This is a genomic window from Pseudomonas sp. dw_358, from assembly GCF_018449655.1.
In the GTDB taxonomy this organism is placed as follows: domain Bacteria; phylum Pseudomonadota; class Gammaproteobacteria; order Pseudomonadales; family Pseudomonadaceae; genus Aquipseudomonas.
In genome coordinates, this window is sequence record NZ_JAAVUX010000021.1 from 55,041 (window position 1) to 95,603 (window position 40,563).

General features: G+C 60.5%; 36 protein-coding genes and 2 pseudogenes (1 of these 38 cut by a window edge). 17 read left to right on the forward strand and 21 right to left on the reverse strand.

Translation table 11 applies throughout. The features are described 5' to 3' along the window. Together HB675_RS22975 and HB675_RS22980 are read right to left on the reverse strand one after the other, a co-directional pair. On the reverse strand, positions 1–864 hold the 5' portion of the coding sequence (locus tag HB675_RS22975) for a nucleoside monophosphate kinase (protein WP_213881452.1). The gene continues 63 nt to the left of window position 1, outside the view; the window shows 864 of its 927 coding nt (coding positions 1–864); its start codon is at positions 862–864; the stop codon falls past the left edge of the window. 74 nt (positions 865–938) lie between these two features. Then, entirely contained in the window at positions 939–1,406 is a 468-nt protein-coding gene (locus tag HB675_RS22980; RefSeq protein ID WP_213881453.1) for an Lrp/AsnC family transcriptional regulator, read from the reverse strand. Between the two features lie 149 nt (positions 1,407–1,555). On the opposite strand from HB675_RS22980, the gene HB675_RS22985 reads away from it, so the two are divergent. Then, the gene (locus tag HB675_RS22985; RefSeq protein WP_213881454.1) at positions 1,556–2,722 is read left to right on the forward strand and encodes an aminotransferase class V-fold PLP-dependent enzyme; all 1,167 of its coding nucleotides are present in this window, start codon (positions 1,556–1,558) and stop codon (positions 2,720–2,722) included. A gap of 6 nt (positions 2,723–2,728) precedes the next feature. Here the strand turns inward: HB675_RS22985 and HB675_RS22990 are convergent, their stop codons facing one another. Further along, positions 2,729–3,106 carry a DUF4124 domain-containing protein gene (locus HB675_RS22990; protein WP_213881455.1) on the reverse strand — a complete coding sequence of 126 codons (378 nt, stop codon included), beginning with the start codon at positions 3,104–3,106 and terminating at the stop codon, positions 2,729–2,731. Positions 3,107–3,706: 600 nt separating this feature from the next. Between HB675_RS22990 and HB675_RS22995 the strand changes: the two genes are divergently transcribed. Then, positions 3,707–4,756 (forward strand): acyltransferase, encoded by a 1,050-nt coding sequence (locus HB675_RS22995; RefSeq protein WP_213881456.1) that lies wholly within the window; start codon positions 3,707–3,709, stop codon positions 4,754–4,756. Between the two features lie 9 nt (positions 4,757–4,765). Here HB675_RS22995 and HB675_RS23000 read toward each other — a convergent pair whose 3' ends face one another. Continuing rightward, the gene (locus tag HB675_RS23000) at positions 4,766–6,697 is read right to left on the reverse strand and encodes an EAL domain-containing protein (protein WP_213881457.1); all 1,932 of its coding nucleotides are present in this window, start codon (positions 6,695–6,697) and stop codon (positions 4,766–4,768) included. A 363-nt stretch (positions 6,698–7,060) separates the two neighbouring features. On the opposite strand from HB675_RS23000, the gene HB675_RS23005 reads away from it, so the two are divergent. Next, positions 7,061–7,633: a hypothetical protein gene (locus tag HB675_RS23005; RefSeq protein WP_213881458.1), complete on the forward strand. Its 573-nt coding sequence runs from the start codon at positions 7,061–7,063 to the stop codon at positions 7,631–7,633. Positions 7,634–7,645: 12 nt separating this feature from the next. On the opposite strand, the gene HB675_RS23010 is transcribed toward HB675_RS23005, so the two are convergent. Continuing rightward, entirely contained in the window at positions 7,646–8,005 is a 360-nt protein-coding gene (locus HB675_RS23010) for a hypothetical protein (protein WP_213881459.1), read from the reverse strand. A gap of 42 nt (positions 8,006–8,047) precedes the next feature. Continuing rightward, a complete protein-coding gene (locus tag HB675_RS23015) occupies positions 8,048–8,299 on the reverse strand; it encodes a DUF1652 domain-containing protein (RefSeq protein WP_213881460.1) in 252 nt (83 codons plus the stop codon). A gap of 235 nt (positions 8,300–8,534) precedes the next feature. Between HB675_RS23015 and HB675_RS23020 the strand changes: the two genes are divergently transcribed. The 4 genes from HB675_RS23020 to HB675_RS23035 all read left to right on the forward strand — a co-directional run bounded on the left by HB675_RS23020 (position 8,535) and on the right by HB675_RS23035 (position 12,428). Beyond that, entirely contained in the window at positions 8,535–9,101 is a 567-nt protein-coding gene (locus HB675_RS23020) for a DUF4337 domain-containing protein (RefSeq protein WP_213881461.1), read from the forward strand. 18 nt (positions 9,102–9,119) lie between these two features. Continuing rightward, positions 9,120–10,931 carry an ABC transporter ATP-binding protein gene (locus HB675_RS23025; RefSeq protein ID WP_213881462.1) on the forward strand — a complete coding sequence of 604 codons (1,812 nt, stop codon included), beginning with the start codon at positions 9,120–9,122 and terminating at the stop codon, positions 10,929–10,931. 72 nt (positions 10,932–11,003) lie between these two features. Then, the gene (locus HB675_RS23030) at positions 11,004–11,525 is read left to right on the forward strand and encodes a heme-binding protein (RefSeq protein ID WP_213881463.1); all 522 of its coding nucleotides are present in this window, start codon (positions 11,004–11,006) and stop codon (positions 11,523–11,525) included. Positions 11,526–11,600: 75 nt separating this feature from the next. Beyond that, entirely contained in the window at positions 11,601–12,428 is an 828-nt protein-coding gene (locus HB675_RS23035; protein ID WP_213881464.1) for an HDOD domain-containing protein, read from the forward strand. A 65-nt stretch (positions 12,429–12,493) separates the two neighbouring features. Here the strand turns inward: HB675_RS23035 and HB675_RS23040 are convergent, their stop codons facing one another. Beyond that, on the reverse strand, positions 12,494–13,774 hold the full coding sequence (locus tag HB675_RS23040) for an MFS transporter (protein ID WP_213881465.1): 1,281 nt from the start codon (positions 13,772–13,774) through the stop codon (positions 12,494–12,496). Positions 13,775–13,889: 115 nt separating this feature from the next. Next, on the reverse strand, positions 13,890–14,849 hold the full coding sequence (locus HB675_RS23045) for a LysR family transcriptional regulator (RefSeq protein ID WP_213881466.1): 960 nt from the start codon (positions 14,847–14,849) through the stop codon (positions 13,890–13,892). A gap of 105 nt (positions 14,850–14,954) precedes the next feature. Here HB675_RS23045 and HB675_RS23050 point away from each other — a divergent pair, with 105 nt between their 5' ends. The 7 genes from HB675_RS23050 (at position 14,955) to HB675_RS23080 (ending at position 22,912) form a co-directional block, all read left to right on the forward strand. Beyond that, positions 14,955–15,695 carry an SDR family oxidoreductase gene (locus HB675_RS23050; protein WP_213881467.1) on the forward strand — a complete coding sequence of 247 codons (741 nt, stop codon included), beginning with the start codon at positions 14,955–14,957 and terminating at the stop codon, positions 15,693–15,695. 28 nt (positions 15,696–15,723) lie between these two features. Then, a complete protein-coding gene (locus tag HB675_RS23055) occupies positions 15,724–16,572 on the forward strand; it encodes a fumarylacetoacetate hydrolase family protein (RefSeq protein WP_213881468.1) in 849 nt (282 codons plus the stop codon). A gap of 43 nt (positions 16,573–16,615) precedes the next feature. Then, positions 16,616–17,587 carry a D-erythronate dehydrogenase gene (denD, locus tag HB675_RS23060; RefSeq protein WP_213881469.1) on the forward strand — a complete coding sequence of 324 codons (972 nt, stop codon included), beginning with the start codon at positions 16,616–16,618 and terminating at the stop codon, positions 17,585–17,587. 65 nt (positions 17,588–17,652) lie between these two features. Continuing rightward, complete coding sequence (locus tag HB675_RS23065; protein WP_213881470.1) at positions 17,653–19,023, forward strand: MFS transporter; 1,371 nt, start codon at positions 17,653–17,655, stop codon at positions 19,021–19,023. Continuing rightward, positions 19,020–19,913: an NAD(P)-dependent oxidoreductase gene (locus HB675_RS23070; protein ID WP_213881471.1), complete on the forward strand. Its 894-nt coding sequence runs from the start codon at positions 19,020–19,022 to the stop codon at positions 19,911–19,913. Before HB675_RS23065 ends, HB675_RS23070 begins: the two co-directional genes overlap by 4 nt. 16 nt (positions 19,914–19,929) lie before the next feature. After that, positions 19,930–21,714 (forward strand): IlvD/Edd family dehydratase, encoded by a 1,785-nt coding sequence (locus HB675_RS23075; protein ID WP_213881472.1) that lies wholly within the window; start codon positions 19,930–19,932, stop codon positions 21,712–21,714. 16 nt (positions 21,715–21,730) lie between these two features. Then, positions 21,731–22,912, forward strand: a complete 1,182-nt coding sequence (locus HB675_RS23080; protein ID WP_213881473.1) for a fumarylacetoacetate hydrolase family protein — start codon at positions 21,731–21,733, stop codon at positions 22,910–22,912. Between the two features lie 16 nt (positions 22,913–22,928). Here HB675_RS23080 and HB675_RS23085 read toward each other — a convergent pair whose 3' ends face one another. Next, positions 22,929–24,149, reverse strand: a complete 1,221-nt coding sequence (locus tag HB675_RS23085) for an MFS transporter (RefSeq protein WP_213881474.1) — start codon at positions 24,147–24,149, stop codon at positions 22,929–22,931. A gap of 82 nt (positions 24,150–24,231) precedes the next feature. Between HB675_RS23085 and HB675_RS23090 the strand changes: the two genes are divergently transcribed. Then, positions 24,232–25,179: a LysR substrate-binding domain-containing protein gene (locus tag HB675_RS23090; RefSeq protein ID WP_213881475.1), complete on the forward strand. Its 948-nt coding sequence runs from the start codon at positions 24,232–24,234 to the stop codon at positions 25,177–25,179. Here the strand turns inward: HB675_RS23090 and HB675_RS23095 are convergent. After that, positions 25,167–26,063 carry an AraC family transcriptional regulator gene (locus tag HB675_RS23095; RefSeq protein WP_213881487.1) on the reverse strand — a complete coding sequence of 299 codons (897 nt, stop codon included), beginning with the start codon at positions 26,061–26,063 and terminating at the stop codon, positions 25,167–25,169. The two genes, HB675_RS23090 and HB675_RS23095, sit on opposite strands and share 13 nt — an antisense overlap. A 174-nt stretch (positions 26,064–26,237) precedes the next feature. Here HB675_RS23095 and HB675_RS23100 point away from each other — a divergent pair, with 174 nt between their 5' ends. Further along, positions 26,238–27,287: an NAD(P)-dependent alcohol dehydrogenase gene (locus tag HB675_RS23100; protein ID WP_213881488.1), complete on the forward strand. Its 1,050-nt coding sequence runs from the start codon at positions 26,238–26,240 to the stop codon at positions 27,285–27,287. 34 nt (positions 27,288–27,321) lie between these two features. On the opposite strand, the gene HB675_RS23105 is transcribed toward HB675_RS23100, so the two are convergent. Beyond that, positions 27,322–28,161, reverse strand: a complete 840-nt coding sequence (locus tag HB675_RS23105) for a DMT family transporter (protein WP_213881476.1) — start codon at positions 28,159–28,161, stop codon at positions 27,322–27,324. A 194-nt stretch (positions 28,162–28,355) separates the two neighbouring features. Here HB675_RS23105 and glgX point away from each other — a divergent pair, with 194 nt between their 5' ends. Further along, positions 28,356–30,542, forward strand: coding sequence for a glycogen debranching protein GlgX (glgX, locus tag HB675_RS23110; RefSeq protein ID WP_213881477.1), 2,187 nt, complete (start codon positions 28,356–28,358; stop codon positions 30,540–30,542). Positions 30,543–30,660: 118 nt separating this feature from the next. On the opposite strand, the gene HB675_RS23115 is transcribed toward glgX, so the two are convergent. From HB675_RS23115 to HB675_RS23165, 10 genes and pseudogenes are all read right to left on the reverse strand, one after another. Beyond that, positions 30,661–31,920 (reverse strand): IS256 family transposase, encoded by a 1,260-nt coding sequence (locus HB675_RS23115; RefSeq protein ID WP_213881478.1) that lies wholly within the window; start codon positions 31,918–31,920, stop codon positions 30,661–30,663. A gap of 120 nt (positions 31,921–32,040) precedes the next feature. Then, entirely contained in the window at positions 32,041–32,358 is a 318-nt protein-coding gene (locus HB675_RS23120) for a hypothetical protein (protein ID WP_213881479.1), read from the reverse strand. Between the two features lie 10 nt (positions 32,359–32,368). Further along, on the reverse strand, positions 32,369–32,632 hold the full coding sequence (locus HB675_RS23125) for a hypothetical protein (RefSeq protein WP_213881480.1): 264 nt from the start codon (positions 32,630–32,632) through the stop codon (positions 32,369–32,371). Positions 32,633–32,696: 64 nt separating this feature from the next. After that, a pseudogene (locus tag HB675_RS23130) lies at positions 32,697–34,570 on the reverse strand (RHS repeat-associated core domain-containing protein); the annotation flags it as partial. A gap of 188 nt (positions 34,571–34,758) precedes the next feature. Continuing rightward, positions 34,759–35,226, reverse strand: a complete 468-nt coding sequence (locus tag HB675_RS23140) for a hypothetical protein (RefSeq protein ID WP_213881482.1) — start codon at positions 35,224–35,226, stop codon at positions 34,759–34,761. Positions 35,227–35,632: 406 nt separating this feature from the next. Beyond that, a protein-coding gene (locus HB675_RS23145) for an IS5 family transposase (RefSeq protein WP_256737659.1) occupies positions 35,633–36,612 on the reverse strand; the annotation gives its coding sequence in 2 pieces (ribosomal slippage) (positions 35,633–35,730 and positions 35,730–36,612; 981 coding nt in all). A gap of 170 nt (positions 36,613–36,782) precedes the next feature. Beyond that, positions 36,783–37,310, reverse strand: coding sequence for a DUF4303 domain-containing protein (locus HB675_RS23150; RefSeq protein WP_213881483.1), 528 nt, complete (start codon positions 37,308–37,310; stop codon positions 36,783–36,785). A 14-nt stretch (positions 37,311–37,324) separates the two neighbouring features. Continuing rightward, positions 37,325–38,158 (reverse strand): annotated as a pseudogene (locus tag HB675_RS23155) (RHS repeat-associated core domain-containing protein); the annotation flags it as partial. A gap of 157 nt (positions 38,159–38,315) precedes the next feature. Continuing rightward, on the reverse strand, positions 38,316–38,789 hold the full coding sequence (locus HB675_RS23160) for a hypothetical protein (protein ID WP_213881485.1): 474 nt from the start codon (positions 38,787–38,789) through the stop codon (positions 38,316–38,318). Beyond that, the coding region (locus HB675_RS23165) for an RHS repeat-associated core domain-containing protein (protein ID WP_213881486.1) at positions 38,783–40,563 on the reverse strand (1,781 nt) is incomplete at its 5' end. The genes HB675_RS23165 and HB675_RS23160, both read right to left, overlap by 7 nt.

A 40,563-nucleotide genomic window follows, 5' to 3' on the forward strand; every position in this document is an offset into this window, starting at 1 on the left:
CGCGGCATACACCACGTTGTTGATCGAACGGTCCAGGTTGAACACCTTCTCCCCACCGACAAGGTCGTAGTGCGGCTGGTGCGCGTCGATCAATGCCACCTTGTCCGAGCCCACCTCGTCCTTCAGGTAGTCGACGCTTGGCTGCACACTTTCGACATAGAACTCATAGCGCTTGAGCAGCGCCTGGTTGTTGTCGTCCATGCGCTGACGCTTGCCGGCACGGCGCAGCATCTGCTGCTTGCTGATGCTCAAGTGCAGCACTTTCAGGACCGGGATCTCGTTGCGCTTGAAAACCTCCAGCAAATGCATCGCCGCCGCCTTGGTGCGCGGGTAGCCATCGACGATGAACGGCTGGTCGACTTCGGTGGCGAACAGTTCGATGTGCGCCTCGATCAGTGCCTGAGTCCACCGATTGGGCACCAGCAGACCGTTGATGGTGCAGTACTCCAGCCATTCCAGCTGGCTGGTCGTGCGCCAGTTTTCACCCGCGCTGTCAGCCGGGCGGCGGTCCTTGAGAAAACCCTCGAGCGCCTCTCGGTGAACCCCGACCTTGGTGACCAGTTCTTCGGTGGCGTCTTCGCATTCGAGGATCGGCGTGGCGTCGCTGATCCCGTATTTGCTCTGCAGTGTCTTGGCGAAATCGGGGTATTCCTTGGCGTGCTCGAACGAGTGCCGAAGAATGTTGCCCATCGAAAGCCAGCGCTCCTGCGGGATGCTCAAGGCATCGCAGAGGGCCTGGGCGAGTTCACCTTTGCCGCAACTGGAGGGGCCGGTGAGGATGAAGGCTCCTTTGCCACGAATTTCCGCGCGGGGGATAACCAGGCGAGATTCAATATCGACGTTGCTTGGCGGCTTGCTGTGCATCCTGTTTTTCCCCTGTTCAAGTGGTGAGAGATTACCGGATTGACGCTTTGCAGGAAAGTTGAATAGGGCTGCGCCTAACTGGCGGGCACATAGTGCAAGGGCAATTGGGTGGTCGACTTGATCTGCTCCATGGCGAAACTGGAACTGATATCGGTGATGCCCGGTACCCGGATCAGCTGCTTGTAGACCGCGTCATAGCCCGCAATATCCGGAACCACCATGCGCAACATGTAATCGGTATCACCGGCCATACGGTAGCACTCCATCACTTGGGGCAAGGTGGCGATCGTGGCGTGGAAGTGTTCCAGCCAGTCGGCATTGTGCTGGTTGGTGCGGATGGCGGCGAATACCGTGACCGCCACGTTCAAGGCACGGGGGTCGAGCAAGGCGACCCGGCGGCGGATCAGGCCCGACTCTTCCAGCTTTTGTACCCGCCGCCAGCAGGCGGTGCTGCCCAGCCCGATGCGCTCGGCAATCTCGGCCACGGGGCGGGTACAGTCGTCCTGAAGAATCTGCAGAATGGCGCGGTCAAACTTGTCCATCACGGACCTCGCAATATTTTCTCGGTCAAACTGCCATTCTAGAGAATATTTTCCGTATTTTCGGGCAAACCTCCGATCATCAATCAATTTTTTTGCACGCAGACGACGGTAACCTGTTTATTCCTTTTCAGTCGAAATCCAGGCTCCCCATGACCCCTCAACAGCACCCAGCCCCGCTCTATCTTGACTACGCCGCCACCACCCCCGTGGACGATCAGGTCATCAAGGCCATGGTGGAGTGCCTCGGTCAGGCGGGCAATTTCGGCAATCCGGCCTCCAGTTCCCATGCCTACGGCAGTCGCGCGCGCCAGGCGGTGGAGCAGGCGCGGCGCCAGGTGGCCGAGCTGGTCGGGGCCGACGCCTGCGACATCATCTGGACGTCCGGCGCGACCGAATCCAACAATCTGGCAATCAAGGGCGTGCACCAGGCCGCCACCGGCCAACGCCGGCACATCATTACCAGCGCCATCGAACACAAGGCCGTGATCGACACGGTCAAGCAGCTGGAATCTCTGGGCGCGCAGGTGACGTGGCTGCAACCCGATGCCCAGGGCCTGATCCAACCCGCCGCCGTGGCCGCAGCCCTGCGCCCCGACACCCTGCTGGTGTCGCTGATGCTGATCAACAACGAACTGGGCACCTTGACCGACATCGCCCGTATCGGCGCCCTGGTGCGCGGGCATGGTGCGCTGCTGCATGTGGACGCTGCCCAGGCCAGCGGCAAGGTGGCCATCGACCTGCGCGGACTGGAGGTCGATCTCATGTCGTTTTCGGCCCACAAGACTTACGGTCCCAAGGGGATTGGCGCTCTGTATGTCGGCCCGCGTGCCCGCGGGGCACTGGACGCACAGATCCATGGCGGCGGCCACGAGCAAGGCATGCGCTCGGGCACCCTGGCTACCCACCAGATCGTTGGCATGGGCAGCGCCTTTGCGTTGGCTGGAGCAGTGCAGGCCGAGGAGCGAGAACGCATCCAGGCCCTGAGCCAAAGCTTTCGCAGCGCCTTGCTGGCCTTGCCGGGGGTGCGCCTGAATGGCTGTGGCGAACAACGCATCCCCCACACCATCAACCTGGCGATTGACCGCCCCGGCTTCAACGCCGCCAGCCTGAGCGGCGTGCTGGCGCTGTCGTCCACTTCGGCCTGCAACTCGGCCAGTGCCGCGCCCTCGCACGTGCTGCTGGCGCTGGGCCTGAGCCCGAGCCAGGCCTTGAGCAGCCTGCGCATCAGCCTGGGCCGTTATACCCGGACGGGGGATGTCGAGCGCGCCATCGAGCTTATCAGCAGCGCCCTGAGCGCACCGGCACCGCTTTGGTAAACCCGCTCACTGCCCGCAATAACGCGCGTTCGGGGCACTGTTGCAGGCCTCGAACGCAGGCCGAGGCCGTGGTTCAGGGGGGGTCTTGGGCGGTTCGCTGATGGGAATTCGTTTGACGGTGTAGGTGTGCTTGACGTTGTAACCCGACTGCAGAATCTTGATGGCCTTTTCGTTGACCTTCTGCGGGGTGTCGGCTTCGGGGTCAAGGCTGTAGAGCTTGGTATGCAACGTACTGGCTGCCCAGGTGGCACGGCCTTGCTCCGGCGCACAGGGGACTTGGGCAAAGGTCACCCGCCCTTCACGGTCGACGCACTTGAAGGCATCGGCCGCCGCCATGGCAAAAGGGGCCAGCGACAACGCCAGTGAAGCGATGAGTTTGATCATGAGAAACGTCCGTGTCAGTGGGCAATGCCATTATATCGACATCATTGCGGTACGCCCAGCGTTACCGACCACCGGCATGACAAGTTCGCCGGCAACAGGCATAGACCTCGGTCACATCATTGCAGACTTCAAGATCGCAGTCTTCAAGTAGTGGCTCATAGCTACAACTGCACCGCTCATTTAGCCGGACGAACGGAATTCAACCAACCCGTCCGGCACTTCCGCGCCTGCGACAGAGAATTAAAACGCCCTGTGCCTTTACCGTCGACCTGTCAAACAGCCCGTTAAAAGAACGGAACACCGCAACAACTGTGGCGTAATGCCATAACTGCGCGGAGGGTCAACCTGCTGTTTAGTACTGCCAAGGACGGGAGAAAACACCCTCCTCGCGAAAATAATACTATTTAAAACAAGGGGTTAATAATTATGACGTGACGTGATAGGCAATATGCCAATTCAGCGACCCAATAACTTTACAAACATTCAACTCGAAAGTATTCTCCATGATCTAGGTTGTTCCTGGCTGTTGGTTTCCTGTATGTCGTCTGGAAAGCACTGGATCTGCTCTTTCCGTACTGGACCCGAATAAGGATTTCGCCCATGCGACAGCATTTTCTTGACCCAAAGAAAAAAGATGTTGGGATAGATACCCTCCGAGGGCTTGCCCTGTTTCTGATGGTGGCAGGCCATGTGATCGGCGATTCAATGGACACCGGTATGCGCGTTGCCGACGATTCGACCCTGCGCTATCTGTACGAAACGCTGGTCTATGTGCGAATGCCCTTGTTCACGGCCATTTCCGGCTTTGTCTATGCGTTGCGGCCGTTGACCATGGACCGCCCGCTCAGCCCGTTTTTCCAGGGCAAGTTCCGTCGTATCGCCATACCGATGCTGGTGGTCTCCACCCTCTTCTTCATTTCCCAGGCGCTGATACCCAACACCAACAATCCGCCGCAATGGGCGGACATGTACCGAATCTACTTCTTCGGTTATGCGCATTTCTGGTTCCTGCAGTCGATCCTGTGCATCTTTGCTCTGATTGCGGTATTGGAAAAAGCCGGCTTGCTGCTGTCGCTCAAACAGTTTGGCGTGGTGGGGGCCCTCTCGTTGATCGCCGCCTATAACTATGATCAGTTCCCCGAACTGTTCAGCATGGACCGGGCGGTCCACCTGCTGCCTTTCTTCCTGCTGGGCCTGGGCGTCAACCGCTTTCGCGACCTGTTCGTCACGCCTTCGCTGAAGGCCATGATCGGCGCCGTGTTGGTGGCCATGGTGGTCCTTGACCAAGGCTATTTGCTGGGCCGCTTCAACTTCAGCGACCCGCAACTGCAGGTACTGGGTACCGCGATGGGCCTGACCGCCATCTACACCCTGATCACCCAGCGGCGCTACTTCGCGCCCTTGGCGTGGCTCGGCGGCAACTCGTTCGAGATCTACCTGTTCCATGTGTTCGGCACGGCGGGCGGTCGAATACTGCTCAACAAGCTGAACATCCACTCCACCGGCCTGACGTTTCTGGTCAGCATGACCTGCGGCCTGGTCTTGCCGGTGCTGCTGAAAAAGGCCGTGGGCCGCATGAGCCTGCTCAACCTGGCGCTGTTCGGCACCGAGGTCCCAAAGGCACGACCCCTTAAGGTCGTGACCACCTGAATCCACGGTTCAGGCAAGATCCCGTTCCAGCCAGGTCAAGGTCTGGCTGAACGGGATAGGCACCGAAAACAGATACCCCTGCACCCAGGTGCAACCGAGGCTGCGCAAGGCAGCCATTTCGGCTGCCGTTTCCACCCCTTCCACCACGCAGCCCAGCGCCATGTCCTGGCTCAGGGCGATGAGTGATTTGACGATCTTGTAACTGGCCGGCTTCTGATGAATATCGGTCACGAAACTGCGATCGATCTTCAACTTGGTCAAGGCCAGCGCGTGCAACTGGCTGAGGCTGGAATAGCCGGTACCGAAATCATCCAGCGAGATCCCGCAGCCCAGGCGTCGGAAGCTGCCGATCGCATTCTGTACCTGGACAATGTCCTGCATGATTGCGGTCTCGGTGATTTCCAGGTCCAGCCGTGCGGCATCGAAATCACTGCTGGCGATCACATCGACAATGGCCTGTACACTGCCCGGCGACGCACAATCGTGGGCCGACAGATTAAACGCCAGACGCACGTCGCCAGGCCAGGCTGCCGCGGCCTGCAGGGCTTTGCGCAACAGCGGCAGGGTCAAGTGGGTGATCAAACCGATGTGCTCGGCCACCGGAATGAAGCGCGCCGGGGACACCGCGCCCAACTCGGGGCTGGTCCACCGCGCCAGGGCTTCGAATGCCACGGTACGGCCGGTGACGCAATCGAGGATAGGCTGGAACAGCACATGAAATTCCTCATCCAGATCAGCCTTGCGCAGCGCCTGCTCGGTCATGGCATCGCGATGCAGTTGCTCGTGCTGCCGGGGAGAGAAAAGGCACATGCTGCCGGCGTTGTGACGTTTGCTCTGGTACAGCGCATAGTCGGCGAACTCATAGACCTCGGTCGCACTGCTGGCCATGTCCGGCCAAGTGGCGATACCCAGCGAGGCACCGATCAAAATCGGCACATCCACCAACTGAAAGGGCACTTGCAGGCGGGCGCAGATGGCCTGCCCGACCACATGCAGCGCGTCATCATCGCGCCCGTCGGTGAAGATCAGGGCAAACTCGTCGCCTCCCAGCCGCGCCACGTGGGTATGGGCATCGGCCAACTCGGCCAGGCGCTGGCCCACCTGAATCAGCAGGCGGTCACCCACGCTGTGGCCATACAGGTCGTTCACCGGCTTGAACCCGTCCAGGTCGAGGATGCCCACTGCCAACCGAAGCCCCTCACGCTGCGCCCGTTGCAGTGCCATGTCCAGGGAGCTGAAGAACTGCCGGCGATTGGGCAGCCCGGTCAGGCTGTCCTCGTTGGCCAGACGCAAATTCTCGTTGCTCAACTTGGCGGTGCGGGACTGCATGTTGACCAGGCTGGTGAAGTCTCGATAGTGGTTCTGCAGCACCACCAGCAAGGCGCCGGACACCAGCACGATGTTCACCGCCGTGGCGATGAACGTGGGATTTCGGGTGGAGGCAAAAAAGATCACGAAGGCCGTGTTGACCACCGCCGTAACGATCAATGCCGCCGGACGCAGATGCATCATGCAGAAAATGCAGACGATCACCGTGATCGCCATGAAAAACGCCACATGAGCCTGGGCGTAGCTGTCGCCATAGGGGTAGAGCGACAGCGACCACCCGGCAAAGGCCGCCGCGATAATGGGTGCGAGCCGATTGGTGCGGGTCAGGATATGAATGATCTGCGCGGTTTCCGGGGTCAGGCCGTACAGGCGCCGCCACATCAAGGCACGCCGCAGGCTGACCACGGTGAGCACGCAGGGCACGCCAATGGTCAGCCACCAGGGCGCCGTGCTCATGTGGGTGGCGGCCAGGGCCCAGGTGTTGACCAGCAGAATGATGTACATCAAGGGTAACTGCCGGGCCAGGGCCAGGTATTGCGCCTTGAGCAATTCAGGGTTGTCGATCGGGGGCGCCGTCAGCCGCCGCACTATTTGTGTAATGACTGCAATCATTGTGAGCATCTCGAACCGGCGGTGGGACCGCTGCATGAAATGTCATCGATGGCGGCGATCATCGACACCCCGTAACTTTTGCGATCACACCCTGTGTCGGCCCGTCCGCCTCTTTCTGAAGGGTGCAAAGCCAGTCTTGGAGCTTTGTGCCCAGCCCTGACAAAAAGCCATAGCAGATAGCCACCAAGCTAGGTACATTGGGCAAGCGACCGCGGTTTTTCCGGAAAGTTTCACCGCGGACTGTCCACTGATTAAAGTTTGCCCGCCGAGGGCCGATCCAGAGGTGCCTGCCATAGATAGCTGCGAGCCTCCATTCGCTCTCGACCACCACGCAACACTCAGGGTTTTCCAAGGATTACCAGCATGCAAGTGACCGTTAAAGAGCTGATGGCGAGCCCCCGCGCCTGGTTGAAGTTGTGGAACTGCCGGACCGATCGCTACCACGGCTGGTTTACGGTGGTGCGCTGCGCGGTGCTGTTGGGTTTTGCCGGGCTGATCCAGAGCCTGTTCTTTCAGTTGAATATGCCTTCGCTGCAAGACATGCAATCCACCCGAGCCCACACCCAGCTGGTGCGCAGCATGAACCCGCACCTGTTTACCCTGCAGGTGCGGGTCAACGAGCACCTCTACCCCGTGGACGGGGCCTGCGGCGGTTATCGCCATGACCAATCGAATTTCAGCGGTCATGAAGACGTAAGGGTCTGGCAGGCGGCTGGCAAGGTCTATCAGTTGACCACCCTGGCCGGCGAAATCTACCGCGCCAACAGCGAAGCGGCCCCCTGCACCCTGGAAAACGGCCTGGAGTGGGCCGAGCGCCGCGCAGAGTTGTCCGCGTGGCTGGCGTTTGCCGGTTTGCTGGTGGCGCTGTTCGCGGCCTGGCGCATCAGTGCGCTGTTCGAATACGACGAGAGCCGCGAAGCCGGCGCCGAGGCGTGAGGCAGCCATTCATCACAGGCAGGTGGCCAAGGCCGCCAGGCGCTTGCCGGTGACTTCGCTGCTCTGGGCCGGCGCATAAAAGGTGATGCTGGCCCCGGCCCCGGCCGCTTTCACATCGGCGAGATAAGCCGCTTCCCGGGTGTAAACGGTCAGCACACCGTCGGCGCCCTTGTTCAGGTAGGCATTGGCATCGATCCCGAACATCGCATCGTTCTGCCAGGAAAATTCCACGCATTCTGCCACGCGCAACGCTGGCTTCTCGCTGCTCAGCACCCGGGTCGGGCCACCCGCCCGGGTGCTGGTCATGTTGTGGCCGACGCAACCGCCCAATGAAAGACACAGCCCCAGAAGGCCCAGGGGAAATTTGTGCATGAACAGATTCCTTGGCGAAAGCGCGCACTCTAGCATCCCCGCTCAGCCACCGCTGGAGCGTCGACCGTCGCGATTGGCGCGCATTTCGATGCGCAATTCGGCGATCAGATTGGAAATGGCGCGCACTGTCGTCAAGGACGCGGTCTGAATCCCGGTGGCCAACAGGTACACATGCTCGGTCTGCGGGCCGGCCACCTTGACCGTCATCGAGCCATCGGGGGCAATGGTGCACTGGCACTGCAAGGGCAGGAATGCGGATTCGATGATCTGACGCAGTTCAAGATGGGAAATCATGGCGGCAGCGTTCTTGTGATTATTCGAAGTCATCCGCGAGTGTAGTCGAGGATCCATTTTTCCAGTGACCGACGGCAGTGGCGAGGGGTTCAATAAAAGCATGCAGATGAAGCTTTGCATCGACCCCTCGGCTGGCCCTTTTCGTCCATGGGGTTTTGCCCTATATTCGCGCCGCCACCGGCACGCCATATCCCCGCATCAACATCTGTTTCAGCAGCAAGAGGCCTCCGCGTTCATGTCCGAGCAGTACGAAGTTCCCAGCCCCCATGAACACCACGTGGAACACGCCCACGCCAGCGGTGATGGCTTTGCCAGCAAGATTGCGGTGATGACGGCGATCATGGCCACCCTCGGTGCGCTGCTCAGCTACCAGGCCGGTTCCACCGAAAGCGAGGCGGCGATGGACAAGAACAATGCGGCCATCGTCAAGACCGAGGCGTCCAACCAATGGAACTACTATCAGGCCAAGTCCAGCCGGCAGAACCTCGCCGACCTCGCCAGCCACATTCCAGGGATGGATGCCAGCCACTATCAGGGCGAAGCAGAGCGCTACAAGACCGACAAGGAAGCGGCACGCAAGAAAGCCGAGGAGCTGGAAGCCCAGGCCCATGAGTGGGACGAAAAATCCGAACAGATCCTGCATTCGCACCACCGCTGGGCGCAGGCGATGACGGCGATTCAGGTGGCCATTTCCCTGGCGGCCATGACCCTGCTCACCCGCAAGGAATGGCTGGAGAAACTGTCGCTGGGTGCGGCGGGTCTGAGTCTGGTACTGGGCCTGCTGGCCTACCTGAACATCTGACCACTACCTGAGGCGTCCATGGCTTTCTACCCCCGGTTCAAAGCCTTCACTGCACAGAGCCACCGCGCGCTGGGACTGGTCTGGAGCACCTCGCGCGGGTTGTTCATGGGGCTGGTGCTCGCCACCCTGCTGGCCGGTGTGCTGCCCGCTCTCGCGGCGTGGCTGGGCCAGCGCATCGTCGACGCGGTGCTGGCCGCCATGCAACTGCACAGTGCCCAAGGCAATGCGCCGCTCTGGCCGGTGCTGCGCTGGGTACTGGCGGAAGCGGCAGTGCTCGCCCTGCTGGCCGCGAGCCAGCGCGCGCTGTCGGTTCAGCAGGCGCTTCTGCGGGTGCAGCTGGGGCAGAAGGTCAACTTGTTGATCCTCGAAAAGGCCCAGCAGCTGTCCCTGCTGCAATTCGAGAATTCCGAATTCTATGACCGCCTGGTGCGCGTGCGCCGGGAGGCCTCGACCCGGCCGCTGGGGCTGGTGACCCGCTCGCTGGGGCTGGTGCAGAACCTCATCTCGCTGCTGAGTTTCGCCGTGCTGCTGGTGCATTTCTCGCCCTGGGCCCTGGTGATTCTGGTGGTGGGCGCCCTGCCGGTGTTCTTTGCCGAGGCGCACTTTTCCGGCGACGCCTTTCGCCTGTTCTCCCGCCGCGCGCCCGAGACCCGGCGCCAGACGTACATCGAAACGCTGCTGTCCCACGAGGCCAACATCAAGGAGGTCAAGCTGTTCGGCTTTGCCGAGCGGCTGCTGCAGCGCTACCGCGATACCTTCCAGCGCTTGTATGTGGAGGACCGCCGCCTGACCCTGCGCCGCGATAGCTGGGGGTTCGGCCTCGGCCTGCTGGGCACGGCCGCTTTCTACCTGGCCTATGCCTGGGTGGTGGTGGACACCATCGACGGGCGCACCACCCTCGGCCAGATGACCATGTACCTGGTGCTGTTCAAGCAAGGCCAGGCCGCCATCAGCGCCAGCCTCGCCGCCATCGGCGGGCTGTATGAAGACGGCCTGTACTTGTCCGATCTCTATGAATACCTGGCCCAGCCGGTGGGCGTCAGCCGCGGCGAGCTGACCGAGGGCCGCCACCCCGGCGATGGCCTGCGGTGTGAAGACCTCAGCTTCAGCTACCCCGGCGCCAGCCGCGCGACCCTGGCCGGCATCGACCTGCACCTGCGCCCTGGACAGAGCCTGGCGCTGGTGGGCGAAAACGGTTCGGGCAAGACCACCCTGATCAAGCTGCTCACCCGCCTCTACCCGCCGGACGGCGGGCGCATCCTGCTCGATGGCAGCGACCTGCAAGACTGGCAGGAAGACGCCCTGCGCCGGCGCATTGGCGTGATCTTCCAGGACTTTCTACGCTACCAGTTCACCGCCGGAGAAAACCTGGGCGTGGGTGACGTCGACGCCTTCGATGATCAGGCGCGCTGGCGCGAGGCCGCGCGCCAAGGCACTGCGGCCGAGTTCATCGAAGGTCTGGAGCACGGCTACGCCACCCAGTTGGGCCGCTGGTTCGCCGACGGCCAGGAGCTCTCCGGCGGCCAATGGCAAAAAATCGCGCTGTCTCGCGCCTACATGCGCCGTGAGGCCGATCTGTTGATTCTCGACGAACCCACTGCGGCGCTGGATGCCAACGCGGAAGCCGCGGTGTTCGAGCATTTCCGCGCCCACGCCAAGAGCCGCATGACGCTGCTGATTTCCCACCGCTTCTCCAGCGTGCGCAGTGCCGACCACATCATCGTGCTGGAGCACGGGCGCATTCTTGAACGGGGCGATCACGCCAGCCTGATGGCGGCGTCTGGGCGCTATGCCCAGTTGTTCGATTTGCAGGCACAGGGTTATCGCTAGTCGAAAAGCGGATGAAACCGGTTTCAGCGTCTAGTCTTTCAATGAACCCATTCATTGATGAGGATGAACTGAATGCCGTTGACCCTGCCCCGTTGGTTGACCCTGTCGGGCCTGGCCCTGCTGGCCAGCACCACCCAGGCCGCTCCCCTGCCCCTGATCACCACGCAAAAACTGCCTTGGCAGACCGCCGAGCAGTTGGCCGCCGAAGCCGTGCAGACCTGTGCTGCCCAGGGTTATTCGGTGACCGCCGCGGTGGTCGATCCTTCAGGCCATGAACAGGCGGTGATCAAGGGCGACACCGTGCCCTTGCAGTCGCTGTCGGTGGCCTACCGCAAGGCCTACACCGCCTTTTCCTACGGCCTGGCGTTCAACAAGAACACCACCAGCGAAATCATGGCCGCCAAGCTCGACGGGCCGGCCAACGGGGCCTTGAACACCATCCCCGAAGTGCTCTTCGTGCCCGGCGGCGTGACCTTGCGCCGGGCATCCGGGCAGGTGATCGGCGGTATTGGCGTGTCCGGTGCACCGGGAGGTGACAAGGACGAGGCTTGCGCCATGGCCGCCGTGAACAAGTACCGCGCCAGCTTCCAATAAAGACGCAAGCGGGGCCGTGCACATGGCTGAAAATTGCCTATCGTTGGGTAACCCGCTGAAGAAAAGGATTGACCCATGGACATCGAAAAGCTCTTCGCCGAGCTGCACAGCCTGCCCAGCATCCCCAAAGTGGCCCAGGACCTGATCCAGCAGTTCGACAACCCTTCCTCCAGCCTGGAAAGCGTGGCGCGCAACATCGAAAAAGACCCGGTGATCGCGGCCAAGATTCTGCGCCTGGCCAACTCCGCGCGCTTTCGCGGCTCGCGTGCGTCGCTGAGCATCGAGGACGCAGCGCTGCGCCTGGGCTTCAACACCCTGCGCACCCTGGTGCTGGCCTCGGCCGTGACCGGGGCGTTCAAGACCGACCCCTCGTTCGACCTCAAGGGCTTCTGGCTCAAGAGCTTTCAGGTCGCCGGCATTGCCCGCTCCCTGGCCCGGCAAACCGGGGTGGACGCGGAAATCGCTTTCACCTGCGGGGTGATGCACAACATCGGTGAACTGCTGATTCAGACCGGAGCGCCGCAGTTCGCCGAACAGATCAACGCCGCCAGCACCTCGCGCACGGCGGGTGGCCAGGCGGCCCATGAAACCCTGCAACTGGGCTTCGGCTACCCCGAAGTGGGCGCCGAACTGGCACGGCGGTGGAACCTGCCAGCCTTGATCCAGCACGCCATCGCCTTTCAGAACAACCCCATGCAGGCCCCGGACAATGCGCCATTGCCCCGGTTGCTGGCACAGTCGATTGCGGTGTCCGAGGCCTTGCATGCCCATGGCGGCGCCACGCCCGAGGCGCGCAAGGCGTTGAGCGGACCGCTGTTCGAGGGCGTGGATCTGGACAAATTGTTTGAAGCATTGCCAGCGGTGCTGGAGGCGGACAAGGCGTTTGCAGAGCAGTTGACCTGAAGCGTTCATCAACACGCCCCCTCGGCCGAGGGGGCGTGTTGATGAGATCTTGAGCCAGCCCGGCCTCAAACCGCCACGACCTTCCCCTGCAAAACCACCGCCTTTACCACCGGTTCCTTCAACAACAAGAAATAAGCCAGCGCCGAACACCCCGCCACCACCGCACTGATCACGAACGCCGTGGAAAATGAACCGCTCTGCTGCACGCTGAACCCGGTCAAGATCGGCGCAATCGACCCCGCCAGGTACCCACCGAAATTCTGGATCGAGCCAAACGAAGCCACCCGCTCCGAGGGCACGATGGTGTTGACGATCATCCATGCCGTGGCGCTGGAAATGTTGATGAAGAACATGGTCAGGCACAGCAACGCCACGCAAGCCACCACGTTGGTGGTGAACGCCACGATCAGGGTGAACAGCGCGCCGCCCACCAGCCCTAGAATCACCATCAGTTTGCGACTGGCCAGGGCTTTCATGCCGCGGGCTACCAGGTGGTCGCAGGCCTTGCCGGCAACGATGGTGCCGATGGCGCCGAACAAATAGGCCAGCGCCACCACCCAGGCAGTGCGGTACAGGTCCAGGCCGTGCTCACGCTCGAAGTAACCTGGCAGCCAGGTCAGGTTCAGCCAGATCATGTAGATCACGCCCATGAAACCGAGGAAGGCTCCCCAGGTGTTGCGCTCCTTGAACATGGCGGCCCAGCGCAGGCGGGGTACACGGGGTGCTGCGGGTTGTAGTGGCGCCACTGGCTCGGCGCGCCCGCTCTGGGCCATGTATTGCGCCTGGCTCTTGTAGAAAGCGAACCAGCAGGCGGCCAGGGTCAGGCCGATGATGCCCGTGAGGATGAACATCCCGCGCCAGCCCAGGTGCACCATGAACACCGTCAGTAACGGCGGCGCCAGGCACGGGCCGATACACGTCGACGACCAGACCCAGCCAGTGGCGGTGCCGCGCTCCTGGGTATCGAACCATTCCGAGAGGGCCTTGGCCGCAGACGGAAACACCGGCGCCTCGCCGATGCCCAGCAGAATCCGCAGCCCCACCAGATGGCTGTAGCCACTGAACAGGCCAAAGGCCGCCTGCGCCACCGACCACAGGATCAGCGAGCCGCCCAATGCCAGCTTGCTGCCGAGCTTGTCGATCAGTGCGCCCAACGGCAGCTGGGCGAAAGCGTAGGCAATGGAAAACGCCGAGAGCATGACGCCCATTTCCGTCGGGGTAATGCTCAAGTCCTTTTGAATCGAGGTGTTGGCGATGGACAGCGCGCTGCGGTCCAGGTAGTTGACCACGCCGATCATGAACAGAAAGACGATGGTCAGGGTCTTGTAGCTCTTTATTGTTTTCATACGCGCCTCTGCTGAGCGTTTCTCGCCCTGACCGTTGGGGCCAAGCGTGGCTGCACTCTAGTCAAGCGGCGGCGCGGTGCCCAATCACGACATTCAATCATTCGATAACCCCAGGTTATCGAGGCGTCTGGCGCGCCTGTCGCAGTGTGTCGGCGCCGCTCAACAGCTCTTCGATGAACGCCTGGGCCGACCAGCCCGGCACCTCGTTGCGCCGGGTGATGATGCCGTAATCCGCCAGCACCAACGGGAACGGCAGCGGCAGACGAGTCAGGCGGCCGGCCTGGATATCCGGCTCGACCATGGACTCGGCGAGCATGGCGACCATGGGCGCGGTCTGCAGCAATTGCAGGGTGGTCTGCATGGAAATGGTTTCCACGGTGTTGCCCGGAGTCTGCATCCCGGCCTCGGCGAACGCCCGCTCCAGCCGCGCACGCATGGGGGTGCCGGTGGGGTAGACGATCCACGGCCAGCTGCCGAGGTCGGCCAGCGGGATCTCCCGGGCGCCGGCCAGCGGGTGCTGGCTGCCGGTGACCAGGCACAGCGGTTCCGGCGCCAGGGCCTGGAAGTCGAACAACTGACGGTGGCGATCCAGGGTGAAACGGGCGACCACCAGATCCAGCTGCTTGTGTTCGAGCATGCTCAGCAGGTTGGCGCTGGTGCCTTCCAGTACCTCCAGCGTCAGCAGTGGCCAGCGCTGTTTGACCCCGACAATCGCCGCCGGCAACGCCACTGCCGTGGGCGCGAAGATCGTGCCGATCTTGAGCAGGCCATGGCCGCCTTGGCGCAGGTGATTGACCTGACCGACGAAGTGGCGCGTGTCATTCAGGGCAATCTGCGCATAGCGGGCCACGTGACTGCCCAGGTCGGTAGGCGACATGCTGCGCGGCAGGCGCTGGAACAGGGCAAAACCGAGCTGATTTTCCGCCTCGCGCAGCATCTTGCTCACGGCCGGCTGGCTGATGTTCATCTCCAGCGCCGTAGCGTGCATGTTCTGGGTGCGCGCCAGGGTATCGATAAGCACCAAATGGCGAAAGCGCAGCCAGTTGCACAGTTGATTGAAGCCGACGTTCGCCATCCGATAACCTCCGGTTATTGAAGCTTGAGAATATCTCATTGGCGATTATCGGCAAGTGGCACTAGCTTTAGGGGCGAACCCAAAACAAGAAACGGACAAGTGCCCATGAACCTTGCCAACAAACGTGTGCTGATCACCGCTGCCGCTCAAGGCATAGGCCGCGCTTCAGTGCTGGCGTTTCAGGAGGCCGGCGCGCAAGTCATCGCCACCGACCTGCACATCGAAGCCTTGCACGACATCCCCGGCATCCAGATCCTGCAACTGGACGTGACCCAGGCCGACGCCATCGACGTCGTGTGCCGCCAGGTCGGACCGCTGGACGCCCTGTTCAACTGCGCCGGCTACGTGCACAGCGGTGCCCTGCTCGAATGTGACGACAAGGCCTGGCAATTTTCTTTCGACCTCAACGTCACGGCCATGTACCGCATGATCCGCGCTTTCCTGCCCGGCATGCTGGAGGCGGGACACGGCAGCATCGTCAACATGGCCTCGGTGGCGTCCAGCGTTAAAGGCGTCGCCAACCGCCTGGCGTACTCGGCGAGCAAGGCGGCGGTGATCGGCCTTACCAAGTCCGTCGCCACCGACTATGTCGGCCAGGGCATTCGCTGCAACTGCATCTGCCCCGGCACCGTGGACTCACCGTCGTTGCGCCAGCGCATCGCCGAGCAGGCCCGAGACCAAGGCCGCAGCGAAGCGCAGGTCTATCAGGCCTTTGTCGACCGCCAGCCCATGGGCCGTATCGGCTCGCCCGATGAGATTGCCCAATTGGCGCTGTACCTGGCCAGCGATGCCAGTGCCTACACGACAGGCGGCGTGCACGTCATCGATGGCGGCATGAGCGTCTGAACCTCTGTCAATCCTGCAAGGAACTCTTATGAAACTGCTGCGCTTCGGCGACAAGGGCCAGGAAAAACCCGGCCTGCTGGATTCACAAGGCAACATTCGTGACCTCTCTGGGCAGGTTCCCGACATCGCCGGCAATGCCCTGGCCGATTTCAGCCTTCACGCCCTGAGCAAGATCGACCCCGAAAGCCTGCCGCTTGTGAGCGGCTCGCCCCGCATCGGCCCCTGTGTCGGTCAGGTCGGCAAGTTCATCTGCATTGGCCTGAACTACGCCGACCATGCCGCCGAATCCGGCATGGACGTGCCCAAGGAACCGGTCATTTTCAACAAGTGGACCAGCGCCATCTGCGGCCCCAATGATGACGTGGAAATTCCTCGCGGCTCGCTCAAGACCGATTGGGAAGTGGAGCTGGGCGTCGTGATCGGCAAGGCCGGTCGCTACATCGACGAAAGCAACGCCATGGACCATGTCGCCGGCTACTGCGTGATCAACGACGTGTCCGAGCGTGAATGGCAGCTGGAACGCGGCGGCACCTGGGACAAGGGCAAGGGTTTCGACACCTTCGGCCCCCTCGGCCCCTGGCTGGTGACCCGCGACGAGATCGCCGACCCGCACCAGCTGGACCTGTGGCTGGAAGTCGACGGCCACCGCTACCAGAACGGCAACACCCGCACGCTGGTGTTTCAGATCCCGGCGCTGATCGCCTACCTGAGCCGCTGCATGTCCCTGCAACCGGGCGATGTCATCTCCACCGGCACGCCGCCCGGCGTAGGCCTGGGCGTCAAGCCGAACCCGGTGTTCCTGCGTGCGGGACAGGAAATGCGCCTGGGGATTGCCGGCCTTGGCGAGCAACGCCAGCGCACGGTGCAGGCGGACTGAGCCGGCACCCCACGCCTTAACAACTATAAAAATGGAGCACACCATGCGAATTCTCATCACCGGCGGCACCGGCTTCATCGGCAAGCAACTGGCCCAGCGCCTGCTCGACCTGCACAGCCTGGCCCTGGAAGGTCAGGCCCCCCGCGCCATCGAGCGCATCGTGCTGTTCGATGCCTTTGCCGGTGAAGACGTGCCCCACGACGCCCGCATCGAACAGGTCATTGGCGACGTCGCCGACCCGAAAGTGGTGGCCCGGGTCACCGATGGCGTCGACTTGGTGTGGCACTTGGCGGCTGTGGTCAGTTCCGCGGCCGAAGCGGATTTCGAGCTCGGCATGCAGGTGAATCTGCACGGGCTGATGACGTTGCTGGAGACCCTTCGCAAGCAAGGCAACCGCCCCCGGTTTGTCTATGCCAGTGGCTTCGCGGTGTTTGGCGGCACGTTGCCGGAGGTGGTCAACGACGACACTGCACTGACGCCGCAGTCGTCCTACGGCATGCAGAAAGCCGTGGGCGAATTGTTGGTGGCGGACTATGCGCGCAAGGGTTTTGTCGATGGCCGGGTGCTGCGCCTGCCCACCGTGGCCGTGCGCCCGGGCAAGCCGAACAAGGCGGCGTCGACCTTCTTCAGTTCGATCATCCGCGAGCCGCTGGCAGGCTTGCCGGCGGTGTGCCCGGTGCGCCCGGACACTCAGGTCTACCTGACCTCGCCACGGCGGGTGGTGGAATCCATGTTGCGGGCCATGACCCTCGCCCCCGAGACCCTGGGCGAGCAGCGCATCATCCCGCTGCCGGGGGTGACCACCACCGTGGCCGACATGGTGGCCGCCTTGCAACGGGTGGCAGGGCCGGAGGTGGTGAAGCTGATCGAGTGGAAGCCCGACGCGACCATCCAGCGCATCGTCGAGAGCTGGCCCAGCCGAGTCGATGCGCCTCGAGCGCGAGCGCTGGGGTTCAGCGCCGATGCCGATTTCGATGCGATCGTGCGGGCGCATATCGAGGATACCGCGAGCTAGGCGCCTCGGTCCCAAGGATTCACAGCCACCCTGCCAACAACAATAAAAACAGCGAGGCCCAGCCCATGATCACCCCCCATCCGGACATCTCGGACATCGAACGCCAAACCATCAAGCGCGTCACCCAGCGCCTGATCCCCTTTCTCATCCTGTTGTTCGTGGTGGCTTTTCTCGACCGTAACAACGTCGGCTTCGCCGCATTGCGCATGAACGACGATATCGGCATCAGCCAGACCATCTACGGCCTGGGCGCGGGGATCTTCTTTCTCGGCTATTTCCTCTTCGAGGTCCCCAGCAACGTCCTGCTGCACCGCTTCGGCGCGCGGGTGTGGCTGGCGCGGATCATGGTCACCTGGGGCATCATCGCCGGGGCCATGGGCTTTCTGCAGACGGCCGGGCATTTCATCACTCTGCGGGTCTTGCTGGGCATTGCCGAGGCCGGGTTCTTTCCTGGCGTCATCTACTTGTTGTCCCTGTGGTTCCCGGCGCGCTACCGGGCGCGCATGATCGCCACCTTCTACCTCGGCGTGCCCATCGCCCAGGTCCTCGGTGCCCCGCTGTCGGTGGGCCTGATGCAGCTGGGCGACAGCCTCGGCGTGGTGGGCTGGCGGCTGATGTACTTCGCCGAGGCAGTACCGGCGATCATCCTCGGCGTGGTGTGCTTCTTCTACCTCACCGACCGACCAGCCGATGCCCACTGGCTGACTGACGCCCAGCGCAGCTGGCTGATTGACACCCTGGATCGGGAAGAAAAGGCCAAGCCGCTGGTGGTGGGCGTGCAACCGACCAAGGCGCAGATGGTGCGCAAGGCTTTGGCCAGCCGCCAGGTCTGGCTGCTGGCGTTGGTGTACTTCGGCATCACCTCCGGCTCCAACGCCATGAACTTCTTCATGCCGACCGTGCTGGCCTCGTTCCGCAAGTCCTTCGGCCTGGAAATCGGCCTGATGCAGAACGGCTTGATCACGGCCATTCCCTATGCGGTGGCAGCAGTGGCCATGATCGGGTGGAGCCGTCGCTCCGACCGCCTGCAGGAGCGCCATTGGCACGCCGGCGGTGCCGCCATGCTGGCGGCCGCGTCCATTGCCCTGGCGCTGCTGATCAACCAGCCCTGGATCATTGTGATCGGCTTCGTCCTGCTGGCCATGGGCGTGTACAGCGCCATCAATGTCTTTTGGGCGGTGCCAGGACAAGTGCTGACCGGGGTCGGCGCCGCTGCCGGCATCGGCTTGATCAACTCCATCGGCAACCTCAGCGGGTTCACCGGGCCGTACCTCACCGGGTACCTGTTCAACGTCACCGGCAGCTACACACCGGGCTTTCTGGTCATCGCCGCGCTGGTGGGGCTGGGTGGCCTGGGCATGGTGCTGATGCCGCGCGAGCCCGTGACCGTGGCCCCTGTGCCACCCAAGATTGACGCTTTAGGAGGCAAAGCATGAGTGCTCAACCCGTCGCCTTCATCGGCACCGGCATCATGGGCAAGCCCATGGTGCGCAACCTGCTCAAGGCCGGATTCGCCGTGCAGGTCTGGAACCGCTCCCCGGACAAGGCCAACGAGCTGACGCAAGCCGGTGCCACGCTGTGCGCCAGCCCCGCTGCCGCCACCGAGGGTGCCGGTGTGCTGGTGTGCATGCTCAGTGACGGACCGACGTGCGATGCCGTGCTGTTTGGCGACGCCGGCGCAGCCCGTGGCCTGGCCCGTGGCGCGCTGGTGATCGTGATGAGCTCGATCCCCGTGGAGACGGCCGCCGCGCAAGCCAGGCAGTGCCACGAACTGGGCCTGGAATACCTCGATGCGCCGGTCTCCGGCGGCGAGCGCGGCGCCCGCGAGGCTACCCTGGCAATCATGGTGGGCGGCGAGCCTGAAGCCTTTGCCCATGGCCAAACCGTATTGGCCGCCATGGGCCGACCCGTCCATGTCGGACCTGCCGGCACCGGCGAGCTGGCCAAGCTGGTCAACCAGTTGATCGTCGCCAGCACCATCGCCACCGTCGCTGAAGGCCTGCTGCTGGCCGAACGCGGCGGTGCCGACCCGGCCAAGGTCCATGAGGCGCTGCTGGGAGGTTTTGTCGACTCACCCATCTGGCGCCAGCACGGCCAACGCATGCTGGGCGGTGATTTCACCCCCGGCGGCATGGCCAAGTGGCAACTCAAGGACACCCATACCGCCCTCGCCCACGCCCGCTCCCTGGGCCTGGAACTGCCGGTGGGCAGCCTGGTGGACAGCCTGTTCGAGTCGATGGTCGAGGCCGGCGACGGTGAACTGGACCACGCCGGGCTGATTCGCCAGTTGCGCCGCCACAACCACCTTGCGCCCTTTGATCGCTAGCCTGCCGGAGCCTGTCATGACTCAAACGCCCCCCCGTCGCCTGCGCAGCCAGGAATGGTTCGACGACCCCAGCCACGCCGACATGACCGCGCTCTACGTCGAGCGCTACATGAACCAGGGCCTGACCCGTGCCGAGTTGCAGTCCGGGCGGCCGATCATCGGCATTGCCCAGACCGGCAGCGACCTGACCCCCTGCAACCGCCATCACATCGAACTGGCCAAGCGGGTCAAGGACGGCATTCGCGACGCCGGCGGCATTCCCATGGAGTTTCCCGTCCACCCCATCGCCGAACAGACCCGCCGGCCGACGGCGGCGCTGGACCGTAACCTCGCCTATCTGGGCCTGGTGGAAGTGCTGCACGGCTACCCCCTCGATGGCGTGGTGCTGACCACCGGCTGTGACAAGACCACCCCGGCGTGCCTGATGGCCGCTGCCACCACTGACCTGCCGTCCATCGTGCTGTCCGGCGGGCCGATGCTCGATGGCTGGCACAAGGGTCAGCGCATCGGCTCCGGCACGGTACTGTGGCATGCGCGCAACCTGCTCAGCGCCGGCGAAATCGACTACGAAGGCTTCATGACCCTGACCACTGCCGCCTCACCCTCGGTGGGCCACTGCAACACCATGGGCACGGCGTTGTCGATGAATGCGTTGGCCGAGGCGCTGGGCATGTCCCTGCCCGGCTGCGCCAGCATCCCCGCGCCTTACCGCGAGCGCGGGCAGATGGCCTACGCCACCGGCCTGCGCATCGTCGACCTGGTGCGCGACGACGTGCGGCCTTCGCAGATCATGACCCACGCCGCGTTCGAGAACGCCATTGCCGTGGCCTCGGCTTTGGGCGCGTCCACCAACTGCCCGCCGCACCTGATCGCCATCGCCCGCCACAGCGGCATCGACCTGTCCCTGGAAGACTGGCAACGGGTCGGCGAAGACGTGCCCTTGCTGGTCAACTGCATGCCGGCCGGCGAGTACCTGGGTGAAAGCTTCCACCGCGCCGGCGGCGTACCGGCGGTGATGCACGAGCTGGACAAGGTCGGCCGCCTGCACCGCGACTGCCAGTCGGTGAGCGGGCGCAGCATGGGCGAGATTGTCGCTGATGCTGTCACCGGTGACCGTGACGTGATCCGCAGCTATGAAGAGCCACTCAAGCACCGCGCCGGCTTCATCGTCCTCAGCGGCAACTTTTTCGACAGCGCGATCATGAAGATGTCAGTGGTGGGCGAGGCCTTTCGCAGCACCTACCTGAGCGACCCGCAACAGCCCAACTGCTGGGAAGCGCGGGCCATTGTCTTCGACGGCCCGGAAGACTATCAAGCGCGGATCAACGACCCGGCGCTGGACATCGACGACCGCTGCATTCTGGTGATCCGCGGCTGCGGCACCGTGGGCTACCCCGGCAGCGCCGAGGTGGTGAACATGGCGCCGCCCTCGGCGCTGATCAAGGCCGGTATCGACGCCTTGCCCTGCCTGGGGGATGGCCGGCAGAGCGGCACCTCGGCCAGCCCGTCGATTCTCAACATGTCCCCGGAATCAGCCGTTGGCGGCGGCCTGGCACTGCTGCGCACGGGCGACCGCCTGCGCATCGACCTCAACGCCCGCAGCGTCAACCTGTTGGTGGACGACGCCGAGCTCGACGTGCGCCGCCAGGAGCCCTTGCCCGCCCTCGCCCCTTCGCAGACCCCGTGGCAGGAGCTATACCGGCAACTGGTCGGGCAACTGTCCACGGGTGGCTGCCTGGAGCCGGCGACCCTGTACTGGCGGGTCATTCCGGAAAACGGCCCGCCTCGCCATTCCCACTGATTAAAAGGATCAACCTATGCAAACGCTGCAATTGACCCTCGACAACAGCCTGCCGGCCGATTGGCAACGGGCGACTCTGGTGGGCCGGGTCTGGCTGCCCGGCGCCCTCGCCGGGCCGGCCGTGGTGGTCATTCGCGACGGCGAGGTGCTGGACATCACCGCACACTTCGCCACCTTGAGCCTGGTGCTGGACAGCGAGGCGCCGGTCGAGGCCGTGCGCCAGGCGGACGGTGTTTCACTGGGCAGCCTGGCCAGCCTGCTGAGCAACAGCGGCGAGCAGCGCGACGTCGGCCAGCCCTTTCTGTTGGCGCCCGCCGACCTCCAGGTGATCAAGGCCGCCGGGGTGACCTTTGCCGCCAGCATGATCGAGCGAGTCATCGAAGAAAAAGCCGGTGGTGACGCGCAGCGCGCCGAACAGATCCGCACCTTGGTGCAGGAAGTCATCGGTGACAATCTCCGCGACCTGCGCCCTGGATCCCCCGAGGCCATGCGCCTCAAGCAGGTGTTGATCGAGCAGAACATGTGGTCGCAATACCTGGAAGTGGGCATCGGCCCGGACGCGGAGATCTTCACCAAGGCGCCGATCATGGCCGCCGTCGGCAGCGGCAGCGCCATCGGCGTGCACCCCGGCTCCAGCTGGAACAACCCGGAGCCGGAAGTGGTGCTGGCGGTGGACAGCCGCGGACGCATCCACGGCGCGACCCTGGGCAACGACGTCAACCTGCGCGACTTCGAAGGGCGCAGCGCACTGCTGCTGAGCAAGGCCAAGGACAACAACGCGTCGTGCGCCCTGGGGCCGTTCATTCGCCTGTTCGACGAACACTTCAATCTCGATGATGTACGCCGCTGCGACGTCGCCCTTCGGGTCGAGGGCCAGGAAGGCTACGTGCTCAACGGCAAAAGCTCCATGAGCCAGATCAGCCGTGACCCGGCCGACCTCGCTGGCCAGACCTTGAACCGCAACCACCAGTACCCGGACGGGTTCGTGCTGTTTCTCGGTACCCTGTTCGCCCCTGTCGATGACCGCGATCAACCGGGCCAGGGGTTTACCCACAAGGAGGGGGACGTGGTGAGTATTTCCTCGCCGCTGCTGGGTGCGCTGCATAACCGGGTGACCGGCAGTGACCAGGCGCCGGTCTGGGCGTTCGGGGTCGGTGCGTTGATGCGGAATCTGGCACGACGGGGGGTTCTGGGCTAGCCGAGCGCGCTCGGTCCTACAGGGGTAGTCCAGAACCGAGCTTGCTCGGGAACGAGGCCCGGGTCCGCACCCCAAAAACCACAACCGGGACCAAGGTCAACACCGCCGTCCCGGCAATCACCAAAGTCACCACCGTCACCCCCAGATGATCCCCCACCCCCCCATACAACACCGGCGCCAAGGCCCCGGAGCCAATGGTGCCGGTATAGAAAATCGCAAACGCCCGCTCCAGTCGCGACGACTCCACCACATCCGCCACTGCCCCATAGAACACCGAGGACGTGCCGTTGAGCACCGCCCCCAGCAGCGGCAGGGCAATCAGCCCCACCGTCAGCGGCGCCAACAGCACCACGGCAATCAACCCCGCCGTCGCCAGTTCGGTGGTGAACACGGTACGGATCAACCCCAGCGATTCGGACAGCCAGCCACACAGGAACTTGCCCACTGCCCCGCCGATGAACACCAGCGTCAAGGCCACGCCGGTCTGCGCCATGGAGCCGCCGTTGGCCTTGATGATGAACGGCAGAAACGTCAGAAAGCCCATGCGCACGGCGCTGTCGAAAATGCCGGTGGCCAGCAGTGCGTAAAAGGCCACCGGGTTGTCACGGACGTCGTGACGAGGCTGTTCGGCGATCGGGCTGGCCTGAGGGTTACGCCCGGGAGCAGCGCGAAACAGCCGCCACATGACCAGTGCCGACAACACGCCGAGACCGGCATACACCGTCACGGCATGTGTGTAGGACGTATACGTCAACAACACGGTCGCACTCGCCGGCAACAGCGATTTGCCCAGGTCACCGGCGAAGTTGTAGATGCCCAGCGGCTTCTTTGCGTCGCGGCCATAGGCCCGCGAGACCATCGCCGAAGCAATGGGGTGCTGAGTACTGGCGCCAATCCCCGAGATCACCAGTGCCAGGCCCAGCAGCAGGACACTGTCGGTCAACCCGCCGAGCCACCAACCCAGGCCCGTCACCGCCGTGGCGCCCACCAGCAGATAGTGCGGGCGCGGCAGCTTCATGGCCACCGACGACGCCGGAATCTGTAACGCCGCCAGGGTCAGGCTGTAGGCACTGCGCAGCAGGCTGAGCGCGGTGTAGCTGAGCCCGAAATGCGCCTGCCAGAACGGCAGAAAGGCATACACCAGATCGCTCAAACCGTCGTGGGTCGCGTGGGCCAGGCAGGCCGCGACCAGCGTGCGACGGCGAGCGGTTGTGTGCGAAGCGTCTTGCATTGTCATGGCCAAACCCGCTGAATACCCATCAGGCGGCCATTCTAGAGTGGCCGCTGCAGGCCCCGTGAGTGAAACGAATTCATACCCCATGAGCCTTTTTGGAGCCGCGCCGATGGCCGCCCGCAAACTCCCGTCACTGGTGTCGCTCAAGGGTTTCGAAGCCTGTGCCCGGCACCTGAATTTTTCCCAGGCGGCCGCCGAACTGCACCTGACGCAGAGCGCCATCAGCCATCAGATCAAGCAGCTGGAGGAGGCCATCGGCAGCCCGCTGTTCGAGCGCAATGCCGGTGCCATGAGCCTGACCGATGCTGGCGTCGAACTGTTGCCCATGGCTCGACGCTTCTTTCGCGAGCTCACCGGCCTGCAAGACAAATGCGCGAAAGAAGGGGTGCGCCCGGTCACCCTGGAGATCTTCGTGCATGACTCCTTTGCCAATACCTGGCTGCTGCCGCGGCTCGGCGGCTTTACCGCGCAATGGCCTCACGTCGACATCAAGCTGGCCAACGAAGAGCTGGCCCGCTTCGACGCCAGCCACGGGCAGGTGGCGTTGAAGATCGGTCCCGAGTCTCATGCGTGGCCGGGGCTCTACAGTGAATTCGTGCTCGAAGAACAGATGTTCCCGGTGTGCAGCCCGAACTTGATTGCGGCCTTGGGACGCCCCGAGTGCGCGGCCGATGTGTTGAAATATCCGCTGATTTTCCGCGCCCGCAGTATGCTCAACGGCGGCTCCTCCCGCGCCCCTTCCTGGGAGGCCTGGCTGGCGCATCACGGCCTGCCCCTCGCCCCAGTCGACCGCGCGCTGACGGTGCCCCACAGCAGCATGGCGGTGCTGGCCGCTGTACGCGGCCTGGGCGTGGCCATGGCGCGCACCTCCCACCTCTCCGACGAGCTGGACAGCGGCAAGCTGGAAAAACTGTTGCCCGAAGACCTCGACACCCACAGCGGCTACCACTTTCTATGCGCTCCCGGCAAGGAGCAGACGCCGCCGGTGGACGCCTTTCTCCGCTGGCTCCACCACGAGATTCACAGACGCTGAGCACGGCCCTCGTCGCCGGGATTGCGCTCGTAATAGCGCTTGTATTCGCGGCTGAACTGCGAAGTGCTCTGGTAGCCGACCCGATGGGCCACCTGGGCCACGCCCAGACCTTCTCCGATCAGCATCTGCTGGGCCTTGAGCAGGCGCAGGCGCTTGAGGTATTGCACCGGCGACAGCAGGGTGCTGCGCTTGAAATGCTCATGAAAGGTTGACGCACTCATGTTCGCGCAGCGAGCCAGTTGCTCCACGCTCAAGGGTTCGGCATAGCGTTCGCGCAGGTAGCTGAGGGACGAGGCAATCCGGGCAAAGTGGCCTTGCTGCTCCACCAGCGCCTGGAGCACCCCGGCCTGCGGCCCACGCAGCGCCACATACAGCACTTCACGCACCCGCGCGCGGCCCATCACCTGGCACTCCAGCGGATCGTGCAGGCAGCGCAGCAAGCGCTCGACGCTGTCGCGCATGGCCTGGTCCAGTTCAGCCGAGGTCATGGATTCCGGCGTCTGCAACTGCGCGCCACGGGCCGGCTCCAGCCCCATCGCCTCCACCAGTTCGCCCAGCACCAGACGGTCGATGGCCACGGCCACGCCGTAGAGCGGCTCTTGAGGGGTGGCAAAGGTTTCGCACATGAAGGGCACCGACAAGGCCTGCACCAGGTAATGCCCGGCGCCGTACTCCAGCGTCCGGGGCCCCAGGCGGGCCAGCTTGCTGCCCTGGGCCAGAATCATCAGGCTCGGCTCGTAGATCTGCGGGCTGCTGGCGACGTAATGATCCCAGCTGAGCACCTGGACTTGCGGCAGCAGGGTGTCGACAAAACCGGGGCGCGTTGCCAGCGGCTGGATCAGCGCGCACAGGCTGGCGTTGGCATCATGGTGGAGCGTGAGCATGGGTGACCCGAGCGGAGGATTGGACATGGCTATCTTCGCAGATATCGGCCGCTGCGACAGGCCCCAGGTCACACAACCGGAGGATCGGGCATGACAGCCGGAGGAATGTTCATGGCCGCCAATCGCCCCCTGGCGGACAATGGCCCTTCGATTTTTTCTGCTTGCGAGGTCTGCATGTACACCGCCATTGGCTACGCCGCACAATCCGCCACCGCCCCACTGGCCCCGATGACCTTCGAGCGCCGCAGCCCGCGGCCCGACGACGTGGCCATCGAGATCCTTTACTGCGGCGTGTGCCACTCCGATATTCACCAGGCACGCAACGAATGGGGCATTGCCGTGTACCCGCTGATGCCGGGTCACGAGATCGTCGGCAAGGTCACCGCCGTAGGCAGCAACGTCACTCGCTACAAGGCCGGCGACGTCGTGGGTGTCGGCTGCATGGTGGATTCCTGCCGTCAGTGCTCGGCCTGTCAGGCGGACCTGGAACAGTACTGCCTGGCAGGCCCGACCATGACCTACGCCACCCCGGACCGGGTCGATGGCAGCAACACCATGGGCGGCTACTCCAACAGCATCGTGGTCAGCGAGCACTTCGTGGTGCGCATTCCCGCCGGTCTGGACCTGGCTTCGGCAGCGCCGATTCTCTGTGCCGGCATTACCACCTACTCGCCGCTCAAGCACTATGGCGTGAAAGCCGGTGACAAGGTCGGCGTACTCGGCATGGGCGGCCTGGGTCACATGGGCATCAAGTTCGCCAAGGCCATGGGCGCCGAAGTGACCCTCTTCACCCGCTCGGCCAGCAAGGCCGAAGAAGCCCGCCGCCAGGGTGCCGACCACGTGATCGTGTCCACCGACGCCGCGCAGATGGCCGCCGCTGCCGGGCGCTTCGATTTCCTGCTGGACACCATCCCGGTGCAGCACGACCTCAACCCCTACCTGGACACCCTGGCGTTCGATGGCGTGCATATCCTCGTCGGCCTGATCGAGCCGGTGGACCCGCCGGTGCACGCCGCCCACCTGGTCATGAAACGCCGCGTACTGGCCGGCTCCTTGATCGGCGGCATCGCAGAAACTCAGGAAGTCCTGGATTTCTGCGCCGAGCACGGGATCAGCTGCGACATCGAGATGCTGGATATCCAGAACATCAACGAAGCGTTCACACGGATGATTGCCGGTGATGTGAAGTATCGGTTCGTGATTGACATGAACAGCCTGAAGTAACGCTTGGCCGGGGGCCTTTCGCGGCCCCTGGCGTCTACAAGCCCAGCAGCACCGCCCCCACCGCCACCACCAGGCAAGCGGCCCAACGCCCGGCGCTCACCGCCTCCCCCAGAAACACCCGCCCGATCAACACCGCAAACACCACGCTGGTCTCGCGCAGCGCCGAGACCGCGCCCATGGCGCCGGTTTGCAAGGCCCAGATCACGATCCCGTAGGCGGCGATGGACACTAGGCCGCCGACCATCGAGGTGATCAGCGCTTTTGGCGCCGTGCGCACCGGCCGCCACAGTGCCCACCACCCTCGCCGCAGGATGAACAGCAACGGCATGCTCGCGTAGGACACGAACATCCACGCCGTATAGCCCTCGGCGTGACCGCCAGACACCCTGACCCCCGCCCCGTCGATCACGGTATACAACGCAATGGTCGCACCGGTGACCAACGCCGCCAGCGCCCCGCCACGGGACAGGTGCCGGCCCTGCACGGCCAGGGCGAGGATACCGGCACTGATCAGCAGCACACCGACCCCATGCAAGGGCCCCACCGCCTCACCGGCGAACAGCGCCGCGCCCAGAGTCACCAGCAGCGGTGAAGAACCCCGCGCAATCGGATAGGCCTGGGCCAGATCAGTGGTGCGATAGGCGCGCACCAGGCTGACGTTGTAGACGATGTGCACCAGCCCGGAGCTGATGATGTAGGGCCAGGCCGCCGCTGCAGGCAACGGCAAGACGAGGATGACCACCGTCGACACGGCGACGATGGCCAGGCTCATCCAGGCCATGGATAGAAATCGGTCGGTGTTGCCGTGCAGCAGGGCGTTCCAACTGGCATGAAGTACGGCGGCGAGCATCACCAGGGCGCTGGTGGTCCACATAGGTCCCTCTTTTTCAGTTTTATGGGGGGAAGGCAATTTACGTCATTTCGACCAGGCGGCGTCACCCACGGCGCGCGCCACTGTAAATTTTCTGAACTGTCACGCGCCCACCCCCTCTATTAACTGCGCGGCGTTCGTCCGGCGCTCGCGGCCTCTTGCCGCGATTGGCACCTCTTATCGCGAGTTTTTGACCTATGACCTCAACGAAGCCCGACGCCGGGACCTCGAACGCTCCCGAGTTCCAGAACCAGACCCAATCGCGTGTGCAGGAAGGCCAACCCTACCCCTTGGGCGCAACCTGGGATGGCTCGGGGGTGAATTTCGCGATCTTCTCGGCCCACGCCACCAAGGTCGAGCTGTGCCTGTTCGATGCCGAGGGCAAGGAAGAAATCGAACGCATCGAACTGCCGGAATTTTCCAACGAGATCTGGCACGGCTACCTGCCCGATGCGCGCCCCGGCACTCTGTATGGTTATCGGGTCCATGGCCCCTACGAGCCGCAGAACGGCCATCGCTTCAACCACAACAAGCTGTTGATCGACCCCTATGCCAAGCAGATCGTCGGCGAGCTGAAGTGGGATGACGCCTTGTTCGGCTACATCATCGGCCACGAGGACGCCGACCTGTCCTTCGACGAGCGCGACAGCGCGCCCTTCATGCCGCGCTGCCGGGTCATCGACCCTGCGTTCACCTGGGGTGCCACACCCAAGCCGAATGTGCCATGGGACAGCACCGTGTTCTATGAAACCCACGTGCGCGGTTTCACCAAGCAGCACCCCAGTGTGCCGGAAGCGGTGCGCGGTACCTTCGCCGCTTTTCACGAAAGCGACGTGGTCGAGTACATCAAATCCCTGGGCGTGACCTCGGTCGAGTTGATGCCGATCCATTACTTCCTTGATGACAATCACCTGCTGGAAAAGGGCCTGCGCAACTACTGGGGTTACAACACTCTGGCCTTCTTCGCCCCCCACGACCGCTACATGGCCGGGCCGTCCATCGGTGAATTCAAGGTCATGGTCTCGCGCCTGCACAAGGCCGGCCTGGAGGTCATCCTCGATGTGGTCTACAACCACACCGCCGAAGGCAACGAGATGGGCCCGACCCTCTCGCTCAAGGGCATCGACAACGCCAACTACTACCGCCTGATGCCCGACGATGCCCGTTACTACATCAACGACACCGGCACCGGCAACACCCTGAACATGAGCCACCCCTGCGTGCTGCAGATGGTCACCGACTCGCTGCGCTACTGGAGCACCGAGATGGGCGTGGACGGTTTCCGTTTCGACCTGGCCACCATCCTCGGCCGCGAGCCCCACGGCTTTGACGAAGGCGGCGGCTTTCTCGACGCCTGCCGCCAGGACCCGACCCTCAACCAGGTCAAGCTCATCGCCGAGCCGTGGGACTGCGGCCCGGGTGGCTACCAAGTGGGCAACTTCCCGCCGGGCTGGATGGAATGGAACGACAAGTTCCGCGACATCTCCCGGGCCTTCTGGAAAGGCGACGATGACTTTCTCGGCGACTTCGCCAAGATATTCCTGGCCTCGGGTGATCAGTTCAACCAGCGCGGGCGCAAACCGTCGTCTTCGGTCAACTTCATCACCGCCCACGACGGCTTCACCCTCAACGATCTGGTGTCGTACAACGACAAGCACAACGAAGCCAATGGCGAAGACAACCGCGACGGCCACTCGGACAACCGCTCGTGGAACTGCGGCGTCGAAGGCGAGACCGACGACCCGGAAATCATCGAGCTGCGCTACCGACAGATGCGCAATCTGCTGGCCACCCTGTTCCTTGCCCAAGGCACACCGATGCTGCTGGCCGGTGACGAATTCGCCCGCACCCAGGGCGGCAGCAACAACGCCTATTGCCAAGACAGCGAGATCGGCTGGGTCAACTGGGACATCAGCGACAAGAGCGCTGAGCTCCAGGAGTTCACCCGGTACCTGATCGCCTTGCGCAAACGCTACCCGCTGCTGCGGCGCGGGCGTTTTTTCACCGGCATGTACAACGAGCAGCTGGACATCAAGGACGTCAGCTGGATTCAGCCCAACGGCCAGGAAATGGGCCAGGAACAATGGGACGACGGCGGCAACCGCTGCATGGGCATCCTGCTGGACGGCCGCGCGCAGCCCAGCGGTATCCGCCGCGCCGGGGGCGAGAACTCGCTGCTGGTGATCGTCAACGCGCACTTCGATGTGGTGGATTTCGTCCTGCCGGAAGTGCCCCAGGGGCAGAACTGGAAGCTGCAACTGGACACCAATCAACCCGAGCTGGAGCCGGGCGACGCCTTCCAGTTCGGCGACAGCTATCAGGTCACCGGGCGCTCGGTGTTGTTGTTCGAGTTGGCCGTGATGAAAAAGAAAAAACGCGGTTGATCCGTTGTTCCCGAGCACGCTCGGTCCTGCACAGGTTGCGTAGGACCGAGCTTGCTGGGACTGTCAGATTTTTTGTGTGCGGGCCGATAATGGCCTGTCGTCAGGCAGGCCCTGATGTTCACCAGGTCGGCCTGATGAACCGATCCCCGTACAGAATCGCAAATTGATTCATCGCATTTTTCCAGTCATGGGCTGCAGAACCCCAGGTCGCCGTGATGTTTCGTAGCCCCAGCCAGATCAGTTTGGTGGCTGCGTCGTCGTTCGGGAAGTGGCCGCGGGTCTTGATGATCTTGCGTAACTGAGCATTGATGCTCTCGATCGCGTTGGTGGTATAGATCACCTTCCGGATGGCGGGCGGGAAAACAAAGAATGGAATCACTCGATCCCAAGCGCGTCTCCAGGCGGCCACGACCGTTGGGTACTGCTTGCCCCAGGGCCCGTTTTCAAATTCATCCAATGCCTGCTCCGCTGCTTGTGCGTTGATGGCCTGGTAAATCGGCTTCAGCGCCTTGGCTAGTGCTCGCCGCTTGTCCCAAGCCGCGTAGTCCAGGCTGTTGCGGATCAAATGTACAATGCATGTCTGCAGTGTTGTTTCTGGAAACACCGCGCTGAGGGCCTCTGGCATGCCCTTGAGGCCATCGGTCACAGCAATCAGCACGTCCTCGACGCCACGCGTCTTGAGGTCGTTGAACACCTTCATCCAAAACTTCGCACCCTCGGTATTTTCGATCCAAATGCCCAAGATATCGCGCGTTCCGTCGGGTAAAACGCCCAACGCCAGGTAAATGGCCTTGTTGCGCACCAGGCCTTCCTCGCGGATTTTGACCCGCAGGGCATCAAAGAAAATAACGGGGTACATCGGTTCCAACGGGCGCTGTTGCCACGCGCCAATTTCTTCCATGACCTCGTCGGTCACAGAGCTGATGAAATCGGGCGAGACGTCCGTACCGTACTGCTCAGAAAGAAACGCACGGATCTCTCTGACCGTCATGCCACGGGCATACATGGCAATGATCTTGTCGTCGAAACCGGTATACCGGCGCTCATGCTTGGGAATCAGAATCGGTGAGAAACTGCCGTCGCGGTCGCGCGGAATATCCAGGCGTATCGGGCCATCGCCAGTGAGCACCGTCTTGGCGCTCTTGCCGTTGCGCTGGTTGGTTTCATCCTCCGGACGCTGCGCGCCCGACGGATGACCCAAGTGGTAGCCAAGCTCGGCATTTAGGGCTCGCTCGATCAGCGCCTTCTTGAAGGCCGCAGAAGCCTCTTCGATGGCCTCAGCGGTCATCAGCGTTTCAGGGAGTTGATCCAGCAGTTCCTTTGGAAGCTTCGGCAGCTCCCGCACCGGTTGACGCTCAGATTTCTTTTTGGTTGGCATACATGCACCTCTTGCTCATGTTAGGCCCGAACACAAAATTTCTGACACCCCCCACCACCCACCGCTGGTGGTAATCAGATCCTGCGCCGTATATCTCCCACGACTGATAAAGAATAAAACTCAAACCATCTTCGCCAATCCTTTCTCTAACCTACTCATATTTTTTGGATCCCCCCCTTTATCTAGAAAGGCAAACCACGCGGGTATAACCTTCTTGAAAAGCTCCACACACTTAGGGTCCGCGCCCGATTTTTTTAATACAAACTGAGTATTTAGTGCGCCCGATATTTCGAACGGATTATCCAGAATCAATTCATTATCTTTTAAAAACCGCATCAAAACATCAAGCTTTATAAGCATGCGCTCCTGATATTCTGAGCTTTTATTCCTACTCATAAGCATAGGCACACTGCAAAGGGTAAACTCTATTTCTTCCATCTTATCAACCTCACCGAGCTCTAACTACTGCGGAAACATCAGAAACTTGCAAACGCTGTTTAGTTTTTGGGTCTCGAACAAATAACCCTCCTGCTTCACGAATGCGTTCTTCTTTGAGCAGCTGCCCAGTTTTATCTGCGGTAAGACTCGTTATTTCTTTTGCAAAACCAGTACCGTCTGTTTGCTTGATTACAAAATCTATTCGTCGTCCCTCACCCGTCAAAGGATCTTTAACAATTCTACCTCCAGAGTTCCTCAAATATCGCTCACTCAATACATTCTCTGGGCTATATCGCCTACTGAATATTGCCTTGGCATGTGCTTCCCGAGTAGTGCCATCCCCAGGGGTCTATCCAAGCAGTGGGGTTAGAGACATAACTATATAGATTATCTCCCCCGCTTAGCCCAATCGGATCCTGCGTCGTATAGCAACCTGTTCCCGGATCATAATACCGAAACGTATTGTAATGCAGCCTCGTCTCACCATCATGGTACTGCCCTTGGAACCGAAGGTTCTGCGCTACCTCGTCCACAGCCAGCGACTGCACCCCAAGACCGATACGTCGCCTGCCAAACGATCCTACCCTCAGCATCCGTCATCCCCAACGGCGTGCCAATCTGGTCATTATGGAAGTAGTAACGCTTCTGCCCCTGCCCCTCCGTATCGTCTAGCCGAGCCAGCGGCGCCTAGCTATTGGGCTCGTACAAATACAAGATCCGAGCCGCAGGCGTCTGCTCTTGAAGCATCCGCAACCCCTGCCACAGAAAAGCCTTTTCCTCGACCTGCGTGCTCCCCTTCTCCTGCGCCCTTTTCTTGATCCGCCGCCCCAGCGAGTCGTACTGATACCACCCCTCACTCACCAGATGCCCCAGCTCCCACGTCTGCGCATGAACCAGCCGGTTCTCTGCGTCGTATTCAAACTTCTGCTGATTGACCAGGTTCGTCCCCGACCATTTCGTCGCGAGGTTGCCCCACGGATCGTAATCAAACTGCATCCCGCTCAGCGTCTTAAGCCGATTGTCCCGCACCTGATCAAACTGGCTCGTGCCATGGTTCAAACGGTTGGCCGCCGCGTCGTACCGGAACTCTTCGCCTTCCAGGAAATTACCCGTCTCACGCCCGTGCAACTGCCCGTTTTTCTCGTACTCGTACTTGAATTCGCCTCTCAACGAGTCAAGGGTCTTGATCAGTTCTCCGGCCGAGTCGTAGCGATACTGGCGCTCCACCACAGACCGGGGATCCTTGAACAACACCTGCTTGACGTCATCCCGAGTCATCGACAGCTTTTCACCGGGGACCGTCGTCGCGTACTGCCATTGCTTGCGGCCCATGGCGTCATAGCCAAAGCAACTGGTGAGCTTGCCTTGAGTGCGATAGACCTCTCGATGCAAGTCATCGCGCTCGAAGTCGCTGATGACCTGACCGTCGATATTCAGTTGGTGCAGGTGGCCGCTGCCGTAGTACAAATGGTTGACCTGGCGGCCATCTGGCAATGTCAGTGTCGTCAGGTTATGCAGAGGGTCATATTCATATCCGAGATCTCCTTGTGCGGTGGCCTCTTTCACCAAGCGGCCCAGCAGGTCGTACTCGTACTTCAGGGCTTCAGCACTGACGCCGATGCGCTTGCCTACCTGAGTAGGTACACGCTCAATCTTCATCAGTCGATCCGCACTGTCGTACTCGTACTTCAACTGTGCGTCGCTGTTTTCCTTGGTAACCAATCGACCGATTTTGTCCCGCTCAAACTCGGTGTGGCGCTCAGGCCGCTCGCCCTGTTCGCCATACCCGATTTCATCCAGCCGGGTCAGGTGCCCGCCAAGGTTGTAGGTAAAGCGTCGGGTCAGGTTATCGACCCGGATTTCCTCGATCAGCCGGTCGGAGTCGTCGTAGGCAAACTTGTAGGGCACCACATTTTCATTGACCAACGCCGTCAAGCGCAGCGCCTTGTCGTATTCGTAGCCCAGCCGGTTACCTTGGGCATCACGCCGCCCCACTGGCATGCCGCGCTCGTTGCGGCGCAGTTGGACGGTCTGCCCCTGCCATCGGTGTGTGTGAGGACTTGGCCCACGGCATTGTAGGTAAAGGTTTCCTGCGTGCCGTCGGGCTGTTTGATGCGAAGCACTTCGCCGGCAGGCTTGCGCTCAAGCTCAGGCTCAGGCTCAGGCTCAGGCTCAGGGTAGCATTCCGCTTGAATCGATAATACGTTTCTCGATGCTTAGTTCAATATAGGATTCTCCGCGCTTTGCGTGAGGGGGAAGTATTGCACTCAGTTGTTTCTCCCATCACGCATCCACTGCCTCATATTTCAAAGGTGTTAGGAATCAAAGTTTTGAGGAGTCCTGAACGCCAGTATTACCCCCCACCAGCTCAGCAGGGGTTCAATTTGACAAACAAAACTTTCATTTATCAACAACTAATGAAAAAGCCAACCGTAATTGCTTGGCAAATTTTTTTGCTCCTGGGATTCGTATTAATTGTAGATATTTCTCAAGTCCGGCCGGATTATGGATAAGAAAATACAACTCAACTAAATATAAATTCAGGAAATTTTTGTAGTATGGAAGTACAGCGATCAACTGGTCAGGCCCTTCCTCTTGGTCCCTTCCCTCCTGCTCATCCTCACTGCCCGCGATCACATTTAATTTGGCCGACACGTAACCACATACAAAACTATAATCACTGCCAATTTCCGAAAGCTCGGCTATCGAGATATCAGAGAAATTTATCTCATTCACATCATGCGTCAACACTATATGTGGAACGGCATCATGATTTACTTTTAGCGACAGCTCTTTGCTAACAAACGCCACCAGCCGCTCATAAACCTCACTATCTATCCAATTGACAACCTCTTCTAGACTCACCATACATCTAATCCTTTAATAATTTTTGATAAGTTGTAACCTGTATGCCTAAACGGATCAACCAGCTCGTGCTCCCAAGGGGTTAGTGCATCTAAATTACCTGAGGAGTGTACTCCATCCCCCCCTAATCGCTGGGGTATATCTCGATGATGAAGCTCCATTTTTACATCCTTCACTTCTGGCAGCCTAGTTTTTCGATTAATTACTTCAACTGTCATTTGAGGAGCATTGCCTTTTGCCATAAGCTCCATGTTCGCAGATGAATATTGCTGAGTAGGGGCCTTAGGGATACTCCGATCAACTTGCCGCGCAGCGAGGGTAGGCCGTAATTCACCAGGCAATCAGCGCTATTCTCTGAAAACGGCATAACGCAATGTGCGGCAGAGCCTTTTCCGCTCGGTTTCCCGTGTTAAGCGCGCAACTCACCCAAACCCATCAGTCGTTTTCGAGCCATCCACAGGTTCGACAGGGCGAACAGCGTGGTCAGTTGGGCCGTGTTTTTCATCAGCCCCGAAAGCGTACTTTCACGTAACCAAACTGGCGCTTGATGACCCGAAACGGGTGCTCAACCTTGGCACGTGTCTGCGCTTTGCAGTACTCGATCTTGCGCTTGGCTTTGTACAAAAGACTGCGTTTGTTCAGCTTGGAATACGTGCTGCGCCGGGCGGCGACTTGCCAGATCACGTCACGATTTTCGTGCTCTTCCCGCTTCTCGACACCGGTGTAACCTGCGTCCGCATAGACCGCGTTTTCGTCCCCGTGGAGCAGTTCGGCGACTTGGGTGACATCGGCCACATTGGCCGCAGTGCCATGGACGTGATGAACCAGTCCAGACTCAACGTCAGCGCCGATGTGGGCCTTCATACCGAAGAAATACTGGTTACCCTTCTTGGTCTGATGCATCTCGGGATCGCGTTCGCCGTCTTTGTTTTTGGTCGAGCTTGGGGCATGAATAATGGTCGCGTCGACGATGGTGCCCTGGCGCAGTGACAGGCCTTTTTCCTGCAAATAACCGTTGATGACCGCGAGGATGGCAGGCGCCAATTGATGCTTCTCCAGCAAGTGCCGGAAGTTCATGATCGTGGTGTCTTCAGGGATCGGCGCGCTCAGTGTCAGATGCGCGAACTGACGCATGGGCGTGATTTCGTAGAGCGCTTCTTCCATGGCCGGATCGCTGAGGGAGAACCAGTTCTGCAGCAGGTGAATGCGCAGCATGGTTTCCAGTGGGTAAGGTTTTCGACCGCCACCAGCCTTGGGGTAGAACGGCTCGATCAGGCCGAGCAGACCTGCCCAGGGCACGACCTGATCCATCTCGGCAAGGAAGCGTTCGCGGCGGGTTTGCTTGCGCTTGCCGGCGCTCTCGAAGTCGGAAAAGCTCATCTGGCTCATGGGAGGCTCGGATCAGGTGGTCAGGCGATTTTCGCATACCCGGGACTTGTTCGGAGAATCCCTAGCTGAGCGCCACCCATATTGAGTTAGGTGGGGTTCATGTAGCGCTTACGACCCACTGGCACCAGTCGTGAGATGCAACCCACCATTGACAATAATTTTACTCACTTCTAACGCTTCAAAAAATCTTCACCAGCAGCACGATCGTTCAATATCAGAGCACTGTTATTTTCAAGCTCTTCAGATCTATCGTCATCAGTAATCGCAACAAAAAGAGTAGGGGATTTTAGATCCGAACCCACTTTAAAAACCCCATCATTTTTTAATCGAAGAAGAGCTGACTGCATGGATCCATGAAGACACCGTTCAAAATCTCCGAAATCATCCCGATCAATCGAGCTTCTTAGTTCTTCACAAACTGACTGAAGAAGCTCGGCTCCCCACCCTTCATAGGCCCACTCCGACACCGCCCATTTAAAATAAGCAATAGTCTCATCAGTCAGATCCTCTTCTGCTTGCTGCGCAAGGCTTCGATCGAGGGCCTGAACCGTGTTACCTGCTAACACTACTGTCATAGCACCGCTATCAGTATAGAGTGCAAAGGCGTAAAATCTTTCATCAAAGTATTGTTTTTGCATAGCCAAAAAACCATCTTTCGCAGCAGCAACTATTTTATTTTCAAAACTAGACCAATCCATAAAAACCTCCAGAATTAATGACCGCCAAATACTTCAGCGCCAATTTTTTGCAACTCACCTTTCATACTCTCTACCGCATCACTAAACGGCAGATCCTTGCTCATTATCAATTTATCAGCAGCCTCTAACTTACTAGCTACAGCTTGCGCATTAGATATACTATGCCCCCTATTCTCTGCCCACATCATAGCGGCAGGATCATAAGCAGGATCAATTTTGTACTTATCCAACACCGCACGACTTTTATCAAGGGCTTTCTGCATTAACGGCAGCTTTGTAAACTTTCCTTTGAATACAATGTGATGCGCATGCGGTCTGGTCATCGTAGCGGGAGCTACCGTCCCCGTTTTGCGAGAGAAATATGCACCCCAGTCTTTTTCGGCGCATAAACCCCAAGGATCTATCCAACCGATAGGGCTTTTAGCATACTCGTAAAGATTGAAGCTCCCAAGAATACCTTTTGGATCTTGTGCAATAAAGCGACCCGTAGATGGATCATAATACCTAAACGTATTGTAATGCAGCCTCGTCTCACCATCATGGTACTGCCCTTGGAACCGTAGGTTCTGCGCTACTTCGCCCACAGCCAGCGACTGCACCTCCCCCCAAGACCGATACGTCGCCTGCCAAACGATCCTACCCTCAGCATCCGTCATCTCCAACGGCGTGCCAATCTGGTCATTATGGAAGTAGTAACGCTTCTGCCCCTGCCCCTCCGTATCGTCTAGCCGAGCCAGCGGCGCGTAGCTATTGGGCTCGTACAAATACAAGATCCGAGCCGCAGGCGTCTGCTCCTGAAGCATCCGCAACCCCTGCCACAAGAAAGCCTTTCCTCGATCAGGTTGCCCTTGTTGTCGTATTGGCCTTTCTAGGTGCTGCCGTCCGGAAAGTTGACTTGTTTGACCTGCGTCGTGAAGTGCTGGTAGCGAATCGTTCGGCCAAAGGTTCGATCTCTCCGAGTCCGTGAATATCCACGGGACCCAAAATTTTTAAAAAGCACTCATATCAATTACCTAAAAAACTAAGCACTTGGCGCGCATAAATTTTAGCCTTTGGAATCCTAGATAATTTAATATAATCCTGAAGCGCGGACAAACCTTCTGTCGCAAGCATGTACTCAATTATATTTGTCAGCAAAAAACCTCGCGTATAATTCCCCACAGACACCTCAACATCTCGATCGTCCTCACTGGGCTCTTGACCGGCAGGATACTCTTGCTGTACGGCCACATCATTTAAAGCATAATATTTATTGATTGAATATTTTTTTATATTTCCCGAATCAACATTTATAATGTTCAATACTTGCTCAACTGAAAGCCCAGACCTCTCAAGCTTAGCTGTATCTAGCTTAATAAATATATCCTCATAGCCCGAATCAACTTTAATACTCAAAACACCTACTAAGTCTAATAGAAGCGTTTTGTACGGTTGAGAACAAACTATCTCTTCAACTGAGCTAAATTTTTGGCTTACCACACATCTACTCCTCTAATAACTCTCACCAAGTCAGACCCCACATGTCTGAAAGAATCCACTGCCTCATGCTCCCAAGGCGTTAGCGATAGAAGATTGGAGGAAGCATGAACGCCAGCGCCACCTATCCGTTGAGGAATAGCATCATGGTGAAGTTCCAACGAAACATCCTTAATCGATTTAATATCTGTGATACGCGACACCACCTCTACTTTCATCTTGGGTGCCTTCCCGTCACTCATCCGCGCCATGTTTGCAGGCGAATATGTTTGACTTGGCACCTTGGCTTCAGCTTTCCAATAGTTTTTACGAGCAGTACTCCAGCATTCCCACCCCCAAGGATCAATCCAAGCCGTAGGATTTGGAACATATCGATATAAATTATTACCGCCCTCAAGGCCAATTGGATCTTGAGTGGTAAACCTGCCGGTGAGTGAATCGTAATATCGGAAAGTATTGTAGTACAGCTCCGTCTCGATATCAAAGTACTGCCCTTGGAACCGTAGGTTCTGCTCAACCTCGCCTACAGCCAGCGACTGCACCTCCCCCCAAGACCGATACGTCGCCTGCCACACGATCCGACCCTCAGCATCCGTCATCTCCAACGGCGTGCCGATCTGGTCGTTATGAAAGTAGTAACGCTTCTGTTCCTGCCCCTCCGTATCGTCTATCCGTGCCAACGGCACATAACTATTGGGTTCGTACAAATACAAGACCTGGGCGGTGGGCGTCTGCTCCTGCAGCATCCGCAACCCCTGCCACAAAAACACTTTCTCCTTTTGCTCTGCACTCCCCTGCTCCTGCGCTTTCTTCTTGGTCCTCCTTCCCAGCGAGTCGTACTGATACCACCCCTCACTCACCAGGTGCCCCTGCCCCCACGTCTGCGCATGGACCAGCCGATTTTCGGCGTCGTATTCAAATCGCTGCTGATTGACCAGGTGGTTCCCTGACGATTTCGTGATCAGATTGCCCCACGGGTCGTAGTCAAACTCTACGCCACTGAGCTTCTTCAGGCGGTTTTCCCGCACCTGATCAAACTGGCTGGTGCCATGATTCAACCGGTTGGCTGCTGCGTCGTAGCGAAACTCTTCACTGTCGAGGAAATTGCCTGTGTCACGACTATGGAGTTGCCCATTCTTCTCGTACGCGTACGTGAACTCACCTCGCAGTAAATCCATCGTCTTGATCAGCTCACCTGCCGGGTCGTAGCTGTAGCGTCTCTTAACCACCGCGCGTGGGTCGATGTACAGGTATTCCCTGACCTCATCAGGAATCATCGAAAACTTCTCGCTGGGCACCGTCGTCGCGTAATGCCACTGCTTGCGCCCCATGGCGTCATAACCAAAACAGCTAGTGAGATTGCCCTGAGTCCGATACACCTCGCGGTGCAAATCATCGCGCTCGAAGTCGCTGATGACCTGGCCGTCGATATTCAGTTGGTGCAAGTGGCCGCTGCCGTAATACAGATGATTGACCTTGCGACCATCCGGCAGCGTCAATGTCGTCAGGTTATGCAGAGGGTCATATTCGTATCCGAGACAGCCCTGTGTGGTGGCCTCTTTTACCAGGCGGCCGAGAATGTCGTACTCGTAGTTCAACGTTTCTTCGGATACCCCAATCCGCTTGCCAATCCACGTCGGCGTGCGATGGATCTTGAGCAGGCGATCTGCGATGTCGTATTCGTAATCCTGCCGAGCATCACTGTTCTCTTTGGCAACCAGCCGGCCCACTGCATCTCGCTCGAACTCGGTAAACCGCTCAGGCGTTTCGCCCTGCT

Excerpts from the sequence above, each read along its gene's own strand:
- HB675_RS23040 (WP_213881465.1), bottom strand. The coding sequence starts at position 13,774 with ATGAAAACAATAAAGAGCTACAAGACCCTGACCATCGTCTTTCTGTTC.
- HB675_RS22990 (WP_213881455.1), bottom strand. The coding sequence starts at position 3,106 with ATGATCAAACTCATCGCTTCACTGGCGTTGTCGCTGGCCCCTTTTGCC.
- HB675_RS23050 (WP_213881467.1), top strand. The coding sequence starts at position 14,955 with ATGAACCTTGCCAACAAACGTGTGCTGATCACCGCTGCCGCTCAAGGC.
- HB675_RS23045 (WP_213881466.1), bottom strand. The coding sequence starts at position 14,849 with ATGGCGAACGTCGGCTTCAATCAACTGTGCAACTGGCTGCGCTTTCGC.
- HB675_RS23090 (WP_213881475.1), top strand. The coding sequence starts at position 24,232 with ATGAGCCTTTTTGGAGCCGCGCCGATGGCCGCCCGCAAACTCCCGTCA.
- HB675_RS23080 (WP_213881473.1), top strand. The coding sequence starts at position 21,731 with ATGCAAACGCTGCAATTGACCCTCGACAACAGCCTGCCGGCCGATTGG.
- HB675_RS23070 (WP_213881471.1), top strand. The coding sequence starts at position 19,020 with ATGAGTGCTCAACCCGTCGCCTTCATCGGCACCGGCATCATGGGCAAG.
- HB675_RS23030 (WP_213881463.1), top strand. The coding sequence starts at position 11,004 with ATGCCGTTGACCCTGCCCCGTTGGTTGACCCTGTCGGGCCTGGCCCTG.
- HB675_RS23075 (WP_213881472.1), top strand. The coding sequence starts at position 19,930 with ATGACTCAAACGCCCCCCCGTCGCCTGCGCAGCCAGGAATGGTTCGAC.
- HB675_RS23105 (WP_213881476.1), bottom strand. The coding sequence starts at position 28,161 with ATGTGGACCACCAGCGCCCTGGTGATGCTCGCCGCCGTACTTCATGCC.
- denD (WP_213881469.1), top strand. The coding sequence starts at position 16,616 with ATGCGAATTCTCATCACCGGCGGCACCGGCTTCATCGGCAAGCAACTG.
- HB675_RS23150 (WP_213881483.1), bottom strand. The coding sequence starts at position 37,310 with ATGGATTGGTCTAGTTTTGAAAATAAAATAGTTGCTGCTGCGAAAGAT.
- HB675_RS23100 (WP_213881488.1), top strand. The coding sequence starts at position 26,238 with ATGTACACCGCCATTGGCTACGCCGCACAATCCGCCACCGCCCCACTG.
- HB675_RS23015 (WP_213881460.1), bottom strand. The coding sequence starts at position 8,299 with ATGATTTCCCATCTTGAACTGCGTCAGATCATCGAATCCGCATTCCTG.
- HB675_RS22980 (WP_213881453.1), bottom strand. The coding sequence starts at position 1,406 with ATGGACAAGTTTGACCGCGCCATTCTGCAGATTCTTCAGGACGACTGT.
- HB675_RS23035 (WP_213881464.1), top strand. The coding sequence starts at position 11,601 with ATGGACATCGAAAAGCTCTTCGCCGAGCTGCACAGCCTGCCCAGCATC.
- HB675_RS22985 (WP_213881454.1), top strand. The coding sequence starts at position 1,556 with ATGACCCCTCAACAGCACCCAGCCCCGCTCTATCTTGACTACGCCGCC.
- HB675_RS23085 (WP_213881474.1), bottom strand. The coding sequence starts at position 24,149 with ATGACAATGCAAGACGCTTCGCACACAACCGCTCGCCGTCGCACGCTG.
- HB675_RS23010 (WP_213881459.1), bottom strand. The coding sequence starts at position 8,005 with ATGCACAAATTTCCCCTGGGCCTTCTGGGGCTGTGTCTTTCATTGGGC.
- HB675_RS23025 (WP_213881462.1), top strand. The coding sequence starts at position 9,120 with ATGGCTTTCTACCCCCGGTTCAAAGCCTTCACTGCACAGAGCCACCGC.
- HB675_RS23140 (WP_213881482.1), bottom strand. The coding sequence starts at position 35,226 with ATGGTGAGTCTAGAAGAGGTTGTCAATTGGATAGATAGTGAGGTTTAT.
- HB675_RS23000 (WP_213881457.1), bottom strand. The coding sequence starts at position 6,697 with ATGATTGCAGTCATTACACAAATAGTGCGGCGGCTGACGGCGCCCCCG.
- HB675_RS23120 (WP_213881479.1), bottom strand. The coding sequence starts at position 32,358 with ATGGAAGAAATAGAGTTTACCCTTTGCAGTGTGCCTATGCTTATGAGT.
- HB675_RS23095 (WP_213881487.1), bottom strand. The coding sequence starts at position 26,063 with ATGCTCACGCTCCACCATGATGCCAACGCCAGCCTGTGCGCGCTGATC.
- HB675_RS23065 (WP_213881470.1), top strand. The coding sequence starts at position 17,653 with ATGATCACCCCCCATCCGGACATCTCGGACATCGAACGCCAAACCATC.
- HB675_RS22995 (WP_213881456.1), top strand. The coding sequence starts at position 3,707 with ATGCGACAGCATTTTCTTGACCCAAAGAAAAAAGATGTTGGGATAGAT.
- HB675_RS23115 (WP_213881478.1), bottom strand. The coding sequence starts at position 31,920 with ATGCCAACCAAAAAGAAATCTGAGCGTCAACCGGTGCGGGAGCTGCCG.
- HB675_RS23020 (WP_213881461.1), top strand. The coding sequence starts at position 8,535 with ATGTCCGAGCAGTACGAAGTTCCCAGCCCCCATGAACACCACGTGGAA.
- HB675_RS23055 (WP_213881468.1), top strand. The coding sequence starts at position 15,724 with ATGAAACTGCTGCGCTTCGGCGACAAGGGCCAGGAAAAACCCGGCCTG.
- HB675_RS23005 (WP_213881458.1), top strand. The coding sequence starts at position 7,061 with ATGCAAGTGACCGTTAAAGAGCTGATGGCGAGCCCCCGCGCCTGGTTG.
- glgX (WP_213881477.1), top strand. The coding sequence starts at position 28,356 with ATGACCTCAACGAAGCCCGACGCCGGGACCTCGAACGCTCCCGAGTTC.